We start from the raw sequence: 54,469 nt of genomic DNA, 5'->3' as shown, positions 1-54,469 counted from the left end.
GACCGTTAAGCCCTCTAGCGCCGATGGTACTTGGACCGCAGGGTCCCGGGAGAGTAGGAAGCTGCCAAGCCGAAAAGCAAAAGCCTTTACCGCGATCGCGGTAAAGGCTTTTTTGTGTTTAAACTTGCGCTAAGTCATGTCTACTTGTAAAATTTCAGGGAATTTGCGAAAAAATAATGTCGGAATTGTCACTTTTCTTTTCAATTTATAGTAGAATGGGATTTGGGTCTAAACAATGCCTTGGAAAACGCCGATATTATTTAAGATAGGAGATTTTTTGATGTCTTGAAATAGTGTCAAATCGGTTTTAGATCATCCAGGCTGAGGAAGAACCCAATCTCCTGATTGACTTCATATCCACTGTAGGAATGACAAACGTTCCGTTAAGCTCCGCTTATCTTTCTTCGCACGAATAAGAACGACCACATAGATAGCAACAGGATACGTCCTGTAGAAAAACGCACCTGAATTAGAGACTGGGCTGTTACGCCGCAATCAAGTATTTGGGGAGGTATATTTTGAATAAACATAAAATTTTGTCAGGTTTAGTTGCTATATCGTTGGGATTGGGAGCAAGTTTCGCGGGAACTGCTTCTGCGCAAACGAGTCAAATTACACGGACCTATTCGGCTTCGCAAGGATTTGATACCGTTAAACAAGGAGTCAATCAGTGGTATTACGAGAAATTATCGGGCACCGCTTATTTGGAACTTCTCTATGATAAAAATAATAAACGTTGGGCGGCTCCTCAAGGTTATCCTTGGGTGTCGGCGACTGCCCTTCATCCGGATCAGAATTTTGATGCGGTCCGCAAATGGGTTTCACCCGGAACAGGTACGATCTCGATTACCGGCAGTGTACAAAAAGGCAGTCCGGAAGGCGACGGAGTAGCAGCAAGTATCAAAAAAGATGGAGAAACGCTCTGGAGTTCTATTCTTACGAACACCACTGCAGTAAAACCGACCGATGTCTCAAAAATATCCGTTGAACCAGGCACCGAAATTTCGTTTGTCGTAAATAAACGTACCGGCTCCAATCATGATCATACTCTTTGGCAGCCCAATATTGTCTATACGGGTTCAAGTGCTTCGGCAAGCCCGGGTGCTTCGGCCAAAGTATCGGCAGCCGCTGTCAAACCGTCTGCTGTCGTATCGGTTGTGGACTACGGGGCTAAAGCCAATGATTCGGGCGATGATTATGCAGCTTTCGTAGCAGCTATTGATGCCGGGAAATCTTTGAACAAACCGGTGTATGTACCGGCAGGCAATTATGTCTTGAGCGAAATTTTGACGATTGATGGAGTTAAAGTACAGGGAGCCGGAAAGTTTCTGACTACTCTCACTTCGACCGACCCCAAACGGGGTTCGATCGATCTCAAAGGAACCGGAGCCGAATTAAGCAATCTGAAGCATGCTTACCAAACTACCGTTCCGCGCGGAGACGGATCCAATGAAAAGAATAGTATTACGGTGCGTGGTGCCAAAAACTTTAAAATTCAAAACGTATATGTAAGCAAATCAAGTACGGCAGGTATTATGGTTACTTATGGTTCAACCAACGGAATTGTGAGCGGCAATACCTTGGATTCGACAGGAGCCGATGGGATCCATATGACCGGTGGAAGCAGTTATATCACCGTAGAGAACAACACGGTACGCAAAGCCGGAGATGATACGATTGCAGTTGTCAGCTACATCGATAGCGATGTTTTGCCTGCCCATCATATTACGATTCGGAAAAACAACGTCGGTTACGGATCCAAAGCACGGGGAATTGCCGTGGTAGGCGGAACGGATGTGACTATTTCGAACAATTCGATCCAGGATACGAACATGGCCGGCGTTTATATTGCGGTAGAGGCTTCTTACAATACACGTAATGTAGATCGCATAACCGTCTCCAATAACGTAATCAACCATACAGGTATTGCAGAACCGCAGAATCATCCGAATGTATTGGTATATGCTTCGCAGGGAATCGTGGATAACGTGGTGTTTAACAACAACATCATCAAAAATGGGGCTCATCGCGGGATTGGTGTGTGGGGAAGCGGTTCGATTCAAAAAATAACATTTAACAAAAACACATTGATTAACCGGGTCGGAGAAGCCACCACATTCACAAATGGGAAAATCAAATTGAATCAAAATGTGGGTTTTTGAAATATAAAATAGCAGTTGGAATGTCTTGAATCAAGAAGAGGGTACAAGGGTAGCTTGGCGAACCAGGCAGGATTATAAGCGGGATTGTTAGAGGTTTCAAAGCAAGAGAGAAGCGGATATCGGCTGCAGCCGGCATCCGCTTTTTTTGCGTATTTATCAGGAGCTGTGCTTAGGAATAGATTCAGATGTTTATATAACACTAGTCCTAAATTAACCTCTTTTCAATAACCTGAAACAGTAAAAAAACAATTGCTGATAAAACGTCCGCTTGAATCAGGTATTGAAAAAGTTGTACGCTTGGATAGCAAGAATAAAGAGAAACAAAGGAGTGTAGGAGGAGCCTATGAAAAGAAAATCAAAAAAGGTATGGTGGGTGATCTCCGTCGTCGTGCTGGTCGCTGCGGTTCTGGCGATATGGAGAGGAGCCGTATTTTTGAAAGAAGAAGCAAAAACGGGAAAAACAGAAGAAGTGACGGAAAAAGCGCCCGCGATCGAAATTCCGGAAGGAGCTCTATCGATTGTGGATGAAGGGGCGACACCCGATGACGATACCGACGACTTGTCCGCTATTCAAGCCGTACTCGATCGGGCCGCCGAGCAAAAGAAGGCCGTGTATATTCCGCCAGGCAATTATCGGTTAAGCGGGATTTTGACCGTAAACGGAGTCAGCCTGCTCGGTGACGGAAGCGATAAAGCCATTCTGACATCCACCAATCCGGAGAACGGATCAATCGACATGCAAGGAGAGGGCGCTGTGCTCAGCGGATTTGCCCATGTATACGAGACAACGGTCGAACGCGGCAATGGAGCCAATGACAAAAACAGCATTACGGTAAAAGGTGCCAGCAATTTCAAAATTTTGAATCTGCTGATCGATAAGTCGAGTACCGCCGGGATTTTTGTAGGCGATGAGTCTTCGAACGGTACGATCACAGGAAATTCTCTTCGAAATACCGGTGCAGACGGAATACATATTACGAATGGAAGCACTGGAGTAACGATTACCGAAAACAGTGTACGTGAAGCGGGAGACGACACGATCGCGGTAGTCAGCTATGAAGAGAACTCTCAGACCACAAGCGATATCACTATTCGCGACAACGATGTAGGCTATGGGTCGAAAGCCCGTGGGATCTCTGTGGTAGGCGGAGAAAACGTCAAAATCGAGAATAATCAGATTCGGGATACGGAGATGGCCGGCATTTATATCTCGGTAGAAAAAGAATGGGATACACGAAATGTCAAAAATGTAAGCATTAGCGGCAATACGATCGAACATACAGGTACACGTATAGCCGGAGAACACCCCAATATTCTTGTATATGCTTCGCAAGGCAATATTGACGAGATCAAGTTTAACGGAAATACGATTAGTGATTCCGTGCATGGAGGGATCGGAGTATGGGGCAGCGGAGAGATCGGCAATATCTATTTCGACGCGAATAAACTCGAAAATACGAAAGGATTGGCAACGAATTTCAAAAGTGGTACTATTCATTCCGAAGGAAATATAGGTTTCTGAATTTCAAAAAGAAGTCGGATATTCATGTCCGGCTTCTTTTTGTTTCTTCTGCTTGCTTGTTCACTTAAAATAGGTAAATTAGTCTGCTTGCTTGTGGATAAAGTGTAGGTAATTAGAACCAAAACAAACGCAAAGAAATCGAAAATGATTCAAGCCAAAATAGGCGGTTTATAAACTAGCATCGCAAAGGCAAATCGAAAGCCAGGAAAGCAAAGTTAACTTTTTGTAAAGAATTGGTGAATAATCTGTTAACAATTTTCGGAAAAAGCAAAGCTGGCTACAGACTTTTGTTAGCAGCTTAGCAAATTCGCCAGCGCAAACAACATGAAAGGGGTTGGCGAAAAAACAAAGTGATAGCAAAAAAATATTATAGGGACTTTTGGCATCTATAACGTGAGAGACTTCTTCTGGAATAAAGAAGGCTGCATGACGGAAGGAAGTGGATCACAGCGAATTCGCATGGTTTACATAATCGTTCCATCCAACCCGGTTTAGCGAAATAGAGCAGCGCTTGATGGACGAACCCGGATATCACCGGATAGACGGCAAAGGTTCGGATTTTACGTTTACACTTTTGAAAATGTAAGAGAATTCCAAGTTTTTTTACACAAGTCATCATTTTTACATTTTCATTTCATTTTATTTTTACAGTTCGCTTCTTAGGATATTCGTGTCTATGATTTGCAGCAGAATTGATTCCCGTGATGCTGCGTTAATTTATGGCCAAGCCGCAAGCGGCTGCCGCTGATTTTTATTTTACGAATACGGAGGGATTATTCATGGAATTAAAAGAGTATCTAAGCGTCATTAAAAAAAGATGGTGGGTACTGGTACTCACCGTACTGCTCTGCTTTGCAGCCGCAATCGTGTATAACATGAAATACCAGCCGCTTTATCGCGCCTCGGTCGATTTGATCGTCAATGAACCTTCGATCACCAGTACGGGTCAAGCCCAGGTAGATTCCAGTTCCATAGAAGCCAACCTGAAATTAATCAATACGTATAAAAAAATCATTACTTCCGATTCGATTACCAAACTTGTCGTGGAACGCCACCCGGAGTTGAATCTTACTTCGACGCAAGTCGGCGACAAGCTGATGATCGATTCGACGCAAAATACGCAGGTTATCAATGTATCGGTAGAAGCTCCTTCTTATGAAACGGCTGCTACGATCGCCAACTCGACAGGAAATGTTTTTATCAGCCAAATTCCCGAGATCATGCAAGTCAGCAATGTCAGCGTACTTAACGCAGCCGACCCGAACCGTTCGCCGGAGCCTGTCAACGATCATCGGCAAATGCTGATTATACTGGGCCTCGTGGTTGGACTTATGTTGGGCTTCGGTATTGTCTTCCTGCTCGAATATCTGGATGACTCGGTCAAAACGGAATTCGATGTCGAAAATGCGCTTGGTCTTCCTGTCCTTGCCAAAGTCGAACGGATTGCAAAAAGCGATTTGAAAAATCAGCAGGCCAACTATTCAGGACAACCGGAAGAAACGTCCGTACTTCGTACTGCCAACGAGCAGAGATAATCGAGGGTGCCCATGAAATTCATTCAACCCGAGCTTCCCGTTCTCATCTACCGGGATCAAATTCTTCCGCCGTCCGAGACTTTCATCAAAAGTCAGGCTGAACGTTTTGAGTCGTTTCATTCTTATTTTATGGGTTCCCGTCTTGTACCTGGGCTTCAGATCGAAACGGATAAGCAGATTATTATCAACACGGGAGGCATAGCGGGCCGAAGAAAAGAACTCGAATTCAAACTTATGGGTCCCGGCCGTGTACTGACCCGACGCCTTAAAGCGATCCAGCCCCGATTGATCCACGCCCATTTCGGTCCGGAAGGTTGTCTGGCCATGCCGATTGCGGAAAAACTTAAAATTCCTCTTATCGTTACTTTTCATGGTTACGATGCTACGACCAAAGACGAGTACGCCAGAAAATCTTATTATACCCATCGAAATTATCTGAAACAGCGTCCAAAACTGCAGCAAAAAGGAGCCCTTTTTATTGCAGTCTCCGATTTTATCCGCAGCAAGCTGCTCAGCCAGGGTTATCCGCCGGAAAAAGTGATTCGTCACTATATCGGAATCAACACGGAAACCTTCACACCCGATTCTTCGATCCAACGCCGTGATGCCGTGTTGTTTGTAGGACGATTGGTTGAAGTCAAAGGCTGCGCGTATCTGATCGATGCCATGGCCGAAGTACAGCGCAGCAATCCCGAAGCGGAATTGATTATTATCGGTGACGGTCCTCTGCGCAGTGAATTGGAAGAACGGGCAGCCTCGAAATTGACCCGCTACCGTTTCCTTGGCACCCAGTCTCCCGACGTCGTACGCGAATGGATGAATCAGGCACGCGTATTCAGTGTTCCAAGCGTAAGAGCAGAGAACGGAGCCGAAGAAGGGCTGGGCATGGTCTTCCTTGAAGCGGCAGCGATGGGGCTTCCCGTTGCCAGCTTTGCAACCGGAGGAATTCCGGAAGCGGTCGAACATGGCAGAACCGGTTATCTGGCTCCCGAACGAGATGCGGCTAAACTCAGTTCGTACATCGAACGGTTGTTGTCGGATCGCGAACTGTGGAATTCATTCAGCGAATACGGCCGCGTTCGGGTAAGCCGGAAGTTTGATCTTTACGAACAAACGCGCAAGATGGAAGACCTGTACAAAATGGTGATCTCCAAACAATTTACCGGCGATCAGCCCTGGGAGGAAGCAATGCTTCCGTCCGTAAGCGAAGCCCAACACATTTTATAAGCATTCATTTCGATAAAACACAAATCATTCACTTATTCCAAATCAAAGGCAGGCGATGAAAACGATGACTAGAGCGATGAGCAGCGGAACGTATCTGGTAGCCAACAAAAATTCGAGCGCCGAAGCTTCGGAATCGTACCGAACGCTGCGGACGAATATCCGTTTCTCTTCCATGGGGCGTTCTTCGAAAGTATTGTTGGTCACCTCGGCGGGCAATCAGGAAGGCAAAACGACAACGGCGACGAATCTCGCGGTCTCTTATTCGCAGGAGAACAAAAAGGTACTGTTGATTGACGCGGATTTGAGAAACCCTTCCCTGCAAAAAGTGTTTCCGCGCTCGAATAAACGGGGACTTACGGATGTTCTAAGCGGACAATGCGGATTGGAAGCGGCAGTCTCGACGACGGCTATTCCGAATTTGTCGGTACTTACCGCGGGAACGATTCCTCCGAATCCGTCCGAAATTCTCGGTTCGGACCAGATGCAGGAACTGCTGAAAGAAGTATCCGGTTATTATGACGTCATTCTTCTCGATTCGCCGGCCGCGTTGGTCGTATCGGATGCCCAAATTCTCGGAACCTTGTCGGACGGCGTGGTCTTGGTCGCCCATCAGGGCAAAGTAACCAAAGAAGAACTCAAGAAAGTGAAAAGAGGAATGGATCATGTGAATGCCCATATCCTCGGCGTAGTACTGAACAAAGCTTAACTCTGCTAACTCGACATCCAAAGACAACCGAAGACATCCAAGATAAATGGAGGGGAAATCATGAGTGTAGTCAACAACGATGCCGAAGCGACAGAATACAATGAGATGGCTTTCCGAAATCTAACCTGGAACCGGGGAATCGTGTTTAACGCAACCAAACGAAGTATGGACTTGGTGGCCTCCCTGATCGGTCTGATTTTGCTATCGCCGTTATTTCTCGTACTGGCCGTATTGATCAAGATTGAAGACCGCAGCGGACCGGTATTTTTCAAACAAAAAAGATTTGGGAAAAACTCCAATATGTTCAGCATTTACAAATTCCGCTCTATGGCGACCAACGCCGAGCAGAGGTTGAAAGAAGATCCGGTATTGTTCCAAAAGTATGTGGCCAACAATTACAAATTGGAACAAGACGAAGACCCGCGTATTACTTCGATTGGCCGTTTCCTTCGCAAAACCAGCCTGGATGAACTGCCGCAGTTGTTGAATGTACTCAAAGGAGAGATGAGCCTGGTTGGACCGCGTCCGATTGTAGCCCAGGAACTGAAAGAGTACAAAGACCGCAAAAACGATCTGCTGTCGGTCAAACCGGGGGTTACCGGGTATTGGCAGGTTAGCGGACGCAGCGATGTCGGTTATCCCGAACGCGTCGACCTTGAACTCTACTATGTCTACCACCGCACGATCTGGCTGGATATCCGGATTCTTTTCGCAACCGTCGTGAGCGTTCTGCTTAAAAGAGGAGCCTATTAACAGGCAGCCTTGGACCGACCGGCGGCAGAAAGCCTACCCAACAACAATAGAGAAAGGGTGAATCCGAATGAAAGTCGCGATTATACACGATTGGCTGACCAGTTATGCCGGCTCTGAAAAAGTGCTGGAGCAGATGATTCATATTTTCCCCGAAGCGGAAATCTACAGTCTGGTTGATTTTATGCCCGAAAAAGACAGAGGATTCCTGCGCGGGAAAACGGTACATACTTCTTTCCTGCAAAAACTGCCGCTCGCTAAAAAGAAATATCGTCAATATCTGCCGTTGATGCCGCTTGCGATCGAACAGTTCGACCTGTCTTCGTACGACTTGATCTTGTCCAGTTCACATGCGGTAGCCAAAGGCGTCATTACCGGGCCGGATCAGCTGCATATTTCCTACGTGCATTCTCCGATCCGTTATGCCTGGGATATGCAGCCGCAGTACCTGAAAGAATCGGGTCTGGACAAAGGGCTGAAAGGAACCATGGCCAAAATGATTCTGAGCCGGATCCGGATGTGGGATTATCGGACTTCCAACGGCGTCGATCACTTCGTCGCCAATTCCCAGTTTATCGCCAACCGGATCTGGAAAGTCTACCGCCGGGAAGCTTCGGTCATTTACCCGCCCGTGAACGTGGCCGCTTTTACGGCTCGCGAAGACAAGGAAGACTTTTACCTCACCGCTTCGCGGATGGTTCCGTACAAGAAAATGGACATGATCGCCGAAGCGTTCTCCCAGATGCCGGATAAGAAACTGGTCATTATCGGAGACGGACCGGATATGGAGAAAGTACGCAAGTTCAAGTCGGCCAATATCCAAATCCTCGGTTATCAGCCGGACGAAGTGCTGGTCGATCATATGCAGCGTGCCCGTGCTTTCGTGTTTGCGGCAGAAGAAGATTTCGGGATTACGCCGGTTGAAGCACAGGCGTGCGGAACGCCCGTGATCGCTTACGGAAAAGGCGGAGCTTTGGAAACGGTGAAAGGCCTCGACGAGATCCTCCCGACGGGCGTGTTCTACAAAGAGCAAAGTCCGGCAGCGATGATCGCGGCGGTCGAACAGTTTGAACAGGAGAGCAGCAAAATTCTGCCGGCGAATTGTCGCAAAAATGCGATGCGTTTCTCGCCGGAAGTGTTCAGGCAGAATCTGCAGACCCATATTCACAACAAGCAGCATGAGGACGGACGGCATTTCGGTGCGGAAAGAATGATTACGCGGGTGCTTTAATCCGACTCTCAATTCAAAGGAGAAATGTTTCCATGAAACTTACATTTATAGGAACGGGTTATGTTGGTCTGGTATCGGGTGTCTGCTTTTCCGAAATTGGCAATGAAGTAACCTGCGTCGACAAAGACCTCGACAAGGTGGCGCGGCTTAATAAAGGCGAAGTACCGATTTACGAACCGGGCCTGCAGGAACTGATCGAAAAAAATACGCAGCTTGGAAATTTGAAGTTTACTTCCGATCTGACGAATTCGGTTCGCGAAGCGGATGTAGTGTTCATCTGCGTAGGTACGCCTTCGCTCGCAAGCGGCGAAGCCAACCTCGAATACGTCGAGCAGGTGGCCCAGGATATCGCTCTGGCTATGAACGGCTACAAAATCGTCGTCACGAAAAGTACCGTTCCGGTCGGCACCAACGACAAGATCAAGAAAATTGTCAGCCAGCTGAGTCCGCATCCGTTCGATATCGTATCGATTCCGGAGTTTCTGCGCGAAGGTTCAGCGGTTAAGGATACGCTTCGTCCCGATCGGATTATCATCGGAACGAGCAGCGAACGTGCGGCAGCCACGCTGACCGAACTGCATAAACCGCTGACTGACGAAATCATGGTGACGGAAGTACGCAGCGCGGAAATGATCAAATATGCTTCGAACGCCTTCTTGGCTACCAAGATTTCGTTTATCAACGAGATTGCGAATATTTGCGAAAAAGTAGGGGCGGATGTCACTCATGTGGCTCAGGGAATGGGCTATGACAAACGGATCGGCTCTTCGTTCCTGCAGGCGGGAATCGGTTACGGCGGTTCGTGCTTCCCGAAAGATACCCATGCCTTGATCCAAATCGCGGGCAACGTGGATTACGAATTCAAACTGCTGAAGTCGGTGGTTGAAGTCAACAACGACCAAAGATTCAACATTATCGCCAAGTTGAATCATTCGCTCGGCAGTCTGCAGGGCAAGACGGTCGGAATCTGGGGGTTGGCGTTCAAGCCGAATACGGATGACGTACGCGAAGCGCCGGCACTCGATATTATTCAGACGCTTCTGAGCGAAGGGGCCATGGTCAAAGCCTACGATCCGATTGCAACCGAGAACTTCCGCCGCTTCTTCCCGCAAGAATCGGATGTACAGTGGTGCGATACCGCTGTCGAAACCGCAGAAAGTGCCGATGCGCTCTGCCTGCTTACGGACTGGTCGGAATTCAAAGAGATCGATCTGAAGCAGCTGAACGGAGTGATGAAACAGCCGATCCTGATCGACGGACGGAATGTCTACTCGAGAGAACAGCTGGCGGATACCGATTTCCAATATTATTCGATCGGACGGCCGGAACTGGAAAGTCTGTCGCCGTTTCGCAATTCGGTGGCCTCGGACTAATCCGGGGCTTTCCATTATGGCAGAGAGGAGGAGCAAACGATGCAGAGCGGAACACCGCGCCATACTTTGAAAAGCAATCATTCGGAAAAAGGCATACGAATCTGGTGGCTGAATCCGACGATCATTTTTGCACTGCTGATGACTTTTATTCTGATCGGTGCCTACTTCATCACGGCGGACAGCTATCTTTCCTTTTACCGGGTAGACAAGTTTATTAACGAATCGAATATTATTTATTCCATCCTTCCGGTCTGCTGCTTCGTGTTCGGCGGCATTCTCGCTTCCATCGCGGGTCGGGGAACCAAACCTTCGAACGCGTTCAGCGAAGTGATGGTCAAAAAAGACTCTTTCATCAAAATGTGGATTGCCCTGCTGTTCGGCTTTACGATGTTCGGCTATGCGATCTGGTTCCTGATTATGCTTCGCAGCGGATTCACCTTAAGCTTGTTCCTGAATGTATTGAGCGGGGAACCGGGAGCCGTTTACGGAATCAAAGAGAGTTTCGAAAATGTAGCCGGCGTGACTTCGTTTACCAACTTCGGCATCCCGTTTGTCATCTTGACAAGCTACTACCTTTTTTATAACAAGAAAAAGATTTACATATGGATGTTGGCTGCTGTATTCCTGTTTACGTTGATGCGGGCGATCTTCTTCCTGGAACGCCTGGCCATTATGGAATTTCTCGTACCGGCGGCTGTCGTCTACTTTTCCATGCGTGCCAAAATGAACCGCAGAACGCCCGGAATCGGGGTATACCCGATTATCGGTGTGGTAGCCCTTATCGGTTTCTTCGGGGTCAGCGAGTACTTCCGTTCCTGGCTCAGCTTTTACGTCAATTATTATCCTTCGTTCTGGGAATTTGTCGTTACCCGGTTCTTCGGTTACTACGTCACGGCAATCAACACGGGCACGCTGTACTTCCAGCACCTCGGATTCCATTGGCTTCCGTTCCCAAGCTCGACGGCAGAGTTTATCTGGAAGTTCCCGGGTGTTCCGGATAATGCCTACGAATCGATTTACGGTTTCGAACCGCAGGCGGTTATCAACAATACGCTTGCAACCATGGGTAATCCGGAATTCAACAATCCGTCCGGTCTGCTGCAGCCTTACAGCGATTACGGTTTTTCCGGAGCGCTTGTGTTCTGGGTAATCGTAGGTTTTTTCACCGGCGTGCTGTACAACCATTTCAAAAAAGGCCATACGTTCGGTATGATGATCTATCCGATCTGGCTGGTAGGTGTCCTTGAAATCCCGCGGTACTTCTACTTCGGCAGCGGACGCTTCTTCCCGTGCTGGATCATCATTCTCGTTTTTGCGCTTATTCTTCATTACAACCGAAAAAAGCTGACCAGTTGGCGGCTGAAAGGAGTGGGAGCCGGTGAGTAAAACGCGCGTCTATATCAACGGCCGATTTCTCAAAGCTTCCGTAACCGGCGTTCAGCGGTATGCGTACGAGCTGCTTCGAACGATCGATCGCTTAATCGGCAGGGACGACCCTGCCGTTCGAGGTTACGAATTTATCGTGCTGGCGCCGACCGGCGATATTCACGAGCTGGGTACCCGGCATATGGAAGTCAGACAGGAGGGGCGTTTCAACGGACAATTATGGGAGCAGCTGTCGCTGCCGAGTCTGGCCAAAGACGGTTTCCTGCTCAATCTGTGCAACGCGGCGCCGCTGTTCAAACGCAAACAGGCGGTTACGCTGCACGATGCAGCCGTTTACTCCGTGCCCGATACGTACTCCGCTGCGTTCAAATTGTGGTACAAGCTGATGTTCCGGACGCTGGGACGCACGGCGCCTCTGATCCTGACCTGCTCCAGCAATTCCAAAGAAGAGCTGGTGCGGCACTGCGGCATCCGCAGCGATAAGATCAAGGTCATTTATCATGGCAAAGAACATGTTCTTCAGACAGGGACCGCACCGAAATTCCCGGCTGAACAAGGATTGGAACGGCCGTTCGTCCTGGCGGTCAGCAGTCAAAGCCCGAACAAAAATTTCCGCTCCATCGTCCGGGCCGCCGAGCTGATCGGCGATCAGGGATTCGACTTCGTGATCGCCGGCGGAACGAATCCGAAAATTTTCAAATCCGCCGATACGGAGCTGGGCGATAACGTCCGCCATGTCGGATATGTGGAAGACGAAGAACTGCGTACGCTGTACGACAGCGCGTCCTGCTTCGTATTTCCTTCATTCTATGAAGGATTCGGGTTTCCTCCGCTGGAAGCCATGGCCTGCGGATGTCCCGTTGTCGTATCCGACACGGCTTCGCTGCCGGAAGTCTGCGGAGACGCCGTATTGTACTGCGACCCGAACAGTCCCGAAGATATTGCGCAGAAAATTGCCAAAGTTATGGACGATCCCGGATTGAGAAACGAAATGAAGCAAAAAGGATTGGCGCAGGCCGCGAACTTCTCTTGGGAGAAATGCGCATACGAGACGCTGGACGAAGTCAAAAGCGTAGCGGCGGGACGTACGGCCGGTCATACGGCGCGCAGCGACAGCCGCAAGGCCGAAGCCTGAGGATTCAAAAATGAAAGGAGGAGAGCCGCAATGAATATTATGTTTGCAAGCCATACGTATATGGGCAGTCCGTTCGTCGTCGGCTCCCATCACCTGTCAAGGGAGATGGAAAAGCTGGGTCACACGGTCATCCACGTCAGTACTCCGCTCAGTCCTTTCCATCTGTTGAAATGGAAAGACCGCGATATCCAGGCGCGTTTTCGTATTCTTCAAGGAAAACGCGTAGATACGACGGCAGTCGTCAATTCCGTGCCGATGTCGCTGCTTCCCTGGGAGATCGCGGGTCCGATTTTCAAGCGGACTCGAAAAAACTGGATGCTGCCGGCTATCAAAAAAGTCATGCAGGATAACCATATGCCTTCGGTGGATCTTTTGCTGATCGACCAGCCGCGGTTTGTCGGGCTGGAGAAACTGGTTTCGCCCAAAGTCACCATTTACCGTCCAACGGATATTTACAGCAAGATGACCGGAGATTCTTCGATCGCTTCGGCCGAGCGCACGCTGATGTCCGTGGTCGACGGGCTTGTCTCCACGTCGGGACCGGTGCTGTCGGAACTGCGCGAATACAATCCGGCTGTGCCGACGCTGCTGCTCGAGAACGGCGTAGAATACGAACATTTTTCCGCTCCGACCGTCGAACCGGAAGATTTGAAGCCGATCCCGGGTCCTCGGGCCGTATATGTGGGGGCGCTTGACGAACGGCTCGATCTGACCGGGCTCAAAATTCTGGCTAAAGAAAAGCCGGAAGTCAGTCTCGTCATTATCGGTCCGGTGAACGACGAAACGAAACGGGATTTCGCGGCATTCGCCAATGTGCATTTCCTGGGAGCCAAAAAGTATGCGACCGTCCCGGCTTATCTGCAGCATTCGGACGTGGCGCTGCTGCCGCTCAGCAATCATGCCGCCAATGCGGGACGCAGTCCGATGAAGCTGTATGAATATGCGGCCGCCGGGCTTCCCGTGGTGGTAACCGAGACGCCGGAGCTGCTGCGGCGGCAGGAAAAATTTCTGCATTTCTACCGCGAAAGCGCGGAGCTGCCGCTGAAAGTGGAAGAAGCTTTGGCAGCCCAGACGGACCGGAATACGATTCGGGATATGGCCAAAAGCCATGCCTGGGAAGCGAAGGTTAACACCCTTTTGAATTTTATCGACAACCTATAGATCCAGAAACGCAATCAAAGGAGTGGCGACATGTCTTCGTTAAAAAAGAAAGGGATCAAAGCGGCGAAATGGTCGAGTGTGGCGACAATCGTTACCATTGTCATCCAGCTGCTTCAGCTGGTCGCTTTATCCCGAATTCTGAGTCCGGTCGATTACGGGCTGATGAGCATGACCATGGTTGTCGTGGCCGCGGCGGTCAATCTGACCGACGTAGGCATATCGAACGCAATCATTCACCGTCAGGACGTCAGTCGAAATCATTTGTCGAGTCTTTACATACTCAATCTGGCCACCGGAGCTTTTATCGCGGCCGTCATCTTTTTCTCGGCACCGCTGGTCGTGTGGTTCTATCAAGAACCGGAACTGCTCAACCCGGTACGCTGGATGGCGCTGCTGTGTCTGCTGCCCGCGTTCGGACAACAGTTCGAAGTGCTGTTCCGCAAAGAACTCAAATTCGACAATATCGCCAAAATCCAGATCGTTTCCTACTTTGTCGGGTTCGTACTGGCGGTAGGCGGGGCGCTGGCCGGAATGGGCGTGTACGCGCTGGTTCTGTCCAACCTGGGCAATGCTTTCGTAAAGTCGGGTCTGCTGGTGATGCAGGGCTGGAAAAAGTGGACGCCCGCTTTTCATTTCGCCAACAAGGATCTGAAAGGATACCTCAGCTTCGGCGTTTACCAAATGTCGTCCAACGTGATCCAGTCGCTGATGTCCAATATCGACTATATCCTGATCGGACGGATCTACGGCACGCAGACGCTCGGTTATTATTCGTTCGCGTTCCAGCTGTGTACGATGCCCGTACTGAAGCTGACACCGCTGATCAATACGGTCAGTCTGCCGATCTATGCCAAAATGCAGGACAACATGGAGCGGCTGCGAAGCGGTTATATCAAAACGATCGCTTTGGTCAGCTACTTGAACGCACCGATTTATCTGGGGCTGCTCGTCACCGCTCCAATGCTCGTACCGTTCATTTTCGGAATCAAATGGGAGCCGAGTATCGTGTTGATCCAAGTCTTGGCGATTGCCATGCTGCTTCGTTCGCTCATTGTTCCGATCCAGCCGCTGCTTCAAGCCAAAGGGCGGACCGACATGTACTTCCGCTATACGCTGATGGGTATGTGCGTTCAGGTTCCGGGACTTGCGATCGGCACTTATGTGTGGGGCATTATGGGAACGTGTGTCGCGTACGTGGCGATTCAGCTTATTCTGATGGTGATCCAATATCATTACGCCATGCGCCGCATGATCGGACCCTGTCTGCGGGATTATATTCGCAGTATGGCGCCGGGACTCGCTTACGGCATGATCATGGTCGGAGGCGTCGTGTTCCTGAATTATCTGTCCGTTGCCGTCTTCTCGCAGCAGGCCAACTTTATTATCCAGGTAGCGCTCGGAGCCTTGATTTACGTGGCCGTGCTCTTCCTTTTCAATAAAGAATTGTTTCAAAACGTAAAGAATAGGCTTATAAGTAAAACTAAGTTAGCAAAATGACGGTAAGGACGTAAACTAAATTCACACAATTTGAGGGAGGGCATCAACGATGAACAAAGTCAGAAAAGCGATTATCCCGGCAGCAGGTCTTGGAACGAGGTTCTTGCCCGCAACAAAGGCTATGCCCAAAGAAATGCTTCCGATCGTGGACAAGCCGACGATCCAGTACATTGTTGAAGAGGCCATCTCCTCGGGCATCGAAGATATTATCATCGTTACGGGGCGGAGCAAGCGTGCGATAGAAGACCATTTTGACAAAAATATCGAACTCGAAGCGGATCTGGAAGAAAAAAATAAAGAAGAACTGCTGAGCATCGTACGGGAAGTGACCAACCTGGTCGAAATTCACTGCGTACGTCAAAAAGAACCGCTCGGCCTTGGACATGCCATCTGGTGCGCCCGCAAGTTTATCAACAGCAACGAGCCGTTCGCGGTCCTGCTCGGCGACATGATCATCGACAGCGAAGTGCCGTGCCTGAAACAAATGATGGACGAGCAGCAGCGTACGGGCGGCAACATGATCGCGGTCGAAGCGGTTCCTTGGAAAGACGTCAGCAGCTACGGCGTAATCAAAGGCGACAAGCTGACCGACAATCTCAACCTGATTACGGATCTGGTCGAAAAGCCGAAAAGCGATGCACCGTCGAACCTGGCGATGATCGGCCGCTATATCCTTGAACCGGGTATCATGGATATCCTGGAACATCAGACGGCGGGCGTCGGAGGCGAAATCCAATTGACGGATGCGCTGAAGAAACTTGCGGAACTGTCGAGAATGTACAGCTTCCGGTACGAAGGGACTTTGTATGACGTAGGAAGCAAGCTTGGATACCTTAAAGCTAACGTGGATTTTGCGCTGAAACGTCAAGGCCTGGGAGACGACCTGCGCGAGTATCTGCTCGAAACCCTGGTCGGCGACCCGGCGGCAGCGGCGGAAAAGAAAGACAATCTCAAAATCGTCTAACCTTTACTACTCATAAAATCACCGATACGAATCGACAGAATGGAGGGGCAAGCATGAAATTGGTCTTACTGTCCGGAGGCTCGGGCAAGCGGTTGTGGCCGCTGTCAAACGATGCCCGATCGAAACAGTTCCTGAAAGTGTTGGAAAACGAGCGCGGCGATATGGAATCGATGGTGCAGCGCGTCTGGGGACAAATCAAAAGTGCGGGCCTGGCCGATTCGGCGGTCATTGCCACCAGCAAGATGCAGGTGGAAATTTTGCAAAACCAATTGGGCGGCGTCCCGATTATCGTAGAACCCGAGCGTCGGGACACATTCCCGGCGATCGCGCTGGCCGCTTCGTATCTGTATTCGCAGGGCGTGAGCCTGGACGAGACCGTCTGCATCCTGCCTGTCGATCCTTACGTGGACGACCGTTTCTTCGAACGTATTCGCGATCTGGACGGTGCTCTGCACAACTCCGGCGCCAAATTGGCTCTGATGGGAGTCAATCCGACCTATCCATCCTCGAAGTATGGGTACATCGTGCCCGAGCAGGGCGGGGCAAACGAAGATTACAAACGGGTCGGACGCTTCACCGAGAAACCGAGCGAAGACCAGGCCGAACGGCTGATCGAGCAGGGCGCACTCTGGAACTGCGGGGTGTTTGCTTTCAAGCTCAGTTACATGATGGACAATCTGCTGCGCGAAGGCCTGCCGATGCAGTACGAAGATCTGTTGGCCCGGTACGCGACGCTCGAGAAGATCAGCTTCGACTACGCGGTGGTAGAAAAAGAATCGCATATTGCGGTCATTCCTTACGACGGCTACTGGAAAGACTTGGGCACCTGGAATACGCTGACGGAAAACATGGGCATGCAGCGAATCGGAAAAGGCACGATTAGCGAAGATTCGTCCAACACCCACCTCATCAACGAACTGGATATTCCGGTTACGATTATCGGTATTCCCGATGCGATTGTTGCGGTCAGCCCGGACGGCATACTCGTGTCGGACAAAGCGGCAAGCCCGCGCGTCAAAGACATGGTCGAAGCGGGTCGGCGTCCGATGTACGAAGAACGGCGCTGGGGCTGGTACCGCGTACTGGATTACTCCAAGTTCGAAGACGGCACCGAAGTGCTGACCAAACGGATCGGACTCGAAGCCGGCAGCAATCTGGGTTATCGCAAACATGTACACCGGAGTGATATCTGGACGATTATCAGCGGCGAAGGCGTATTGGTGCAGGAAGGCTCGATTACGCCGATCAAAGCCGGCGATGTCGTTACGATCAAACCGGGAACGTACCACTGCCTCAAAGCTTTCCGGGATATGGAATATATCGAAGTGCAAAAAGGCGCCGTGGTTCAGGAAGAAGACTTCGAAGAAATGTTCAGCCATTGGAGCGATATTGAACGCCACTGCGTAGGCAGCGGCGCGAAGGCGGCCGGAGCAGGCCGAAACGCCTTATGAAACGCTGGGCGAAGATCGTAATTTCCGGCAGTCTGATCCTTGCGATCGGAGTCGGGGGTTACGCCTACTCGATCTATCGCCCGGTCGTCGATACACTGGAATCCATCTATGAACCTCTGGAGTCGGATGCGGCGGCAGGTGCCGCCGATCCGGCCGCCCGGGGAGGAGAGCTTACCGCCTCCGTCGGAAGCAGCGGCGTACAGCCTCTGCGGGAACTTCCCGCCGATCTAAGCGACAAGAAACCGTTTAATCTGCTTGTGCTGGGTGTCGACGAACGCGAGAACGATGTAGGCCGGTCCGATGCCATTATGGTATTGGCGGTGAATCCGGCCAAGCGTTCCGTGCTGATGTTCAATATTCCCAGGGATACGCGCACCGAGATCGTAGGACGGGGAACGACCGACAAGATTAATCACGCCTACGCTTTTGGAGGCGTTAACATGTCGGTTCCTACCATCGAGAACTTTCTGGATGTTCCGATCGACTATTATGTGAAAGTGAATATGGAAGGTCTGGAACGGATTATCGATATTCTGGGCGGGGTGACCGTAAACAATCCGTTCGAGTTCGACTTTGAAGGAACGGTTTACGCAAAAGGTCCGATCGAGATGAACGGACACGAAGCCTTGATGTATTCAAGAATGAGATATGACGATCCGAAAGGCGATATCGGGCGTAACGACCGGCAGCAGCTTGTATTGTCCGCCTTGATCGAAAAAGGCAAAAATATTTCGAATCTGGCCAAAGTCAATTCGGTGCTGGGCGCGGTCAAGGATAACGTGAAAACGAACCTGACCAAAGACGATATGATGGACATTGTCACCAAATACCGGACGGAAATCGACAAAGTCGACAAAGACGAAGTTCAGGGAAGCGGCAAACGAATCGACGGCATTTATTATTACATCGTGGACGAAGCGGAGAAAGCCAGAATCCGTGCCGAATTGACCGAACAGTTGGACGGAAATTCATAAAAGGTTGGAGGAGCAGGCTGAAATGGCAGTCAATCTTTTTTTTATTCCCCATCAGGACGATGAGGCGTTAACGTTCGGGGCGGCGATCCGAAACCATCTGAACGCCGGCGACGAATGCCAAATCATTTTGTATACCGACGGCTCATCCTCCAATGTCGTCCGGCAGTTGAACGGCGAGATCAAGAGCAGCATGCACCGGAAAATGCTTGATCCGAAGACGGAAGGTTACACGCCGCTGGATCGCACGGATCTGGTTCGCTGCCGGAACGACGAGTTTTTGCGTTCCTGCCTCTCTCTGGGGCTGGCCCGGGAACATATTCATATGGTGCAGCGTCTGCAGGACGGAACGACCACGGTCGAAGCCTGTGAAGAGCTGATCGGAGAGTTTTCGGATCGGTATCCCGGAGCCCGGGTTAAAACGTTTACTGACCTGGGCGGCAATCACCGCGACCATGCCAATATGGGGGCGGCGGCACTGCGTTTGTATCGCCGGGAGAAAATTGCGGACCTGAGGTTGTATGTCGAGCCTTACAATCTGCGCCAGGCGAAGAAAGCGGGACGGGGGATAAAGATTTTCAAAGAGCAGCCGGAAACCCACCGGGAATCCGTCGTGGCTTCCTTGAACGAATACAAGAAATGGAACCCGTCGCTGGAACAGTTCGCAATCGGCTATCACTCGGTTCGAAAAGAAATCGATGCCGCGATCGCCAAGCCGATTTCTTATTACCATAAACCGTACGATTCTTTTTAATAAGAAGGAAACGTTTGACGAAACCACAACAAAGGAGCTGCGGACGAATGAGCAAAATTTTGATCGTAGGCGGGCAAATGGAAAACAAAGGCGCGCAGGCCATGACGTTTACCGTAATCAATGAAATCAAGAAGCGTTATCCCGACAAGGAAATATTGGTCAACTGTATCGATCCGGATCGCGGATATGCTTTTGATATCGTCAAGATCGGCAAAAAGCTGAAAATCGAAATGCTGGGCGGCGTATTCGGTACCTTGGGCAAATTGATTCCGAATGCCGAACATGTCAATGTAACTCGCGCCGACATGGAACGGATCATGAAAGACACCGATATGATCGTCGATATCAGCGGATTCGCGTTGTCTTCCCAGTTTACAATCCGACACTCGGTGAATTACCTCGTCAATATTATGCTCGCCAAACGCTACAAAGTGCCGATGGTGCTGATGCCGCAGTCGTTCGGACCGTTCGATTACGAGAGCAAATACAAATCCTTCATCATGACGCTGATTAAAAAATACATCACTTATCCGACCTACATATATGCGCGCGAAGATGAAGGGATGCAGTTCCTGAGCCGCTTCACTACGCGCAACCTCAAGCGTTCGATGGATCTGGTTCTTCAAGGCAGCGGAGACTACAATCTGGATGTGCTGTTCAAACCGGGCGCTTATCAGCCGAACGAACCGGTCAAAGTCAAAGAAAATTCCGCAGGAATCGTGCCCAACGTCAAAACGATGAAGTACGGCTCCCGGGAAGATCTTCTTCAGGCTTACCGAAAAATGACCGATCACCTGCTCAAGCGGGGCATGAATGTCTATCTGCTTCGGCATTCGACGGAAGATTTGGAGATTTGCAAAGGCATTAAACAGCATTATCCGAACGACGATCGCGTCGTATTGCTCGAAAATGAATATGATTGCATCGAGATTCATCATATCCTGGAACAGTTCCGCTTTATTGTCGCTTCCCGTTACCATTCCATTGTCCATGCTTACAAAGACGGTATTCCGGTACTGGCTCTCGGATGGGCTACGAAATACCAGGAACTGCTCGGACGTTTCGGCCAAAAAGAATACATGTTCGACGTTCGCGACCTGGCGCACGTGGAGCGCGACATTGAGCGCAAACTCGATCAAATGATCGAACGCCAACAGGAAGAATCAAAGAAAATCAAAGCGGTAACCGCCGAAATTCAAAGCCACACGATCTTCAGCGAAGTGTTCGGCGAACTCCCGGCTGCCAAAATGACACCGGAACTGGCGGGAGAGCTTGAAGACGCCACTCTTCAGATCGGTTGATCTGTTTGGCTCAAGCGGGTGAATCGGATCGCGATGACAAAAACCTTTACCTGATTATAATGAGGTAAAGGTTTTTTGCCTCGGGCAGACGTAGGCAGAAATCCCGATTTGTGCTACTCTTACCGGGAAGCGCAGGAGGCATACCGGGCGGGAAAAGGAGAACGAACAGGATGCAGCAGTTGTTTATCGGAGATCTTTCACTCAGCGACGGCGTTATTGAATCCGTGGTGCTGTCGGAGTCGGAAGTCAGAGTCGGATTTCGGCTCTGGGACGGAAGCAAAGCCCGGTTTTGGTTTACGGGAGTGATCGGAATGAAAGACCGGAATTCGGTCGGGCAGGATATCGAATCGCTTGATACGGAGTCCGGGGCGTCCATATTCCAGGGAGCGGAGGGAGCGTTTGCGGCGGAACTGCTTGAAGAGCGCCGGGCGGACCGGACGGCGCCTATTACACGTTACTCTTTTATCGGATCCTGGATGATGAATCCTATTCTGGAAGTTTATGCGGAAGAAATGGATGTACAGCGGACAAACGGATTTTGAATCGAGGGTATGGAAAATATTAGTTTTTGGGTAGAGGATTACATGGAGTTCCGGCGTTTAGGAAGCCTGAAAAGCGGTTATTTACGCTGTACGGGCAGCGAAGCGGCATCGCTTCATCCATTCAGGTATCCCGATTTCCTATTCTTTCATTCGAAGGAGATGAGACGTATGTCGATCGATCGTTTCATTTGGACCAAACTCAGCCGGCACGCCGACGAGCAGACCCAGACCAATCTGGCCAAACTATTGGCAATCCGGATTCGCAAAGCCGAGCGTGCAGAAAAGTCGGCAGTCCGTCTGACTTCTTGAACAGGAAACCCCGATTTATTGCCGAATATACAAAAGGAGGTTCCGTGAGGAACCTCCTATTCGGCCTTTACGCCGGCCGCGGCTTCCGAACAGGCTTCGTCGGAAAGGGATAGCATGGATTCTTCTGTCATACATTCGCCTTGAGGCTCGTTGATCCATTCGTCCGACCAGCCTTGAATGCATTCGATGGTAGACTGAAGGGCACGTCCTTTATCGGTCAATTCATATTCGATCCGTACCGGAGTCTCCGGATATACGTGACGCAGCACAATCCCTTCCTTCTCGAGATCCTTGAGGCGCTCGGAGAGCAGACGTCCACTGACGGGGAAAGCCGATTGAATATTGCAGAAACGCTGCGGCCCGGACAGCAGACGGTAGATAATCAAGCCGTTCCAGCGCTGCGACAAAATCTGCATCCCGCGTTCAAATCGCGGGCAAAGCGTCGAATTTTTCATGTGTTCACCTCCAAACTTTCCACAGGAAAGTCGTACTGCAAGTTCCTTTATCTTCTTTATTATATCATGAATCGTATCGAAATGCGGATTTCGCTCATTATTTTATGTCGGATCATGAATTTTAGGAAGAACCTTTCTTTTTCGTAACCCTATTTAAAAACGAAGACCGTTTGACGAAAGTAAGAAGTGAGCGGTCTACATTCAGGACGCAATCTTGCCAAACAGAAAGAAGGGAAATCGATGAATACACTTGATGCACTCGTACTTAGCATCCCTTATCTCAAAAAGATCACAAGCGAAGACTTCATGATCGGCATTACCGACACGCAGAAATTTCTATATTATGCCCCGTCTACCGATCTTGACTTCGGATTGTCCGCGGGATCTCCGATTCCCTCCGATGATATCAATCTCAAAAAAGCACTGAGCGGACGGGTCTCCAGTACCCGGATTCCGGCTTCCGCGTACGGGACGGAACTTGAAGCCAAAGGTATCCCGGTATTCGACGAACAGGGGAAAGTCATCGGAGCCCTGGCGGTGGCGTATACGCTGAAAACCGAAACCTTCCTGCACGAATTCGGAGACCGGATGGAAGCGGTCAGCCGTTCCTTGACGGATTTCGTGGCTTCGATTGCGGCGCAGTCGCAGCAGTTGGCGGCGGCGACTACGGAAATTCGCGAAAATTCCGGCCGTGCGGTAACCGATGCCCGCGAGGTCAACAAAGTGACTTCGTTTATCCGCGAAATTTCGGAACAAACGAATATGCTGGGTCTGAACGCGGCAATCGAAGCGGCGCGGGTCGGCGAACTGGGTGCAGGGTTCCAGGTCGTAGCGAGCGAAGTGCGAAAGCTGTCGGTCGATACAAAAAAAGCCACGCAGAGTATCGAGCAGGCGCTGAACAACGTGCAGGGCAGTATTCTGCGCATGGAGCAGGAAATCACTTCGATCTCCGACGCTTCGAACGAACAGGCGCATCTGTTGGGCGAATTCAGCGGTTTGACCGATCGGTTGAACGATTTGAATGCCGAATTCTCCGACTTCACCAAAAAGCTGCTGGAGCAGCGCGGACAAACCGAATAATTCCATGCCGCCAGAAAGCGTTCTGCCTGCAGGCGCATATCAAAAAGACATTCCGGGTTTCCGGAATGTCTTTTTATGTACTCGGGGGACAAGCGAAGCGGCGGCTTAGTAAAGGGAAAGAGCCAAAGTGTCGCTTTCGCGGTACGAGTGCAAGATGGCTTCCGAACCGACAATTTCGATACTGATCAGGGAACCGATACATTTTTTCAAGGCTCTTTTTCCGTTACTCAACTTATTATCCAAGGCGCTCGACAGCAGTCTAAGCATTTTCTGAGCGGGTTGCGTGTTCTCGGCGTCAATGTAAACGGGAACCAGTTTTTCTTGAACTGTAATCGTCGTTTTCACTACATTCACCTCATTTATACTTTATCCTGATTTTATTATAAACTTGCTTCCTTAAAAACATATTAAAAAACGATTAAATTTCTTCGTAAACGTTACTATTTTAAAATTTTTTTTGAAAAGTCGAGAGATCCCTCCTTTTTTCGTCGATCGGCAGCGTGCGTCCGTGTAATTTACTACTTGTTTACCCGGAGCGTCCTATTTATGAAAACCTTTTTACGTGAATTTTTGCTTGATTTTCAAAAAAATAATGAAACCGCCGAAAATGATTGAATCCCGAAGTCTTTGGGGTAATGAATACTCTGATTGGGCAGCCGTCTAACTGCTCCAATAATGGATAGATAATAACGGATAGATTCAGAAGCATGCAACCAATCGATAATCAAAGGAGTGTATTTCTATGTCGGCACCACGTTTTGAAGGCAGAACCGTTATCGTTACCGGCGCGGGTTCCGGCATCGGCCGGGCGGCGGCACTCAAATTTGCGGAAGAAGGCGCCAATGTCGGATTGTTCGATCTGGATGCCGAGCGCGCTGAAAGCGTTCGCGGAGAATTGGAAGCGATTCGCGCCGGTTCCGGATTCGTCCGCACGTTGGACGTTTCCGATGCGGAGGCTATGGCTGACGCGTACCGGGCGGTGAACGATCGTTTCGGCGGACTGGATGCCGTGTTTGCAAACGCCGGTATCAACGGGGCAAAAGGACCGATCGAACATATGGAGCTTGCCGAATTCCAGAAAACGATTGACGTGAACTTGGGCGGAATGTTCCTCTCCGTCAAGCTGGCTATTCCTTATATGAAAAAAAGAGGCGGAGGAAGTATTGTCATTACAAGTTCCGTAAACGGCAATACCCGCTTCTCGAGCATCGGCATGTCGCCTTACAGCACCTCCAAAGCCGGACAAGTCGCGTTTGCCAAGATGGCCGCTCTGGAACTTGCCCGCTACCGGATTCGGGTCAATACGATCTGTCCGGGTGCGATCTCGACCAATATCGACGAAACGACCGAAGAAAACGAACGGATGGATGAAATTGCGATTCCGCTCGAGTTCCCACGCGGCGGCGATCACCCTTTGGCCGGACGTCACGGACAGCCCGAAGAAGTCGCCGACTTGGCCGTATACCTCGCTTCTTCGGAAGCGCGTCATGTGACGGGAGCCTCCATCACCGTAGACGGCGGAGAATCTCTGCTGTTTTGAGCCAACAATCCCTGAACAGCCGAGCGGGATACAAACCTGCCTATCCCAAGCCTACAGCTTTGGCAGCTGCGCCGAAGATTTAGGCAACGGGGCAGACATCTCCGGCTTCGAAAGACCCGGCGGACAGAATTCCACTTCTGTCCGCCGGGTCTTTTTGGCGTTTCGTTGTTCGGTTTGTTTCACGGAATCGGGTATAATGAAGCAGCGGAAAGAAAAGCTGAAGATCCGGGAGGGAACAAACATGGGTTGGTTATCGTGGCTGGCGGAGCAGAAAATCGAAGAAGCGGTTCGCCGCGGGGAATTCGACGACCTGCCGGGCAGCGGCAGGCCGATCGTACCGGAAGATTTGTCCGGCGTGCCCGAAGAACTCCGGGTCCCGTACCGGATTCTCAAGAACGCCGGTATGCTGCCGGAAGAGCTGCAGCTGCGCAAAGAATGCCTGGAGCTTGAAGATCTGCTCGCGGTCTGCGCATCCGACGGCGAGAAGCAGACGCTGGAAAGCCGCTTGACGGCCAAAAAGCTGAAGCTGCGAATGGTGGAAGAACAGCGCGGCTGGAGCGGCGGAGCGTACGAGCAGTACGCCGACAAGATTCGAGGCCGGCTGGAAGGCAGCTAAAATTCCTATCAGCCAAAAGCGCCCCCGCATAGGCGGGAGCGCTTCGACTTCACATAAACAATCGGAACCGCGGTCGGTCGACGGGGAAGTCAGTTCTCAGATTTCGGGAACGTCGACGACTACCGCTTCGCGCGGAATACGCGACAGATCGAAGGCGGGGACGAGTTCGGCGGCGGAAATCGGCTCGGGCCGGTCGATAAGACCGCTGACATGGGCCAGCCAGCCGACAAGCCTCTCCGGAGACGTCCCGCGTTCGCGAAAAGCGGAGATGGCGATACCGCCGTGGCGCTTGGCCAGACGTTTGCCGTCCGGCCCGTTGAGCAGCGGAACATGCAGGAATTCGGGGACGGGAAGTCCCAGGGTCTCGTCGAGCAGAATCTGTCTGGGTGTGGAATCCAGCAGATCGCGTCCGCGCAGAACGTCGGTGATCCGCATATCCGCATCGTCCACCACCACGGACAATTGATACGAATGCAGACCGTCCGCGCGGCGTACAATAAAGTCGCCGCCGCTGCCCGAAGGAAACAGCTGCGGCCCGGCGATGCCGTCGGCAAAACGGATCTTCCGGTTTGCCGGCAGCGCGAAACGCAGGGATGGATCTTTGTGACGCGCTTTCTCGGCGCGTTCGGCCGGCTCAAGATGCCGGCAGGTGCCGGGATAAGCGGGTCCTTCGGCGCTTAAGCCGTGCGGTGCGCTGGCGGCGCCCAGAATGTCGGCGCGGCTGCAGTAACAGGGATACACGGCTCCCGAAGCTTCCAGCCTGCGGAGCGCGTCTTCGTAGCGCTCCAGACGCTCGCTCTGGGTATAGGGCGAGTAAGGACCGCCTACGTCGGGGCCCTCGTCCCAATCCAGGCCGAGCCAGCGCAGATCAAGCAGCGCCAGTTCGGCCCATTTAGTACGAGAGCGTTCCGTGTCGATATCTTCCATGCGCAGAACGAAGGTTCCGCCGAGCGAGCGCATATGAAGCCAGGCGAGCAGAGCGGTGCGTGCATTGCCCAAGTGCATTTTACCGGAGGGGGTCGGCGCAAATCGTCCGCGTCTCATGGTTTCTCACTTCCTTGGAATCTGAATAGGGTCTGCGGCCATTCGCAGCCCTGCTTGTTTAGCATAACGCCGGCCGAGAGGGTCTGGCAAGGCCGCGGCAGTCGGATGACGGACTGCCGAGAGACGACAGAAACGGAGTGGAATGTCATGCATAACGAATATCGAAGCCCCCGGGGCGAAGCCGGAAAAGAAAGCGGCCGTTTGGCGGGAACTTCCGGCCTGCGAGAGCTGCCGGTCGACGGCGCGCTTCCCGAATTGAAAAAAAGCCTGGCGGCAAACCGTCCCGCCATTTTGATCGCCCAGCCGGGGGCGGGCAAGACGACCCGGGTTCCGCCGGCGCTATTGGATGAACCCTGGCTGGAAGGGAAAAAGATCATCATGCTCGAGCCGCGCCGTCTGGCGGCCGTCTCGGCCGCCGATTATATCTCCGAGTCCCTGGGCGAGAAGACGGGCGCAACGGTCGGCTACCGGATTGCCCTGGACAGCAGATCGGGGCGGCACACCCGAATCGAAGTGGTGACCGAAGGCATTCTGACCCGTATGCTCCAGTCCGATCCTTCGCTGGAAGAAGTGGGCCTTGTGATTTTCGACGAGTTTCACGAGCGGAATCTGCAGGCCGATCTCGGATTGGCTCTGGCCCTGCAGAGCCGCATGGTGCTGCGCGAGGATCTGCGGATTCTGATCATGTCGGCAACCATCGACCCGGAACCGGTCTCCCGGGTGCTGGGCGGAGCCGATCTGATCCGCAGCGAAGGCCGGGTATATCCGGTCCGGACGGTACATCTGGGTTCGGCGCGCTCTGTGCCGCTTGAGCGCAGGACGGCGCAGGCCGTTCGCCGAGCCTGGGACGAGACGGACGGAGGCATTCTGGTATTCCTGCCCGGTGTGCGCGAGATCATGCGCGTACGCGAAGAACTGCTGCGCGGCGGGGGACTGCCCGGAGCGGAGCTGCTGCCGCTGCACGGCGGACTTGGCCGCGAAGAGCAGCGCAGGGCCGTTCGGGCTTCCGCCGAAGGCCGGCGGAAGATCGTGCTCTCGACCACGCTGGCCGAGTCCAGCATCACGGTCGAGGGAGTGACAGCCGTCGTGGACAGCGGCTTGATCCGCACGCAGGAGTTCTCGCCGCGGACCGGCATGTCGCGCCTCGTCACGATGACCGAATCGCTGGAATCGGCGGATCAGCGGCGGGGACGCGCGGGGCGGACCGCGCCCGGTTTCTGCTACCGGCTGTGGAGCCAGGAAGAAGAAAGCGGGATGCCGGAAGCCCGCGTGCCCGAGATTCTGCAAAGCGATCTGACGCCGCTTGCGCTCGAGCTGGCCGCCTGGGGCGTGCGCGACCCGCGGGAACTCGATTGGATCGACCCGCCGCCGGAAGCGGGTTACGCGGAAGCGCAGAATCTGCTGCGCCGCCTGCATGCCCTCGGCGAAAACGGCGCGATTACGGACGAAGGGCGCGCCATGAGCGAACTGGGCGTGCATCCCCGGCTGGCTCGCATGATCCGCCGGGCCGCCGGCTTGGGATTGGGTCCGCTTGCCTGCGATTTGGCGGCGCTGCTGCAGGAGCAGTCTTCTTCGCCTTCGCAGCGCAGCGGGGGCGTAACGGATGCCGTCTCGCTGCTTCCGCGGCTCCAGGCACTGGGCGCCGCTGCCGCAGGCGTATCGTCCGCCCCGCGGACTCCGGAAGACCGCGCAGCGGAGCGTGCGTCCCGGCTGCGCCGGATCGCCGGACTTCCCTCCGGTCCGGCGGGTGACACCGGCCCCGCGGGGCTTCTGCTCGCCTATGCCTTCCCCGATCGGGTCGGCCGGCGGCGGGGCGCAGGCCGCTTTCTGCTCAGCGGAGGACGCGGCGCGTTCGTACCCGAGCGCGAACTGATCTCGCGCGAAGAGTATCTCGTCGCCGCCGATATCGACGACCGGGGGGCCGAAGGCCAGATCTGGCTGGCGGCGCCGCTTGATCCCGAAGAAGTGGAGCGGTTTGCGGCCGAGGAAGGAACGGAAGAGATTCGAGTCGAATGGGACAGCGAACGCGAAGCCGTCTCGGCGCTGCGGATCCGGCGAATCGGTGCCGTCGTCCTGCAGTCCGTGCAGGCCTCTGCGCCCGATGCGGAAGCCGTCGCCGCGGCGCTGCTCGCCGGTATCCGCGGCAGTCAGGGAAGGCTGCTTCCCTGGAGCAGGGAAGCGCGCGAGCTTCAGCATCGCATGATGTTCATGCATTTGGCCGATCGGGAGTTCCCGGCTTCGGACGACACGGCACTGCTGGAGGGCATGGAAGAATGGCTGCTGCCCTATGTTTCGGGCGTACGCAGCGCGGCGCAGCTGCGCAAACTGAATCTGGTGCAGATGCTGGAACAGAGGCTGACCTGGGAACAGCGCCGGACACTCGAAGCCGAAGCGCCGACCCGTCTGAGCGTGCCGAGCGGGTCGCGGATCGCGGTGGATTACAGCGATCCCGAACGGCCGCATATGGCGGTGCGTCTGCAGGAAATGTTCGGGCAGAGCGAGACGCCCCGTATCGGACGAGGACGGATTCCGATCACGGTGCAGCTGCTGTCTCCGGCTCGCCGGCCGGTACAGATCACTTCCGACCTGGCGAATTTCTGGAAAGAAACGTATTTCGAAGTTAAAAAAGATTTGAAAGGCCGTTATCCCAAGCATTATTGGCCGGACGATCCCAACGGGGCGGAAGCGACGCGGCACGTGCGTCCCAAACGGTAAGTTCGAATGTCCGCGCGAATGAAGCTTTTCTTTTCCGATATATCCCGGAGACTGAACGGTCATCGAAGTTTCGGAGCGCCGGGGCAGGGTAAATAAAAAGCAAGCACAAATCCCTATTCAGCTTCGAAGGAGGATTTTAACGATGTCCAAGAAAATCGTGGGTGTGTTCGAAAACGAACGGGAAGCTTCGCAGGCGATTCAGAACTTGCAGCGGCAGGGCTTCACTTCCGACGAAATCTCTGTAGTGGCCAAAGATCGCGACGACCTGAGAGCGATAGATGAAGAAACCGGTACGAAAGCGCCGGAAGGATTGGCTGCGGGAGCGGCGACGGGCGGCGTGCTCGGCGGCGTTACCGGGCTGCTGGCCGGAGTAGGCGCGCTGGCGATTCCGGGGATCGGTCCGATTCTGGCGGCAGGACCGCTGGCGGCCGCAATGGCGGGTCTTGCGGTCGGTGCAGGAGCGGGCGGTCTTGTCGGCGGCCTGGTCGGCCTGGGAATTCCGGAGAACGAAGCGGAAGAATACCAAGAACATCTGAACCGGGGCAATATTCTGGTGCTGGTCGACGAAGACAACCGCAGCCGCACCGTATACGATTCGTTCCGGGAGAACCGTTCCGTCAATGCGGACCGCTATCATTTGACGGAAGAAGGTTACGGCAACGAAATGCATACCGGGGGTTCCGTCAATCCGCAGATGGATACGATGAATCAGACCGCGGGCATGGACGACCGGGACCTGATCCGAGAAGACGAGCGGATGCATTCTTTGGACGATTCGCCGAATACGCTGCCTCCCCGAGCCGATCGCAGATTGTAATTCCGCTCGTTCGAAAAACGCTTCGCGCAGCGGCAGATAAAGATACATGGCTAGTTTGGCGGCAAACAGGCGAATAAGCAGGCAGAGGGGAAGCGCCGACAGCGCTTCCCCTTTTTTATTCGGCAATTCACAGGATAAATTTTTAAAATTATTTCATTACATGAAAAATTCATAATAAAAACCGTCAAAAACCTTGTCAAAAGGTGTGCAAGCCCGCAAAGTCGATTATAATGAAAGGGAACAAGCGTTCACCCGAAAAGGAGGAAGATCCGATGGCCTTCATGATCGCCCAACGGGCATTCATCAAACTGTACCTGATCACCATGGTCGAACAGCAGCGCGGATACGGCTACCAAATGCTCGAGGAGATGAAGGAAAGCTTCAAGTCCTTCGGGTATGTCCCTCCCCAGAGCGAAATTTATCGCGCGCTGCACGAACTGGTGCACGAAGGTGTGTTCTATCGTACGAAGCAGCTCAAAGGCAGCGACCCGCGTGTCGATTTTCAGGAAATCGTACTGTACCATTTTACTGACGACGGACCCGAGAAAGCGAAGCTGTACAAAAAGCAGGTCAAAACGGATCTGGATCGCTGTTTGGGAATGTTGAACAAGGCTGCGGAAGACAATTACGGAACTTGATTCTGTCTGAAGCGGGCAGTCCGGGCCGACAAACGAAAAAGGATAGGGGGTAAAACACCCCCTTTTTTCCCGCGTTGAAAGACGTTGGCAGCGTATTCCAAAAACGTTATCATAAAGACACGGAACGGAAGCCGCACCGGTTGACCGGCCGTTGACAGGAGAAGACAAAGGAGGAGAAACGATGACTCGAACACTGCGATGGGGAATTGTCGGTACGGCTTCGATCGCCGAGAGCGCCTTTATTCCGGCTATGCAAAACTCGGAACGGGGCAAGGTGACGGCGATCGCCGGCCGCGACGCGAACAAGGCTCATAAGATGGCCGAACGGGCAGGCGTTGAAAAGTCTTACGGAAGCTATGAAGAGCTGCTGCAGGACTCCGAGATCGATGCCGTCTATATTCCGCTCCCCAATCATTTACATAAGGAATGGACGATCAAAGCGGCGCGGGCGGGCAAACATGTCCTTTGCGAAAAGCCGGCGGCGTTAAATGCGGGAGAAGCCGAAGAAATGCTGAAAGTCTGCGAAGAAGAAGGCGTTCGGTTTGCGGAAGCTTTTATGTACCGCTATGGAGACAAACACGCGCGCGTGCGGGAAATCCTCGAATCGGGGGAAATCGGAAACCTTCGTTCGATGCACGGCGTTTTCAATTACTGTACGCCGGACGATACCGGCAACGTTCGCTTCAACCGTTCCATGGGCGGAGGGTCGATCTACGATATCGGCGTGTATCCGATATCGGCCGCACGGATGATCGCGGGATGCGAACCGTTGTGGGCGTCGGCCCATGCTTTTTTCTCCTCCCGGCACGACGACGTGGATATGGCCGCTTCGGGACTGCTGGCTTTCCCGGACGGACTGGCTTTGACTTTCGAATGCGGCATGTGGTCGTATAACCGTTCGTATTTTGAAATTACGGGAACCCGCGGCCGGATCGAACTGCCGTTCATGTTCGGATGGCGCGAAAATCCGCAGATTGTCGTCTGTACGGATCGGGAGCGGCGTGAAGAACGTCTGCCGGAGGTCAATCATTATACGCTGCAGGCCGATGCTTTCGCCCGTGCGGTGTTCGGCGAATCGAAGCTGCCTTTCGCTCCTGGTGATGCCCTGCGCAATATGCGTGCGGTCGATGCCTGTCTCCAATCCGCCCGTGAAGGCCGCCGGGTCGAAATCGCAGCGAACTAAGTTCGAACGCCGCCAACATTGAAAGCGTATCCTGCGGCGAGTTATAATGAATCGTGAGTGATTCCAATTTTATTTAAAGGAGACTGTACATGTCGATGAATCCAAATGCCGGAACCCCTACGGTGTACGAAGCAAAAAACGGCGACTACAACGGGGAAGCGGCCGTATGGCTCAAATACGGCGACTACGAAGCGGCCGTACTGCCAGGAATCGGCGGCAATCTGATCGCGTTTCGCAATACGGCGCGCGGATTCCGTTTCCTGCGCGAACCCGAAGACATGCAGGCTTTCGTATCCGATCCGGGCACGCATGGCATTCCGCCGCTGTTTCCTCCTAACCGCTACGATGGCGGGAAGCTGAAATGGAACGGCGAAGAATACCTTTTCCCGGTTAACGAAGAAGCGACGGGCAACTTCCTGCACGGCTATCTGCATACGCTTCCTTGGGAAGTGGAAGCTTTCGGCGCTTCCGAAGCGGGGAGTTTCGTTTCGGTTGCCCATCGGGTAGGCGAAGGGCACCGCATGTACGAGTATTTCCCTTATTCCTTCACGCTTCGAATCCGTTATACGCTGAGCGCGCTTGGCCTGGAGCAGGACGTGACGCTCTTTAACGAATCGGAACGCAGGCTGCCGGCTCTGCTGGCGTTCCATACCGCCCTGAATGCGCCTTTTGCGGAAGAAAGCACATCCGAAGACTGCCGCATCAAAGTAACGATCGGCCAGCGCCGCGAACTGGACGGACGGATGCTGCCGACCGGCGGATTCCAGCCGCTTGCGGAGTGGGAAGAGGAGATGCGCGAAAGCGGAGTGAATCCGTATGTCGATGCGATGGACAACCATTATACGGCCGTTCCTCAAGGCGGCCGCAACCGGGCGGAAATTACCGACACCAGACTCGGAGTCAAAGTGGTGTATGACGTAGGCACTTCGTACCGCCACTGGATGATCTGGAACAGCGGAGCCGGCGGAGCGTTCATCTGCCCCGAACCGCAGGTTAACCTGGTTAACGCTCCGAATCTGTCGCTTCCCGCCGAGGATATGGGACTGTTTGCGATCGAGCCGGGCGAAGTCTGGCAGGCAACCAGCCGAATTTATGCGGTGGATCTGGCCAGCGGCGTCTAACACAGGCTGTCCCAAATCCGGATCTTTGTCTACGAATTCCCGGCCGAAGGCGGCCGGGAATTCGTATGTTTGAATCAAGTGTTCACCCGCGGCAGAAGCTGCCGCAAGGGAATCGAAGGAGGAATTGCAATGAATCTATCGGAAGCGATCCGTACCCGGCGCAGCGTCGGGGCGGTCAAGAACGAGGAAGTGCCGCGCGAGCAGATTGAACGTATCTTGGAAGCGGGAACCTGGGCTCCCAATCACCGGAAGACCGAACCGTGGAGGTTTTTCGTTCTGCAGGGAGACGGCCGCAGCAAACTGGCAGCCGCGATGGCCGATACCGAAGCGGCCGAGAAAGGCCTGAATCCTTCACCGGAAGAACGCGAGGAACTGCTCGCTTCCGCCAACAAAAAAGTGCTGCGCGCCCCCGTTATTATTGCGGTAGGCTGCGATCCGGTGGAGAGCCCGAAGATTATTCCGCTGGAAGAGACGCTTGCCGTCGGTTCCGCGATTCAGAATATGCTGCTTGAAGCGCATTCGCTGGGTCTCGGCACGGTCTGGAGAAGCGGAAGTCTCTGTTATCATCCGCTGATGGCCGAACGTTTCGGTCTCGGTGCAAACGGGCAGATGCTGGGCTTCATCTATGTGGGCTACCCGGACCGCGAACCGGGCCAGGGAACGCGCGAGCCGTTCGAATCGAAGACGGTTTGGATCGACACGTTCGACAACTGAATCCAGAGTCTTCGTCGAAGATTTTAACGGTTTCTCCAGCTCCGCTTCTTCTCGAAAAAGCGGAGCTTTTTGCGTCGATTTGCGGCCCGGTTACCGATTATGCGGAGCGCCTGGAAATCCGCCGCGGTTTGGCATTTGGATGTTCCGGCGCTATAATGGACATCGAAGCGCAGAGCTTTTTGGCGCGAAAGGAGCTGACGAAGATGGAGGATATATGGAAAGAATCATTCTCCGTTTCGGTCACGGACTCGGATTTTGCCGGCCGGATGCGGCTGTCCGCTCTGCTTGGCGTCATGCAGAATACGGCAGACCGTCATCTGGAACATGCCGGCATTTCCGTAGGCCGGATGCTGGAAGAAGGGATGGCCTGGGTGCTGATGACCACCCGCCTGGAGCTGTTTGCCGTACCCCGACTCGGCGACTCGCTGCTGCTGGAAACCTGGAACAGCGGAGCCGAAGGAGCGGTGTGGATCCGGGATTACCGCCTGGTTGACGCAGCGGGATTCGAGATCGGCCTGGCTTCGACTGCCTGGACGCTCGTGGATATAGCCAAACGACGGATTCTGCGTCCGTCCGCTTTTCCGTTCCCGTTATCGGTCAGCACCCGGGCTTCGCTTGCGGGCGCACCGAAGAAAGCGGCTCTGCCCGGAGACGAAGAAGCCGCCTGGAGCGAAGCCGGGATCTATCAGGTCCCTTACAGCGCGGTAGACTGCTACGGGCACTTGAACAATGCGCGTTATGCCGATCTGTGCGCCGATCTGCTGACGGCGGACGAGCATCGCGAATCCGATGTCCGCTCGCTGACGATTACGTACAGCCGCGAAGCGGCGATCGGCGACCGGATCGTTCTGCGGCGAACGGCCGGAGGCCGGGAAGTGTTCTTCGCCGGAAAGACGCAGACGGGCCGCAGAACGTTCGAAGCCGTACTCGGACTGGAGGCCCGGATTCCAACACGCACGTAACGCATTCCAAGCACGCAAAAGGAGCGGAACCGTATGAAAAAAAATAAGCTCGGCCGTTCGGAACTGCTTGTCGGCGAAATCGGCTTCGGCTGTATGTCGATCGGCACGGAGGAAGACAAAGCGTTGAAACTGCTGCACGAAGCGCTCGATCGGGGAATCAATCTGCTGGATACGGCGGATCTGTACGATGCCGGCCGCAACGAAGAATTGGTCGGCAAAGCGATCAAAGGCCGGCGAAGCGACGTAATACTGGCTACGAAAGTCGGCAATCGGCGTCTGCCCGGGCAGGAAGGGCTCGCCTGGGACGCTTCGAAAGCTTACATTTTGTCCGCAGTCAAAGACAGCCTCAAGCGGCTGGGTACGGACTATATCGATCTGTACCAGCTGCACGGCGGCACGCTCGACGATCCGATCGACGAGACGATCGAAGCTTTTGAACAGCTGCAAAAAGAAGGCGTAATCCGGTACTACGGCATTTCTTCGATCCGTCCGAATGTGATTCGCGAATACGTTTCGCGTTCGCGGATCGTCAGTGTCATGAGTCAGTACAGTATTTTCGACCGGCGTCCGGAAGAAGAAGTGCTGCCTCTGCTCGAAGCAACCGGGATCGGGCTGCTGGCCCGAGGTCCCGTTGCGAGCGGGATGCTGACCGAAGAAGGCGAAAGCAAGCTGTCCAAAGGTTATCTGGGCTACAGCGAAGAAGAACTGCGGCGTTTCCGCAGCGAAATCGTATCGGCGGTCGACCGGCCTCTGGCCGAAACGGCGCTTCGCTATCCGCTGTCTTCCACAGGCGCGGACTGCGTTCTGGCCGGAGCGAGTACCCCGCAGCAGCTGCGGGCCAATATCGCGGCGGTTGCGAGTGCTCCTCTGAGCGATACGGAGCGGGCCGCGATCCGATCTGCGGTACCGGCAAACGTCTATGCGCAGCATCGCTGAAGGTAAGAAGACATTAAGGGATTGTGCGAAGGAAAGTTCGCGCAATCCTTTTTTTGTCCGGGGGATCTTTCCTTTTTCGTTTTGAGACGCTCCGCTTACGGGTAAAGAGGGTAAGAAAGCGATAACAGGAGGTGTCAGACTATCATGGACAAAGAGCAGCATGAAGCCAAGAAGCGCGAGGAAACCGAAGCGCTGCAGCAAAATCAGCAGGATGACAACCGGCAGGGTTCGCACGATCACCCCGAGCAGTATGCGACAGGCAACGAAAGCCTATTCGATATGCACGAAAGCGAAATGAACGTCGACCCGCTTCCGATGGAAGATATCGCCATGGAGCAGCAGGAAGAGAAAAACAAGGACGCGACCAAGACGCGTTCTTCAAGCGACGACAAATATAAAAGCGGTTTTTGACCGTATGAATCGCCGGGATTGCTGCGACGCAACCGATGGCCTCGGAACATGCGCAGCGGTTCGATCGGCAAAAAGCCCTTTCCGGTTGACGGAAAGGGCTTTTTGCCGGGAAGAGTCGTTCCTGCAAAGATTCGACTTCGTCCCGACCTGCCGGAAGACTTAAGATTCGTGCTTAGGCTCGGCGCTGTCGTCCGCAGGATCCGGCCGGCGCAAAATATCCAGTTTGCGGTAGCGGCGCGGGCCGCGGCGAAGAACGGTGAATTCCAGATTTTCGTGAATCCATTTCCGGCCGACCGGCAGATCCGGACGGTGACCGTACAGCCATCCTCCGATCGTATTCAGTTCCCCGTCGTCCAGATCGGTCATGAGCAGTTCATTGATCCGGTGGATAAAGACTTTGCCGTCTACGATCAGCCGATCTTCCGAGACCTGAACGATTTCGGTTTCTTCGGCCTCGTCGAATTCGTCGCGGATATCTCCGACAATTTCTTCGAGAATATCTTCGATCGTCACCATACCCGATGTACCGCCGTATTCGTCGACAAGAATCGCGATATGCGTATTTTCGTTTTGCATTTTTTTGAGCAGATCTTTGACCGCCATACTTTCGGACACGGACATCACCGGATGCACGAGGGACGCGACATCGGTATCCGGGTTTTCTTCCAGCGCCAGGAAGTACTGTTTGGTGTTGACCATGCCGACAATATGGTCTTTGCTCATATCGGCGACAGGGAAGCGCGTATACTGCTCCTGCAGAATGATCCGGCGATTTTCTTCGCGCGATTTTTCAAGATAGAGGCAGGCCATGTCGGTACGCGGCACCATGATCTCGTTGGCGAGCATTTCGTCGAAAGCGAAAATGCGGCTGACGTAGCCGTATTCGCTTTGATTGATTTTGCCGCCTTCGTAGCTTTCGTTCAGAATCAGGCGCAGTTCTTCTTCCGAGAACGCTTCCCCGTGTTCACTGGCCGGTTTCATGCCGATCAAGCGTCCGATCTGGTTCGCCGAGCCGTTGAGCAGCCAGATGAACGGATACATGACTTTGTAAAAAACAAGCAGCGATCCCGATACGGCCAGCGTAACGGCTTCGGATTTCTGGATCGCGACCGTTTTGGGGAACAGTTCGCCGACCACGACATGCAGGTAGGTGATAATCACAAAAGCCAGCACGTAGGACAGCAGCGAAGCTACAGCTTCCGGCACGGCCGGAACGGCTTCGAAGACCGGATGCAGCAGCAGTTCCATGGTCGGCTCGCCGAGCGAACCCAACCCGAGAGCGGTGATGGTGATTCCCAACTGGCAGGCGGAAAGCGAACCGTCCAGGTTGGTAATCACCTTTTTGGCGTTGATGGCCCGTTTGTTGCCTTCGAGGATCAGTTGGTCGATTCGGCTGCTTCTGACCCGGATGATGGCAAACTCGGTAATGACGAAATAAGCGGTGGCCGCGATCAGCAGCGCAACCAGCAGCAGATTAGTGGCAATGGTAACTCCCATATGGATCTGTTTCTCTCCCTTCGTGTATAAAGCGATTGTTCAAAAAATAAGGCAAAGCAAGCGCTTTATACACGTAATTGGAGAGGAATTTGAGCGGCCTGAGCAGCAATTTCTTCAGTCGAAGCAGGACCGCCCATCCGATCAGAAGCTCTACCGCATGCAGCGGGAAGAACGGATCGTGCGGCGGCGCGGGGTCGGCTTCAACAGGCAGAATGCCCGGCGTCCAGAGCATCGAAGGCAGCCCGGAAGGCAGCGGTCCGACTCCGGTATCCGCACTGTTGAGATTGTCGAGCGCCTCGTCGAGGTCAATCGGGTTCTCGTCTTTCAGTACGGAAGGCGACAGGCACAGCACCAGGGTCAGCAGGACGACAAAAAGGAAACGGGCCCCGTTTTTCGCCGAATCCAACAAGCGGCGGGGCCGTCGTAGTCGGTTCGGTAAGGGGATCGTCTCCTTTCTGGGAAAAGTTCCGAACATACGGCATAACCAGATAAATTGTAGGGATATGCGCCGCACATGTCAAATGAGCGTTTAAAAAAAGGGTTTTGGTTTATATATTTTGGAAACCCACTGTACAAAAGCAAGCGGACTTGCAAAAAGGGAACGAATATCGATTTGGAAACGTCTTATTCGTATCCGGCAGTCCGCTTGAACAAAGAGAGGAGCCTGTTCATGCTGCATGATTGCATCATCATCGGTGGAGGAATCGCGGGAACCCAAGCGGCTATTCAATTAGGACGCTACAGTACCCATCGGGTTCTCGTTATCGATTCCGGGTACGGCCGCTCGTCGGTCTGCCATACGTATCACAATATACTCGGTTGGCCCGAAGGCGTAACCGGCGAAGATCTGCGCCGTACCGGAAGAAAGCAGGCCGAAGCGCTGGGCGTGGAATTTGTTCAGGACGCGGTAATGGAAGCGGCGCGGGACGGCGAACGTTTTGTATTGACAACGGGAACCGGCAAACGCTTTTTCTCCCATACCGTACTGCTGGCAACGGGAATGATGGACCGTTATCCGGAAATTCCGGGACTGCGCGATACGCTCGGTTATAGCGTTTATATTTGCCCCGACTGCGACGGCTATGAGATTGTGGATCAAAAAACCGTGCTGATCGGATCGGGCGAACACGGATCGGGCATGGCGGTGCTGCTGTCCGAGCGTACGCCCCACCTGACTTATATCAATCATGAACGGGCGCCGATCGAAGAGCGCCTGCTCGAACATATGCGGAAGGTCGGAATCGATTACGAAGAGCAAAAAGTCGCCGAGGTGCGTTCGGACGATCACCGCGATATCCGTTCCGTCGTTCTGGAAGACGGGCGCGAACTGGAAGCGGACAAAGGATTTATCGCATTCGGAGGCAGCCACGTCCGAACGGAACTTGCCGTCCAGCTTGGCGTGACCCTCGAAGGGAACCGGCATATCAAGACCGATTCGCGCACCAAGATGACCGACGTTGAAGGAGTCTGGGCAGCCGGCGATATTGGCCTGCATTCTGAACTGTCGACGATTGCGATGGGTGAAGGGACGCAGGCAGCTATCTGGATACACAAAAAATTGCGCAAAATTCATAAAAGTCTTTAAAGGCGGTTCATATTCGATAGACGGGTTAATAATAATGCAGCAGGTGCTATACGCTTTGAAAAATATTCATGGTTTGCTTCAAAATCCGAAAACGACAACCGAGAGGAGCCAAAACAATGGGTAATATCGAAGAACAAAAGCACGCGGTAACGAAAGACGGAGAGGTTCACACAGATAAGGTCGAACAAACGATCGACCGTATCCCGGATGACAAAAAAGACAAGATTTTACAAGATTTTGATTCCTTCAAAAAATACCTGCACAACCGGATCAAAATCGGTGAGAGCATCGGACTCGGCGAAGAGCAGTTGGCGAAAGTCGCCGAAAAGGTAGCCGGTTACTTGGCCGCCCACGAAGAACCCCGCAACAGCGAAGAAAAGCTGCTGCAGGAGCTGTGGAAAGTCGGAGATGAGGATCAGCGTCACAAGCTGGCCCATCTGCTCGTCCGTCTGGCTCAGTCTTCCTGAGGCAGGTCAAACGGACTTTACGACCGTTTGAGTTTTCCCGAAAGCCCGCAGCCGAACGGCCGCAATCAAAAATCGGATTTCTAACGCACACAGCCTATACGCCACACTAGAGCAGCCGACCGATTTTGGGAAAACCTTCCGGAAGTATTGGAAGGTTTTCCTTTTTGCGTTTAACATAGATGAAAAGAGTGGATAACGAAAAAGTATTGCCGATATAAAAGGTAAAGCAAAAATAACCGAAGAGCGAGGTGAACAGAGTGCCGATTATCGGAATCGATCTGGGAACGACAAACAGTTTGGCCTCTTATCGAACGGAAGAAGGAAGTACGCTCATTCCGAATGCGCTCGGAAACGTGCTGACGCCTTCGGTTGTGGGCGTAGACGATAACGGGCAGATTCTGACGGGCGAAATCGCAAGGGAACGTTTGGTCACGCATCCCGACAAAACCGCTGCGTTGTTCAAACGATACATAGGTACAGACCGGCGCTACAAGCTGGGCGAGCACGAATTTTCTCCGGAAGATTTGTCTGCTTTTATTCTTCGTTCGCTCAAACAGGATGCGGAAGCTCTTCTGGGCGAACCCGTGGAAGAAGCGGTTATCAGCGTCCCTGCCTACTTTAACGATATCCAAAGAAGAGCGACCAAACGGGCCGGCGAACTGGCGGGCCTGCGGGTCGAGCGGCTGATCAACGAACCGACCGCGGCGGCAGTGGCCTACGGTCTGCATCTGGAGCAGGAAGAAAGCCAGTTTCTCGTGTTCGACCTGGGAGGGGGAACCTTCGACGTTTCCATTCTCGATATGTTCGAAGGCGTAATGGAAGTCAAATCGGTGGCCGGGGATGCTTTTCTGGGCGGCGAAGATTTTACGGACATGCTGATCGCCCGCTTCCTCGAACAGTTTGAACTGGATGAAGACCGGCTGGACAATCGGACGATGGCCGGACTTCGCAAACAGGCCGAGCAGGGCAAACGTCTGCTGACGATGCAGCAGGATGCCAAGCTGTCCTGCACCGTGGACGGCGAGACGTACGAGTGGACGATCGACCGAGGTTTGTTCGACCATCTGGCCAAGCCGCTGTTGAACCGCCTGCGCCATCCGGTGGAACGGGCTTTGAAAGACGCTTCGCTCAGCCCGCGCGAGCTGAACGAGATCATCTTGGTCGGAGGAGCGACCCGGATGCCGCTGATTTATTCGTTCGCCGCCCGCTTGTTCGGACGTTTTCCGGCGGCGCGCATTCATCCGGACGAGACGGTAGCGATCGGCGCGGGGATTGTGGCTGCCATGAAAGAGCGCCGGGAAGAATTGAAAGAAGTCGTCCTGACCGATATCTGTCCGTACACCCTGGGTACGATGGTTACGGTCAAAAACGGCGACGGCGGCTATGACGGGGGACACTTTTACCCGATTATCGAACGGCATACCGTCATTCCGGCCAGCCGGGTCGAACGCTTCTATACCGTAACCGACGACCAAAAAACGATTCGGATCGAAATTTACCAGGGCGAGAACCGTCTGACGCGCAACAATATCAAGCTGGGACAGCTGGAGATTCCCGTACCGGGCGGCCGTGCAGGCGCACAGGCGGTCGATATTCGTTTTACCTACGACATTAACGGGATTCTCGAAGTGGAAGTGACCACACTCTCGACGAGCGAGACGCATCGTCTTCTGATTCGCGAAGATGCCAGCGGGATGTCGATGGAAGAAGTCGAAAAGCGATTCCTGGAATTGGAAGCGATTAAAATCCATCCCCGCGACAAGTCGGAGAACCGTCTGCTGCTTGCACGCGGCGACCGGATCTACGAAGAGTCGCTGGGCAGTAATCGGACCCGCATCGCGGGAGCGCTGCGTCGTTTCGAGACGGTTCTGAGCCGTCAGGATGAACGCGAGATCCGCAAAGAAGCGGGAATGTTGAAAGAACTGCTGGAGCTGGCGGAAAAGCAGCCGGAGGAATGATATGAATATTTGGTCCATGTTGGGCATTGAACCGACGTCCGAGATCAAAACGATTAAGCGGGCCTATGCGCGCCGATTGAAAGAATGCCATCCGGAAGAAAATCCGGAAGGATTCCAGCGGATCCGCCAGTCCTACGAGATGGCGCTTGAAGAAGCGAAGCGTCTCGCGGAGCCGGGCGGCAGCGCTTCGCTCAGCGAAGCCGAGCTGCGGGGATTGAGAAATCCGGAGCCGGCGGCGGCCGAGACCGGACCGGAATCGCCCGTGATGCTGTTTATGCGCCGCTGCGAAGACATTTATGCGGAGATCGAGAAACGGATCGATCCCGATGTCTGGCAGGAACTGCTCGACGACGAGCTGTTCTGGCCGATCGAAGTCCGGGAACGCATCGGACGCGATTTGTTCGGATTCTTGTTGAAGCATGCTTTCCTGCCCCAGAGCGTGCTGCATCTGCTGGATCGTCATTTCGAATGGACGGCCAGAGAAAGGCGGCTCGGAGACGATTACGAGCACGCGGAAGTCAGTTTGTTTATGGAGCGCTTCAACAGTTTTTGGGAGCTTCGTTATGACCGGCTGGTCGCCGAAGAACCTTACGATTACGACGCTTTCCTGCGCTTTCGGGAACAGGCCCATTATGCGCTGGTGCTGAACGATCTGGATCTTGCGGAAAAAGCGCTCAAAGGCGCCGCGCTGCTGAATAATCGGGAGCCCGACTGCCTTCGGTTGATCGCTCTTTTTTACATGCGCAAAGAAGAGATGCGTTCGGCGCTGCAGGTGCTGGACCAGTGGATAAAAGAAGAGCCCGAAGAGCCGGAAGCCCGCTTGATGCGGGGGGAAGCGCTGCGGCGGGACGGAAATCCGAATCTTGCGCTGACCGAATACGAACAGCTGTTGAAACTGCTCCCCGGCAGCATTCATGCACTGAGCGGAATTGCCGCCTGCAAGGAAGAGCTCGATCTTCCGTGGGAAGCGAAGAAAGTGTACGAAGAGCTGTGTGCGCGTTATCCGGAAGACCTTGAAGCGCAGATCCGGCTGCTGATGCTCAACGACAAGCTCGCAGGCAATCTGACGCCAAATGCCCGGCCCGATCGCAGTGAGATTTACACGCTGGCCGAACTGTATCTGGATACCGGACGGGAAAAAGAATGTGCCGAGATGCTGCTGGAAGCCGAGAACGGCCAGACGCTGAGCGCCGAATTGAATTTTCTGCTCGGCAAGGCATTGGGCAAACTGGAACGTTATGCGGAGAGCGAGGAACGGCTGAACCGGGCGATCCGGCAGACGGAATCCCAACCGCCCAAACAGGCGGATATTCTGAAGCTGCGGGGACTGATTCGGATCGCGCTGGAACGTTTTGAAGAAGCGCGCCTCGATCTCAGGCAGGTTCTGCTGCTGAAACCGTCCGATCCCGAAGCCCTGTACCGGTTCGGCGAATCCCTTCGCATGGAAGGAAACTACGAGGAAGCGCTCCAACTGCTGAATCATGCTTTGGAGCTGTCTTCGCAGTGGTATTACCATTCGGCACGAGGCGACTGTTTTTATTCGCTGCGCCGTTATCCGGAAGCGCTGCTCGATTATCTGCGGGTTATCCAGTATGACCGAACGCTGACGGAACCCTGGTTCCGGGCCGGTTACTGTTTCCTGCGGATCGGCGATTATGCGCATGCGCTGGAGTATTTGAACGAAGCCAAAGAGCGGGGATTTCCGGAAGCCGTTCTGCTGCTGATGGCCGAAGCGCATTTTCGCGCCGGAGAGTTCGAGCAGGCGGTGTCCATGGCCGGCCGTTATAACCGGGAGCGGCCCAATGAATATTACGGCCGTATCGTGGAAGGGGATATGTACCGTTCGTCGGGCCGGGGAGCAGAAGCGCTCGCCTGTTACCGGGAAGCCGAGCGGATTGCGCCGCTGGAGTATCTGCCTGCCCGACTTGCGGCGGAGATGCTGCTCCGCGAAAACCGCGCCGCCGAAGCGCAGCAAAGCCTTGCAGCGCTGATGCAGCGGCATCCTGCACGGGGTTGGGCGTATTTGCAGCAGATTCGGCTGCTTATTTCCGAGCAGCGCTGGGAAGAAGCCGAATCGTCTATCGTTCGCTATACGGATCATATCGACCCCAAAGAACAGGATCCTCTGATTCTGCTGTACGGCGGGTATATTCTGTTCCGTCTGGCCCAGTACGAACAGGCCGCCGAATTCTTCGAAGCGGCCTGCCAGGTCGGGCTGCAGCATGACGCGGCAGAGTATCTGATTCGCTGCTGGGTGGCCGTGGGGCGTTATGAACAAGCGGAGGAACTTGCCGTCGAAGCCGCCTCATCCGACGGGAACCGCCCGATGCTGACGGAAATCGCCCGGGTCCTGCAGCAGTATTCTTCCCGCAGATGGAAGCTGCTGCGCCGCACGCGCGGGCCCGAACTGCCTGATGTCGAGGCACAGCCCGCCCTGCCCGAACCGGCCGGCGAGCCGCTGCCGGATATTCATGGCTTTTGAAGAAAGGAGCTGCCGCGATGGAGACGCTGCGCCTAAGAGGAACGGACGAACAGAATCTGCGCGCTTTTGCGATCGGCGCCGTTTTGTTTCAAATGAACGGGCTGCTCGAAGAAACGGGATTCGCTTGGCCCACTGCACGCAGGGAAGAACTTCGCAAGCTTTTGTCCCATACGTGGTCGGTCAAAGACGAAGAATCGCTGCACCGGCATCTGAACTGGCTGCTGGAAGAAGGCGGACAGGCTTCGTACCGCAAGACCGAGATGTTTCTCGGAGCTTTGTCGTTCAAAGACCGGGAGTGCTACTTCGACCGCCTGAGCAGCAATGCCGCTTTGTATAACCACGCTCGTCTCGTTCAGATGTACGCAGGCAAGCTTCCGCGGGCCGGAATCGCGGCTTGGGACCTGGGGCAGTACGTATTCATCTGCCGCACCGCCCATTCCGCGGGCTGGCTCGAAGGCGAACGTGCGCTCGAATTGGCAAAATCGGCTTCGCAGCGGGCCCAGAGCCTGTATCGCGGCTGGCCCGAATTTGCAGCTGCCTATTTGGCGGGGCGGCAGATTTGGACCAACCAGCCTTCCGCCGAAGCGGCCAAACCTTATGTCGTCTGCGTATCCAAGCTTTTGACCGATCCGCGCAGTCTGTGGAAACGCTTGGAATGGGGCATGCCGCTGGAACCGGCTTCCGAGTAAGGGCGAACTTGACGTATAAACTTGAATATTATATAGTTTATTACGAAAAGTTATAAATATACTTTCATGACCCGATCAAGGAGGCCTTTACCGTGGCAAAAGACTTTTTCGAAGCTTTGAAATCCAGACGTTCCATTTATGCAATCGGCAAAGACGTAACCGTAAGCGAAGCGAAGATTCAGGAAATCGTGGAAGAAGCGGTCAAGTATACGCCAACTTCGTTTAACTCCCAGACTTCCCGCGCCGTAGTCCTGTTTGGCGAACAGCATGAGAAATTGTGGGACCTTACTTTGGGCGAATTGAAAAAAGTGGCTGTTTCCGAAGAAGCTTTTGCCGGAACAACCGACAAAATCGACTCGTTCAAAAGCGGGTACGGCACGGTTCTGTTTTTTGAAGACCAGGACATCGTAAAAAACCTGCAGAACCAGTTTGCGCTGTATGCCGATAACTTCCCGATCTGGGCCGACCAATCTTCGGGCATGCTGCAGCTTGTCGTATGGACCGCGCTGAGCGACGCGGGACTCGGAGCTACGCTTCAGCATTACAACCCGCTGATCGACGCCGGCGTCCAGGAAGCCTGGAACCTGCCTTCGAGCTGGCTGCTGAGAGCCCAGATGCCTTTCGGAATGCCTCTTGCCCCGGCCGGAGAAAAGACGTTCCAACCGATTGAAGAGCGCGTCAAAGTGTTCAAATAAAAAGGCGGCAGATCGATAGCCTTAATAACGAATCCAAACGGAAAGAAGCGGGAGTGCGAGTCCGCTTCTTTTTTGATGCGCGGACGCGGAAGATGCCTGCCTGCTGAATCCCCTTTCAAATAAGTCAATATTGTAAGAACATCTTTATCGGATCGACACTCTTTTATTGACACCAGGTCCTATAATGAAAACATAAAGGAAATTTAAGAAATTAGTTTGTGCAAGCTAGCTTTAGGGTAATAGGACTTACCGAGAACTTGCACAACAAGGGACCTCTGAAAGGGGAGAACAACAATGAAAAAGACAACAATCGGCATGATCGGTACAGGTATTCTGGCCTTTATGATCGGATTTGGATACTTTCCGGCTTCTAGCGTAGTCACTCCGGCTTCTGCCGCTCCGGCAGAACAAACAACCGGCACCAGCGACGAAACCTCGACGGAACAAACATATACGATCTTTATCAACTCGGTTGAAAAAGACGCAAACGGCGTAACCCAGCTCGAGACCGACCGGATCGGATGGTATACGGGCGAAGCGGCTAACAAGCTCTTCCTGAAAGAAAATCCGGACGCGGCCGAAGAAATGGGCGGAGCACCGGACGGTTACTATATCGTGAACAACGATATTACCGAAGTGAAAATGCCGGTCGCTGCGGATGCCCAGGTTCTGATGCAGATCTACGATCACACCGGCAGCTACGAAGACATGGAGATCAACTGGAATGAATCGATTGGTCTGGACAAATTCGACGCCCAATACAACAATTCGCTTGGCCTGCTCGACCTGAGCGCGTTCCCTTACCATGTTACGGTCAAAGACGGGGTTATCGTGAAGATCGTCCAACAGTATATCCCTTAAACCGCATCTGCGGCTGCACCGAATTCCGGCGGGCTTAGGCCCTGCCGGAATTTTTTTGCGAACCGAGATAACGCTTACAATTCGGGTCATATAAAAATAGCATTTACACCTTATGCAAATTCTTATATAGTCGTTGTACACGGAATTAGAGGAGGTGGATACGGATGTCTATAAAAGCCAAAGCGGTGGGTTGTGCGCTGCTGATCGTCGTGTTCGAAGCGGCAGGGGTACGTTCTTTCCTGTATCCCGATTACGTCCAAGCGGTCATGTACAGCGGTGCGGGCCTTGTCCTTGCCTATTCCGCTGTCCGCGGCGGCTTGCGAAGCCAGGGCCGTACGGAAAGCTGAGTCTGTCTTCTGCCCAAAAAGGCGCAAAAAGCGCCGTTCATCCTCAAAAAGAGGACGGACGGCGCTTTTTGTATCGGAGATGCCCGCCCCTTCCCCGAACTGCCTGGGCCGCGGTAAAATACATGTTAAACCATGTGAATCTTTTGACGTAATTTTTCTTTACATGTGAGTACGGAAAGGATAGACTATGAGGCAGACTCGAAAGAGATCCCGGCGCGTGCGCGGGGAGAAAACACAAAACGTTTTTCGATGAATTGAGCCTATTTTCACAAACTCTGCGGACGGAGGAAGCGGAAAAGGAACGATTCCACGAAGCGGTTCGGCGTTTTTTCCTTGTGCCAGTCTCGGAGCCGGCGCGTTCATCTCGAACGAAGCCGCCTGCAGGCCGCGCCCAATAAGAGGAAATGGGGAGACAAAGAATGGGAAATGTTAACGTACTCAGCAAGCCGAAACGGAGAAGCCTGCTGGCAAGTGTAGGGATGAGCTGGTTGTTCGATGCCATGGATGTCGCGCTGATCTCGTTTGTAGCCGCGGCTCTTGCGGTCGAATGGTCGCTCGGACCCCAGCAGTTGGGCGTTCTGACTGCGATCAACTCGGTAGGGATGGCGGTAGGCGCCGCCTGTGCCGGTATCCTCGCGGACCGTTTCGGAAGAAAGTCGGTTCTGCTCTGGACCTTGCTGATCTTCTCGCTGGCGAGCGGATTATCCGCTGTCGCAACCGGCTTCGTGATGCTGTGTATTCTTCGCTTTATTTCCGGATTCGGCCTGGGCGGAGAACTGCCGGTCGCTTCCACGCTCGTATCCGAATCCGTACCTGCCAATGAACGCGGACGGACCGTCGTCCTGCTGGAAAGTTTCTGGGCAGGAGGGTGGATTCTCGCGGCAGTGATCGCCTACTTTATTATTCCGAATTTCGAATCCGGTTGGCGGATCGCTTTTGCCCTGGGGGCCCTGCCGGCTTTGTATGCGCTCTACCTGCGGAGAAAGATTGACGATTCTCCAAGATTCCTCGCCCAGAAAAACAAAGCCGAAAAAGTCGGTCTCAAACAGCGCTTCGCTCAACTGTGGGCGCCCGAGTACCGCAAAACGTCGCTTATGCTCTGGATTCTCTGGTTTACGGTCGTCTTTTCCTACTATGGCATGTTCCTGTGGCTGCCGCAGGTCATGGTGTACAAAGATTACAGTTTGACCAAAAGCTTCGAGTATGTCCTGATCATGACCCTTGCTCAGCTGCCGGGTTACTTCACGGCCGCCTACTTCATCGAGAAGTTCGGCCGCAAATTCGTACTCGTCGTCTATCTCGTGCTGACCGCTGCAAGCGCCATCTGGTTCGGCCTGGCCGATACGACGGCGACGCTGCTTGCGGCAGGCATCTGCCTCTCGTTCTTCAACCTCGGGGCCTGGGGCGGACTGTACGCGTACACGCCCGAGCATTACCCGACGCATATGCGGACGACGGGAGCCGGTCTGGCCGCTTCGTTTGGACGGGTAGGCGGGATCATTGCCCCGTTTCTGGTCGGTTGGCTGATTTCGCAGGGGGTCGAGATTTATGCGATCTTCGGGATGTTCTGCGGAATGATCCTGATCGGAGCCGCTTCGGTCGCTTTCCTGGGCAAAGAAACCAAAGGTACGGAGCTTGCGGAATAACAGAACTTCATCGGCTAGGCATGTATGCCGGGTCCGGTTCCTTTCGGGGAACCGGGCTTTTTTTCCATTAATAGGTTATTCTATAGAAGTGACGTTAAAGAACGGGTAATAAGAAGAAAAAAAGATATCCAAGACTAGCAATGGAGGGGAAAAGATGCGAAATCGTTCGTTGAAAAAAGGAGTCTGTCTGCTGCTCGCCTGTCTGCTGGTCGGACTGTTGGCGGCCTGTGCAGGAACCGGAACATCCGCTTCCGCCCGCGAACCGAATAAGCCGAAGCAGAGCGGCAAAACGGAAGGAACCAAAAAGATCGCTCCGGCACTTGCAGCCAACGGCTCCGCGGCCTCGACTTTTGTCGGCAAGCACGGCCGGCTTCAAGTGAAAAACGGCAAACTGACCGATGCTTCGGGCAAATCGGTGCAGCTGAAAGGGATGAGCTCGCACGGCATTCAATGGTTCGGCGATTACGTCAATAAAGACAGTATGAAATGGCTGCGTGACGACTGGGGATTGAATGTGTTTCGGGTTGCCATGTATACGGACTCGAACGGATATATTTCAAATCCGGCGCTGAAAAACAAAGTCAAGCAGGCGGTGGACGACGCGATCGAGCTGGGCGTGTACGTTATCGTCGATTGGCATATTTTGTCCGATGGCGATCCGAATACCTACAAAGCGCAGTCGAAAGTTTTCTTCAAGGAAATGGCGCAGACCTACGGGGATACGCCGAATATTATCTACGAGATCGCCAACGAACCCAACGGAAATGTAACTTGGGCCAAACAGATCAAACCGTATGCGGAAGAAATCATCAAAGTCATCCGTGCGGAAGATCCGGATAACCCGATTATCGTCGGTACGGGAACCTGGAGCCAGGACATTCAGGATGCCGCGGCTTCGCCTCTGACAGACGGCAATGTGCTGTACGCGGTACATTTCTATGCGGGAACGCATGGAGCGTGGCTGCGCGACCGGATCGATGCCGCCATGAAGCAGGGACTGGCGGTCTTCGTCAGCGAATGGGGAACAAGCGATGCTTCCGGAAACGGAGGCCCTTACCTGACCCAAGCCAAAGAATGGACCGATTTCATGGCCAACCGGGGAATCAGCTGGGCCAACTGGTCGCTCGCGGACAAGCAGGAAGCGTCGGCCGCACTTGCTCCGGGAGCAAGTTTCAAAGGCGGATGGACCTCGGCGCAGTTGAGCGCATCGGGCAAGTTCGTTCGCGAACAGATGCGCAAAGGCACAGCGCCGGATACGGGAGGCAGCACACCTGCGGGGCGGATCCCGGCGCAGGTCAAAGGGCTGAAAGCGTCGGCCGGCCGTTCCCAAGTCGCGTTGGCCTGGAGCGCCGTATCCGGTGCAGACAGCTACATGCTCAAGCGCGCCGAAGGCGGCGGCAGTTATACCGTCCTGCAAAAAGGCATCAAGGGAACGTCGTTCACCGATCAGTCGGTCGTCAACGGCAAAACCTACCGGTACAAAATGAGCGCGGTAAACGCCAAAGGCGCCGGAGCCGATTCGGCCGAAGTATCCGCCAAACCGACAGCGTCAGGGGGGACTCCTGCCGTACCGACGCCCGTTACGCCTTCGCCTTCGGGCGGAGCGAACGCCGGAAGCCTGGTGCTGATGCAGCGCAGCCTGGACGACAATCCGTCGGACAACGCGCTGCGGCCCGTATTCAATATCCGCAATACGGGTTCCTCGGTCGTTCCGCTCAAGAATGTAAAGATTCGTTATTACTATACGAACGAGAGCCAAGCGGGGCAGAATTATTTCTGCGATTGGGCACGGATGGGGGCTTCGAACGTCAAAGCCGTCTTCGGCCAAACGGAAAGCGCTCCGGAAGGAGCCGCAGATTACGTGGAATTGAGCTTCGTTTCAGGTTCGATTCCGGCAAACGGGGAGACCGGAGAAATCCAGTCGCGTATCCACAATAGCGCTTGGAGCGATTACGACGAAACGGACGACTACTCGTACGCATCGGGTCAGCTTGAATTTGCCAAGTCCAAGCATGCCGTACTGTTTGTGAACGGTACACGCGTGTTCGGATTGGAACCTTAAGCGCGGCAAGAAGAGGGAACGGAAAAGTCTGCTGCAGCTGACACGCTTTGGCATTTTGCAACGATTTGCTGCCCGGGGTAGAATAAGAGGGCGTATTCTTGAACCGGATCCGAGCGGTACCGGATAGGCGCGAACGCGAACGGGCTGTAGAGCCCTGCCGCGGCCGCGCTTTATTTCATGAAGAGGAGTGAAGACGATGAGCGGGAAAGTATCGATGCGTTCCGAAGTTCCGGAGGCTTCGACCTGGAATCTGGAGCATTTGTTCTTGACGGAAGACGATTGGAACAAGGAATTGGAACAGACGCTGCAGAATGCCCAAGAAGTGACTCGGTTTCAGGGACGTCTGGGAGAAGGCGCTTCCGTGCTGCTGCAGTGTCTGGATGCGCAGGAAGCCGTATTGGAAAGAGCGCGCAAGGTAGGGGCTTACGCGCATCTGCGGCAGACCGAGGACGGGACCAATCCCGACAATCAGGCCCGCTCGGCCAAGTCGGGCGATGCGCTGACAAAGCTTGCCGCCGAGTTCACGTTTATCGACTCCGAGATTCTGGGGCTCGAAGACGGAACGATCGAACGCTATCTGGCCGAAGAGCCCGGATTGGCGGAATTTGAGCGCAGTTTGAAGCTGCTGCTGAAGCAAAAACCGCATAGTCTGTCGCCTGAAACGGAAAAGGTGCTGGCTTCGCTGTCGGAAGTGCACGGCGCGCCGTATCGGACTTATCTGCGCGGCAAGCTGGCCGATATGACGTTTGCAAGCGTCGAGGTGGCCGGCAGCCGTTATCCGGTATCGTTCGCTTCGTACGAAACCGATTACGAAATGCACGCCAATACCGAACTGCGCCGCAGCTCATTCGCTTCGTTCAGCCGCGGGCTGCACGCTTACCGCAACACGTTCGCGGAAGCTTATGCCGCGGAAGTGAAACGTCAGGTGGTCATGTCCCGTCTGCGGAATTACGATTCGGTGACGCATATGCTGCTTGAGCCGCAGCAGGTGACGGAAGAGATGTACGAAGCGGTTCTCGATACGATCCAGACGGAGCTTGCGCCGCATATGCGCAAATACGCCGAATTGAAGAAGAAGGTACTCGGGCTGGATACCTTGTATTACTGCGATCTCAAAGCGCCGCTTGATCCGGAATACAGTCCGTCGATCACTTATGAAGAAGCCTGCCGAACGGTACAAGGCGCGCTTGGGGTACTGGGCGACGAATACGGGGAGATCGTCGAAGCGGCGTTCACGCAGCGCTGGGTCGATCACGCGACCAACGTCGGCAAATCGACCGGAGCGTTCTGCGCATCGATCTACGGTTCGCATTCCTATATTCTGATGTCCTGGGCCGATAATATGCGCGGGGCGTTTACGCTGGCGCATGAAGTGGGACATGCCGGACACCTTATGTTAGGCGCGCGCTACCAGCGGATGGTCAATTCCCGTCCGTCGCTCTATTTCATCGAAGCCCCGTCGACGATGAACGAACTGCTGCTCGCGGAGCATCTTCGCGCGCAGTCGGAAGACAAACGTCTGCGCCGCTGGGTCATCATGCAGCTGCTCAATACGTATTATCACAATTTCGTGACCCATCTGCTCGAAGGCGAACTCCAGCGCCGTGTCTATGCCCGTGCCATGGACGACCAGGCGATTACCGCCAAAGTGCTGAGCGATCTCAAAGGCGAAGTGCTGTCTTCTTTCTGGGGCGACACGCTCGAGCTGACCGAAGACGCGAAGCTGACCTGGATGAGACAGCCTCATTATTATATGGGCCTGTATCCGTATACGTATTCGGCGGGACTTACTCTGTCCACCGCGATGATGCAGCTCATCCGGGAAGAAGGCCAGCCGGCCGTGGACCGCTGGTTGGACGCGCTCAAAGCCGGAGGGTCGAAGACGCCGCTCGGGCTGGCCCAAATGGCCGGTGTGGATATGTCCGATCCGGCCACGATCCGCAGCGCGGTCGATTATGTGGGTTCGCTTGTCGACGAGTTGTGCGAGCTGTTTGAGGAAGAAATCTAGCCGGCAAGCCTGCGCGGCGAACAAGCCGGACAGCGGCTTGCGCATAACGGCGGCGTGCTAACAGCATCGTCCGAATAGAAGCGCCAAAAAGACCGTTCCGCGGGAATCTTCGATTCCTGGCGGGACGGTCTTTTGGATCGGCCGGATACAGTCGGGCAGCCAGCAAAAGCCGCAAGACGGGCGGTGATCCAATCAGAAGCGGTCGAACGTCACGAATTCCGATACCGGTTTGCGGTAACCGCGGGGACGGCGCTTCGAGGAATCTTCTTTGCCAATCGCAATCAGCATGACGGGCGTCAGGTGATCGGGAGCTCCAACGGCTTCGCGCAGGGCCTGCGGATCAAAGCCGATCATCGGGCAGGTGTCCCAGCCTTTGTCTTTGGCGATCAGCATGAGCAGCATGGCGGACAAGCTGGCATTGCGGATCGCTTCGTCGCGCTGGAATTGTTCGCCGCGCCGTTCGTAGAATTCCGTCACGTCGCGGACCGTCGTCTCGAATTCGGAGCGATCGATGATGCCAAGCGACAGGAAGCCTTCGTTCATGTCGGCGATATGGGTATGAGCCTGCGTATCGCCGAATACGGCGATGACGGCCGAAGCGAGTTTGATTTTATATTGGCCGCCGGAAGCCTGATATACTTTTTCCTTGATGTCTTCGTCGGTGACAGCGGCATAATGGGCATGCTGAAGATTGAAGGCCGAAGGCGCAAGCTTGACTCCTTCGAAGATCCCGACCAACTCCTGTCGGGAGATCGGCGTGTCGGGCATAAATTTGATCGCGGAGTGGCGGTTTTGGATAAGTGTGTTCAGATCCTGCATGAGGGGCACCTGCATTTCTATAGATTGGTTTGGAATGGAAGGAGCGAAAATGCGGTTTGTTCGGTTGCTATGTATCTATAGGATAATAGCTATTTAAAAGTAAGTCAATAATTAAAATAAAGAATAAATATCGGTTTAAACGAATCAAAAAGGCTTCCCGCTGAGGGAAGCCTTTTTGATTAGAGTCGGCGAACTGAACGATTGGGCGTTCAGCCTTTGACCAGATTGATATGCGACAAATCCAGTGAGTTGTTAAAAATAAATTCGACATGATAGGCGCCGCGTTTGTACGTCAGCTTGGTCTGGATCGAATTGCCGGTTTTGATCGTGGTGGTGGAAGCCGGAGTATACCAGGCTTTTTTGACCATTGCGACCGTCATGCCGCCAATGTTCGTCTGCCGTTCCACATTGGTGCCGAAATAGCGGATTTCCTTGAGTACGCCTGCCGCATTATAGGCCATGGCGTAACCCGGATTGCCCATATTGGCTGAATAGCTGTCGAAGCCCGAAGCCGAAGTGCGGCTCACGTCCGGCGAACCGAATTTCTCGATCACTTCGCTCCGCTTCGTTTCTCCGACAACAAATCCGGCCGCGTTGCCGGGAAATTCGCCTTTGAGGGCCGGTTTATAGAATGCATTCAGCTGCTTGAGAGCCATTGCGCTGTCTGACGCGGTCGGGGCCTGCGCCGCCGACGCCGAAGGCAGCGGCAGTTGGGTGGCGGCTCCGAGAGAACCGACCGCAACTACGCCCGCGGCAGATAAGGCGAGCAGGGTTTGGCGTGCCCGGTTAACGGTATTCATCTGAATCTCCTCCTTGTTGGACCTTGATCCTCTTCCCATTTTACCCGATTGAAAGAAGGGGAAACAAGCCGTGCCGTCGGATGCGCCCCGAGGGGATTAGGCTTTCTCTTGAAGTTCGCTGGCTGTGCCCGAGAAGAGTTTGCGATATTGTCCCGGCGTGTGCCCGGTTTCTTTCTTGAATTTGCGGATAAAGTTCGGCGTATCCTGGTAGCCGATCCGCTGAATGATTTCCTTGAGCGGTTCATCGGTGGTTGTCAATTCGACGATGGCCGCAGCCATGCGTTTCTGCCAGATATACTGCACGAAGTTGGTCCCGACTTTTTCTTTGAACGAGCGGCTGAAAT

General features: G+C 53.7%; 50 protein-coding genes (1 of these 50 only partly in view). 42 read left to right on the top strand and 8 right to left on the bottom strand.

Going from position 1 to position 54,469, the window contains the following annotated elements:
- Window positions 1–518 precede the first annotated feature (518 nt).
- The 19 genes from HOP44_RS20720 to HOP44_RS20630 all read left to right on the top strand — a co-directional run bounded on the left by HOP44_RS20720 (window position 519) and on the right by HOP44_RS20630 (window position 21,977).
- Window positions 519–2,162: a right-handed parallel beta-helix repeat-containing protein gene (locus tag HOP44_RS20720; protein WP_172256936.1), complete on the top strand. Its 1,644-nt coding sequence runs from the start codon at window positions 519–521 to the stop codon at window positions 2,160–2,162.
- Between the two features lie 433 nt (window positions 2,163–2,595).
- Window positions 2,596–3,684, top strand: a complete 1,089-nt coding sequence (locus tag HOP44_RS20715) for a right-handed parallel beta-helix repeat-containing protein (protein WP_246369971.1) — start codon at window positions 2,596–2,598, stop codon at window positions 3,682–3,684.
- 779 nt (window positions 3,685–4,463) lie between these two features.
- Window positions 4,464–5,219, top strand: coding sequence for a YveK family protein (locus HOP44_RS20710; RefSeq protein WP_172256932.1), 756 nt, complete (start codon window positions 4,464–4,466; stop codon window positions 5,217–5,219).
- A gap of 12 nt (window positions 5,220–5,231) precedes the next feature.
- Window positions 5,232–6,446, top strand: coding sequence for a glycosyltransferase (locus tag HOP44_RS20705; RefSeq protein ID WP_216667673.1), 1,215 nt, complete (start codon window positions 5,232–5,234; stop codon window positions 6,444–6,446).
- A gap of 64 nt (window positions 6,447–6,510) precedes the next feature.
- On the top strand, window positions 6,511–7,152 hold the full coding sequence (locus tag HOP44_RS20700) for a CpsD/CapB family tyrosine-protein kinase (protein WP_172256928.1): 642 nt from the start codon (window positions 6,511–6,513) through the stop codon (window positions 7,150–7,152).
- A 105-nt stretch (window positions 7,153–7,257) separates the two neighbouring features.
- Complete coding sequence (locus HOP44_RS20695) at window positions 7,258–7,905, top strand: sugar transferase (protein ID WP_172256971.1); 648 nt, start codon at window positions 7,258–7,260, stop codon at window positions 7,903–7,905.
- Between the two features lie 67 nt (window positions 7,906–7,972).
- Complete coding sequence (locus tag HOP44_RS20690) at window positions 7,973–9,133, top strand: glycosyltransferase family 4 protein (protein ID WP_172256926.1); 1,161 nt, start codon at window positions 7,973–7,975, stop codon at window positions 9,131–9,133.
- 32 nt (window positions 9,134–9,165) lie between these two features.
- On the top strand, window positions 9,166–10,506 hold the full coding sequence (locus HOP44_RS20685) for a UDP-glucose dehydrogenase family protein (protein ID WP_172256924.1): 1,341 nt from the start codon (window positions 9,166–9,168) through the stop codon (window positions 10,504–10,506).
- A 39-nt stretch (window positions 10,507–10,545) separates the two neighbouring features.
- Window positions 10,546–11,892 (top strand): O-antigen polymerase, encoded by a 1,347-nt coding sequence (locus tag HOP44_RS20680; RefSeq protein ID WP_172256922.1) that lies wholly within the window; start codon window positions 10,546–10,548, stop codon window positions 11,890–11,892.
- Window positions 11,885–13,027, top strand: a complete 1,143-nt coding sequence (locus tag HOP44_RS20675) for a glycosyltransferase (protein ID WP_172256921.1) — start codon at window positions 11,885–11,887, stop codon at window positions 13,025–13,027. Before HOP44_RS20680 ends, HOP44_RS20675 begins: the two co-directional genes overlap by 8 nt.
- A gap of 30 nt (window positions 13,028–13,057) precedes the next feature.
- A complete protein-coding gene (locus tag HOP44_RS20670; RefSeq protein ID WP_172256919.1) occupies window positions 13,058–14,188 on the top strand; it encodes a glycosyltransferase in 1,131 nt (376 codons plus the stop codon).
- A 30-nt stretch (window positions 14,189–14,218) separates the two neighbouring features.
- A complete protein-coding gene (locus HOP44_RS20665; RefSeq protein WP_172256917.1) occupies window positions 14,219–15,685 on the top strand; it encodes an MOP flippase family protein in 1,467 nt (488 codons plus the stop codon).
- Window positions 15,686–15,734: 49 nt separating this feature from the next.
- Window positions 15,735–16,649 (top strand): UTP--glucose-1-phosphate uridylyltransferase GalU, encoded by a 915-nt coding sequence (galU, locus tag HOP44_RS20660; RefSeq protein ID WP_172200203.1) that lies wholly within the window; start codon window positions 15,735–15,737, stop codon window positions 16,647–16,649.
- Window positions 16,650–16,702: 53 nt separating this feature from the next.
- Window positions 16,703–18,100 carry a sugar phosphate nucleotidyltransferase gene (locus HOP44_RS20655; RefSeq protein ID WP_172256915.1) on the top strand — a complete coding sequence of 466 codons (1,398 nt, stop codon included), beginning with the start codon at window positions 16,703–16,705 and terminating at the stop codon, window positions 18,098–18,100.
- Entirely contained in the window at window positions 18,097–19,074 is a 978-nt protein-coding gene (locus HOP44_RS20650; RefSeq protein WP_172256913.1) for an LCP family glycopolymer transferase, read from the top strand. The genes HOP44_RS20655 and HOP44_RS20650 overlap by 4 nt, the downstream gene beginning before the upstream one ends.
- 22 nt (window positions 19,075–19,096) lie before the next feature.
- The gene (locus HOP44_RS20645; RefSeq protein WP_172256911.1) at window positions 19,097–19,825 is read left to right on the top strand and encodes a PIG-L family deacetylase; all 729 of its coding nucleotides are present in this window, start codon (window positions 19,097–19,099) and stop codon (window positions 19,823–19,825) included.
- 47 nt (window positions 19,826–19,872) lie between these two features.
- Window positions 19,873–21,126 (top strand): polysaccharide pyruvyl transferase family protein, encoded by a 1,254-nt coding sequence (locus HOP44_RS20640; RefSeq protein WP_172256909.1) that lies wholly within the window; start codon window positions 19,873–19,875, stop codon window positions 21,124–21,126.
- Between the two features lie 170 nt (window positions 21,127–21,296).
- The gene (locus tag HOP44_RS20635; RefSeq protein ID WP_172256907.1) at window positions 21,297–21,668 is read left to right on the top strand and encodes a hypothetical protein; all 372 of its coding nucleotides are present in this window, start codon (window positions 21,297–21,299) and stop codon (window positions 21,666–21,668) included.
- Window positions 21,669–21,836: 168 nt separating this feature from the next.
- Window positions 21,837–21,977, top strand: a complete 141-nt coding sequence (locus HOP44_RS20630) for a hypothetical protein (protein WP_172256905.1) — start codon at window positions 21,837–21,839, stop codon at window positions 21,975–21,977.
- A 56-nt stretch (window positions 21,978–22,033) separates the two neighbouring features.
- On the opposite strand, the gene HOP44_RS20625 is transcribed toward HOP44_RS20630, so the two are convergent.
- Window positions 22,034–22,432, bottom strand: a complete 399-nt coding sequence (locus HOP44_RS20625) for a winged helix-turn-helix transcriptional regulator (protein WP_172256903.1) — start codon at window positions 22,430–22,432, stop codon at window positions 22,034–22,036.
- 240 nt (window positions 22,433–22,672) lie between these two features.
- Here HOP44_RS20625 and HOP44_RS23075 point away from each other — a divergent pair, with 240 nt between their 5' ends.
- Window positions 22,673–23,512: a methyl-accepting chemotaxis protein gene (locus tag HOP44_RS23075; RefSeq protein ID WP_172256901.1), complete on the top strand. Its 840-nt coding sequence runs from the start codon at window positions 22,673–22,675 to the stop codon at window positions 23,510–23,512.
- Between the two features lie 105 nt (window positions 23,513–23,617).
- Here HOP44_RS23075 and HOP44_RS20615 read toward each other — a convergent pair whose 3' ends face one another.
- Complete coding sequence (locus tag HOP44_RS20615; RefSeq protein ID WP_018977456.1) at window positions 23,618–23,857, bottom strand: hypothetical protein; 240 nt, start codon at window positions 23,855–23,857, stop codon at window positions 23,618–23,620.
- Window positions 23,858–24,254: 397 nt separating this feature from the next.
- On the opposite strand from HOP44_RS20615, the gene HOP44_RS20610 reads away from it, so the two are divergent.
- Both HOP44_RS20610 and HOP44_RS20605 read left to right on the top strand, forming a co-directional pair.
- The gene (locus HOP44_RS20610) at window positions 24,255–25,052 is read left to right on the top strand and encodes an SDR family oxidoreductase (RefSeq protein WP_172256899.1); all 798 of its coding nucleotides are present in this window, start codon (window positions 24,255–24,257) and stop codon (window positions 25,050–25,052) included.
- 241 nt (window positions 25,053–25,293) lie between these two features.
- Entirely contained in the window at window positions 25,294–25,668 is a 375-nt protein-coding gene (locus tag HOP44_RS20605; RefSeq protein WP_172256897.1) for a DnaJ family domain-containing protein, read from the top strand.
- 96 nt (window positions 25,669–25,764) lie between these two features.
- Here the strand turns inward: HOP44_RS20605 and gluQRS are convergent, their stop codons facing one another.
- Complete coding sequence (gene gluQRS, locus HOP44_RS20600; protein ID WP_172256895.1) at window positions 25,765–26,712, bottom strand: tRNA glutamyl-Q(34) synthetase GluQRS; 948 nt, start codon at window positions 26,710–26,712, stop codon at window positions 25,765–25,767.
- Window positions 26,713–26,859: 147 nt separating this feature from the next.
- On the opposite strand from gluQRS, the gene hrpB reads away from it, so the two are divergent.
- The 9 genes from hrpB (at window position 26,860) to HOP44_RS20555 (ending at window position 36,209) form a co-directional block, all read left to right on the top strand.
- Window positions 26,860–29,427: an ATP-dependent helicase HrpB gene (gene hrpB, locus HOP44_RS20595; protein ID WP_172256893.1), complete on the top strand. Its 2,568-nt coding sequence runs from the start codon at window positions 26,860–26,862 to the stop codon at window positions 29,425–29,427.
- A gap of 142 nt (window positions 29,428–29,569) precedes the next feature.
- Window positions 29,570–30,244, top strand: coding sequence for a general stress protein (locus tag HOP44_RS20590; RefSeq protein ID WP_172256891.1), 675 nt, complete (start codon window positions 29,570–29,572; stop codon window positions 30,242–30,244).
- Window positions 30,245–30,516: 272 nt separating this feature from the next.
- On the top strand, window positions 30,517–30,882 hold the full coding sequence (locus HOP44_RS20585) for a replication termination protein (RefSeq protein WP_172200166.1): 366 nt from the start codon (window positions 30,517–30,519) through the stop codon (window positions 30,880–30,882).
- A 181-nt stretch (window positions 30,883–31,063) separates the two neighbouring features.
- Complete coding sequence (locus tag HOP44_RS20580; protein ID WP_172256889.1) at window positions 31,064–32,065, top strand: Gfo/Idh/MocA family protein; 1,002 nt, start codon at window positions 31,064–31,066, stop codon at window positions 32,063–32,065.
- A gap of 89 nt (window positions 32,066–32,154) precedes the next feature.
- Window positions 32,155–33,186 carry an aldose 1-epimerase gene (locus HOP44_RS20575; RefSeq protein WP_172256887.1) on the top strand — a complete coding sequence of 344 codons (1,032 nt, stop codon included), beginning with the start codon at window positions 32,155–32,157 and terminating at the stop codon, window positions 33,184–33,186.
- Window positions 33,187–33,315: 129 nt separating this feature from the next.
- The gene (locus HOP44_RS20570) at window positions 33,316–33,900 is read left to right on the top strand and encodes a nitroreductase family protein (protein WP_172256885.1); all 585 of its coding nucleotides are present in this window, start codon (window positions 33,316–33,318) and stop codon (window positions 33,898–33,900) included.
- 203 nt (window positions 33,901–34,103) lie between these two features.
- Entirely contained in the window at window positions 34,104–34,862 is a 759-nt protein-coding gene (locus HOP44_RS20565) for an acyl-[acyl-carrier-protein] thioesterase (RefSeq protein WP_172256883.1), read from the top strand.
- 33 nt (window positions 34,863–34,895) lie between these two features.
- A complete protein-coding gene (locus tag HOP44_RS20560) occupies window positions 34,896–35,798 on the top strand; it encodes an aldo/keto reductase (protein ID WP_172256881.1) in 903 nt (300 codons plus the stop codon).
- A 144-nt stretch (window positions 35,799–35,942) separates the two neighbouring features.
- Entirely contained in the window at window positions 35,943–36,209 is a 267-nt protein-coding gene (locus HOP44_RS20555) for a hypothetical protein (RefSeq protein ID WP_246369969.1), read from the top strand.
- A 159-nt stretch (window positions 36,210–36,368) separates the two neighbouring features.
- Here the strand turns inward: HOP44_RS20555 and HOP44_RS20550 are convergent, their stop codons facing one another.
- Together HOP44_RS20550 and HOP44_RS20545 are read right to left on the bottom strand one after the other, a co-directional pair.
- Window positions 36,369–37,706: a hemolysin family protein gene (locus HOP44_RS20550; RefSeq protein ID WP_172256879.1), complete on the bottom strand. Its 1,338-nt coding sequence runs from the start codon at window positions 37,704–37,706 to the stop codon at window positions 36,369–36,371.
- Window positions 37,684–38,115, bottom strand: coding sequence for a hypothetical protein (locus HOP44_RS20545; RefSeq protein WP_172256877.1), 432 nt, complete (start codon window positions 38,113–38,115; stop codon window positions 37,684–37,686). The genes HOP44_RS20550 and HOP44_RS20545 overlap by 23 nt, the downstream gene beginning before the upstream one ends.
- Before the next feature lie 261 nt (window positions 38,116–38,376).
- Here HOP44_RS20545 and HOP44_RS20540 point away from each other — a divergent pair, with 261 nt between their 5' ends.
- The 11 genes from HOP44_RS20540 to pepF all read left to right on the top strand — a co-directional run bounded on the left by HOP44_RS20540 (window position 38,377) and on the right by pepF (window position 52,506).
- Window positions 38,377–39,291, top strand: coding sequence for an NAD(P)/FAD-dependent oxidoreductase (locus HOP44_RS20540; RefSeq protein WP_172256875.1), 915 nt, complete (start codon window positions 38,377–38,379; stop codon window positions 39,289–39,291).
- Window positions 39,292–39,416: 125 nt separating this feature from the next.
- Window positions 39,417–39,758: a DUF3243 family protein gene (locus HOP44_RS20535; protein WP_172256967.1), complete on the top strand. Its 342-nt coding sequence runs from the start codon at window positions 39,417–39,419 to the stop codon at window positions 39,756–39,758.
- 257 nt (window positions 39,759–40,015) lie between these two features.
- Complete coding sequence (locus HOP44_RS20530; protein ID WP_172256873.1) at window positions 40,016–41,716, top strand: Hsp70 family protein; 1,701 nt, start codon at window positions 40,016–40,018, stop codon at window positions 41,714–41,716.
- A 1-nt stretch (window position 41,717) separates the two neighbouring features.
- Window positions 41,718–44,198, top strand: coding sequence for a tetratricopeptide repeat protein (locus tag HOP44_RS20525; RefSeq protein ID WP_172256871.1), 2,481 nt, complete (start codon window positions 41,718–41,720; stop codon window positions 44,196–44,198).
- 17 nt (window positions 44,199–44,215) lie between these two features.
- Window positions 44,216–44,887, top strand: coding sequence for a DUF1266 domain-containing protein (locus HOP44_RS20520; protein WP_172256869.1), 672 nt, complete (start codon window positions 44,216–44,218; stop codon window positions 44,885–44,887).
- Between the two features lie 92 nt (window positions 44,888–44,979).
- Window positions 44,980–45,582, top strand: coding sequence for a nitroreductase family protein (locus tag HOP44_RS20515; RefSeq protein WP_172256867.1), 603 nt, complete (start codon window positions 44,980–44,982; stop codon window positions 45,580–45,582).
- A 294-nt stretch (window positions 45,583–45,876) separates the two neighbouring features.
- Window positions 45,877–46,443: a hypothetical protein gene (locus tag HOP44_RS20510; protein WP_172256865.1), complete on the top strand. Its 567-nt coding sequence runs from the start codon at window positions 45,877–45,879 to the stop codon at window positions 46,441–46,443.
- 164 nt (window positions 46,444–46,607) lie between these two features.
- Window positions 46,608–46,790, top strand: a complete 183-nt coding sequence (locus tag HOP44_RS20505; protein WP_172256863.1) for a hypothetical protein — start codon at window positions 46,608–46,610, stop codon at window positions 46,788–46,790.
- 419 nt (window positions 46,791–47,209) lie between these two features.
- On the top strand, window positions 47,210–48,436 hold the full coding sequence (locus HOP44_RS20500; RefSeq protein WP_172256861.1) for an MFS transporter: 1,227 nt from the start codon (window positions 47,210–47,212) through the stop codon (window positions 48,434–48,436).
- Between the two features lie 154 nt (window positions 48,437–48,590).
- Window positions 48,591–50,498 (top strand): cellulase family glycosylhydrolase, encoded by a 1,908-nt coding sequence (locus tag HOP44_RS20495; RefSeq protein WP_172256859.1) that lies wholly within the window; start codon window positions 48,591–48,593, stop codon window positions 50,496–50,498.
- Between the two features lie 196 nt (window positions 50,499–50,694).
- The gene (gene pepF, locus HOP44_RS20490; RefSeq protein WP_172256857.1) at window positions 50,695–52,506 is read left to right on the top strand and encodes an oligoendopeptidase F; all 1,812 of its coding nucleotides are present in this window, start codon (window positions 50,695–50,697) and stop codon (window positions 52,504–52,506) included.
- 192 nt (window positions 52,507–52,698) lie between these two features.
- Here pepF and HOP44_RS20485 read toward each other — a convergent pair whose 3' ends face one another.
- The 3 genes from HOP44_RS20485 to HOP44_RS20475 form a co-directional block, all read right to left on the bottom strand.
- On the bottom strand, window positions 52,699–53,325 hold the full coding sequence (locus tag HOP44_RS20485; protein ID WP_172256855.1) for a nitroreductase family protein: 627 nt from the start codon (window positions 53,323–53,325) through the stop codon (window positions 52,699–52,701).
- 209 nt (window positions 53,326–53,534) lie between these two features.
- On the bottom strand, window positions 53,535–54,125 hold the full coding sequence (locus HOP44_RS20480) for a YjgB family protein (protein ID WP_172256853.1): 591 nt from the start codon (window positions 54,123–54,125) through the stop codon (window positions 53,535–53,537).
- Between the two features lie 96 nt (window positions 54,126–54,221).
- Window positions 54,222–54,469 carry the end of an AraC family transcriptional regulator gene (locus HOP44_RS20475; RefSeq protein ID WP_172256851.1) on the bottom strand. It continues 2,062 nt past the right edge of the window, so only the last 248 of its 2,310 coding nucleotides appear in the window; the start codon falls outside the window, past its right edge; its stop codon occupies window positions 54,222–54,224.

Origin of the sequence: Saccharibacillus deserti (assembly GCF_013618475.1) — a bacterium.
Classification (GTDB): domain Bacteria; phylum Bacillota; class Bacilli; order Paenibacillales; family Paenibacillaceae; genus Saccharibacillus; species Saccharibacillus deserti.
This window is presented reverse-complemented; position numbering and strand designations above follow the sequence as displayed.

Coding starts and splice junctions, on each gene's coding strand:
- HOP44_RS20710 (WP_172256932.1), top strand. CDS start 4,464: ATGGAATTAAAAGAGTATCTAAGCGTCATTAAAAAAAGATGGTGGGTA.
- HOP44_RS20705 (WP_216667673.1), top strand. CDS start 5,232: ATGAAATTCATTCAACCCGAGCTTCCCGTTCTCATCTACCGGGATCAA.
- HOP44_RS20700 (WP_172256928.1), top strand. CDS start 6,511: ATGACTAGAGCGATGAGCAGCGGAACGTATCTGGTAGCCAACAAAAAT.
- HOP44_RS20695 (WP_172256971.1), top strand. CDS start 7,258: ATGGCTTTCCGAAATCTAACCTGGAACCGGGGAATCGTGTTTAACGCA.
- HOP44_RS20690 (WP_172256926.1), top strand. CDS start 7,973: ATGAAAGTCGCGATTATACACGATTGGCTGACCAGTTATGCCGGCTCT.
- HOP44_RS20685 (WP_172256924.1), top strand. CDS start 9,166: ATGAAACTTACATTTATAGGAACGGGTTATGTTGGTCTGGTATCGGGT.
- HOP44_RS20680 (WP_172256922.1), top strand. CDS start 10,546: ATGCAGAGCGGAACACCGCGCCATACTTTGAAAAGCAATCATTCGGAA.
- HOP44_RS20670 (WP_172256919.1), top strand. CDS start 13,058: ATGAATATTATGTTTGCAAGCCATACGTATATGGGCAGTCCGTTCGTC.
- HOP44_RS20665 (WP_172256917.1), top strand. CDS start 14,219: ATGTCTTCGTTAAAAAAGAAAGGGATCAAAGCGGCGAAATGGTCGAGT.
- galU (WP_172200203.1), top strand. CDS start 15,735: ATGAACAAAGTCAGAAAAGCGATTATCCCGGCAGCAGGTCTTGGAACG.
- HOP44_RS20655 (WP_172256915.1), top strand. CDS start 16,703: ATGAAATTGGTCTTACTGTCCGGAGGCTCGGGCAAGCGGTTGTGGCCG.
- HOP44_RS20650 (WP_172256913.1), top strand. CDS start 18,097: ATGAAACGCTGGGCGAAGATCGTAATTTCCGGCAGTCTGATCCTTGCG.
- HOP44_RS20645 (WP_172256911.1), top strand. CDS start 19,097: ATGGCAGTCAATCTTTTTTTTATTCCCCATCAGGACGATGAGGCGTTA.
- HOP44_RS20640 (WP_172256909.1), top strand. CDS start 19,873: ATGAGCAAAATTTTGATCGTAGGCGGGCAAATGGAAAACAAAGGCGCG.
- HOP44_RS20635 (WP_172256907.1), top strand. CDS start 21,297: ATGCAGCAGTTGTTTATCGGAGATCTTTCACTCAGCGACGGCGTTATT.
- HOP44_RS20630 (WP_172256905.1), top strand. CDS start 21,837: ATGTCGATCGATCGTTTCATTTGGACCAAACTCAGCCGGCACGCCGAC.
- HOP44_RS20625 (WP_172256903.1), bottom strand. CDS start 22,432: ATGAAAAATTCGACGCTTTGCCCGCGATTTGAACGCGGGATGCAGATT.
- HOP44_RS23075 (WP_172256901.1), top strand. CDS start 22,673: ATGAATACACTTGATGCACTCGTACTTAGCATCCCTTATCTCAAAAAG.
- HOP44_RS20610 (WP_172256899.1), top strand. CDS start 24,255: ATGTCGGCACCACGTTTTGAAGGCAGAACCGTTATCGTTACCGGCGCG.
- HOP44_RS20605 (WP_172256897.1), top strand. CDS start 25,294: ATGGGTTGGTTATCGTGGCTGGCGGAGCAGAAAATCGAAGAAGCGGTT.
- gluQRS (WP_172256895.1), bottom strand. CDS start 26,712: ATGAGACGCGGACGATTTGCGCCGACCCCCTCCGGTAAAATGCACTTG.
- hrpB (WP_172256893.1), top strand. CDS start 26,860: ATGCATAACGAATATCGAAGCCCCCGGGGCGAAGCCGGAAAAGAAAGC.
- HOP44_RS20590 (WP_172256891.1), top strand. CDS start 29,570: ATGTCCAAGAAAATCGTGGGTGTGTTCGAAAACGAACGGGAAGCTTCG.
- HOP44_RS20585 (WP_172200166.1), top strand. CDS start 30,517: ATGGCCTTCATGATCGCCCAACGGGCATTCATCAAACTGTACCTGATC.
- HOP44_RS20580 (WP_172256889.1), top strand. CDS start 31,064: ATGACTCGAACACTGCGATGGGGAATTGTCGGTACGGCTTCGATCGCC.
- HOP44_RS20575 (WP_172256887.1), top strand. CDS start 32,155: ATGTCGATGAATCCAAATGCCGGAACCCCTACGGTGTACGAAGCAAAA.
- HOP44_RS20570 (WP_172256885.1), top strand. CDS start 33,316: ATGAATCTATCGGAAGCGATCCGTACCCGGCGCAGCGTCGGGGCGGTC.
- HOP44_RS20565 (WP_172256883.1), top strand. CDS start 34,104: ATGGAGGATATATGGAAAGAATCATTCTCCGTTTCGGTCACGGACTCG.
- HOP44_RS20560 (WP_172256881.1), top strand. CDS start 34,896: ATGAAAAAAAATAAGCTCGGCCGTTCGGAACTGCTTGTCGGCGAAATC.
- HOP44_RS20555 (WP_246369969.1), top strand. CDS start 35,943: ATGGACAAAGAGCAGCATGAAGCCAAGAAGCGCGAGGAAACCGAAGCG.
- HOP44_RS20550 (WP_172256879.1), bottom strand. CDS start 37,706: ATGGGAGTTACCATTGCCACTAATCTGCTGCTGGTTGCGCTGCTGATC.
- HOP44_RS20540 (WP_172256875.1), top strand. CDS start 38,377: ATGCTGCATGATTGCATCATCATCGGTGGAGGAATCGCGGGAACCCAA.
- HOP44_RS20525 (WP_172256871.1), top strand. CDS start 41,718: ATGAATATTTGGTCCATGTTGGGCATTGAACCGACGTCCGAGATCAAA.
- HOP44_RS20520 (WP_172256869.1), top strand. CDS start 44,216: ATGGAGACGCTGCGCCTAAGAGGAACGGACGAACAGAATCTGCGCGCT.
- HOP44_RS20510 (WP_172256865.1), top strand. CDS start 45,877: ATGAAAAAGACAACAATCGGCATGATCGGTACAGGTATTCTGGCCTTT.
- HOP44_RS20505 (WP_172256863.1), top strand. CDS start 46,608: ATGTCTATAAAAGCCAAAGCGGTGGGTTGTGCGCTGCTGATCGTCGTG.
- HOP44_RS20500 (WP_172256861.1), top strand. CDS start 47,210: ATGGGAAATGTTAACGTACTCAGCAAGCCGAAACGGAGAAGCCTGCTG.
- HOP44_RS20495 (WP_172256859.1), top strand. CDS start 48,591: ATGCGAAATCGTTCGTTGAAAAAAGGAGTCTGTCTGCTGCTCGCCTGT.
- pepF (WP_172256857.1), top strand. CDS start 50,695: ATGAGCGGGAAAGTATCGATGCGTTCCGAAGTTCCGGAGGCTTCGACC.
- HOP44_RS20485 (WP_172256855.1), bottom strand. CDS start 53,325: ATGCAGGATCTGAACACACTTATCCAAAACCGCCACTCCGCGATCAAA.
- HOP44_RS20480 (WP_172256853.1), bottom strand. CDS start 54,125: ATGAATACCGTTAACCGGGCACGCCAAACCCTGCTCGCCTTATCTGCC.